Raw genomic sequence first — 57,671 nt, 5'->3', positions numbered from 1 at the left:
GACGAGTTGCGACTTCCCTTCCCGCTCGTATTGTGGAATCAGGAACTCGAGCAAATCGACAAGTTTTTTATAGAACAGCTTCGCTTCCGGCCATTGCATGACGTACGACGCGACTTCCTCGTCGAGTCCTGTTTTTGGACGCAGCTCTGGAATGTAGAACGGATTCGGTAAGAAGCGCAGGTCAAAGACGAGATCGGCATCAAGCGGTAAGCCGTGTTTGAAACCGAACGACATGACGTTGACCGTGAACGGAATCCGCGTGCCTTCCGTGAACTCCTTCAAGAGACGCTCTTTCAGTGCAAGCGGCTTGATGTCACTCGTATCAATCAGCATCTGTGCCTTATCACGGAATCCTTCGAGCAACGTCCGCTCCCGTTCGATCCCGATCAATGGGGAATCCGTCGGTGCGAGCGGGTGCGAACGACGCGATTCCTTATAACGACGTACGAGGACATCGTTTCGTGCATCAAGATACAGCATTCGGATTTGTAAGTCCGTTTTCTTTAAATCCTCATAGACGACAAAAAAGCTGTCGATGAAATCACGCGCGCGGGTATCGATGGCAACGGCGATTTTAGGACGCACTTGTCCGATGACTTCGATGAGATGCGGCAGTAACGTCGGGGGTAGATTGTCGACACAAAAATAGCCTAAGTCCTCAAAGCTGTTCATTGCGACAGTCTTCCCAGCCCCACTCATACCCGTGATGATGACAAGTTGCGGTTGATTCTGTTCCATCTTTTCGCCCTCCAGACAACAGTTCCGTGTGTATTTTTCACTTCTTTCTCAGTATATCATAAAAAAAGAGCCAGCTTCACTGAAGTGTCCTTCAATGAAACTGGTTCGATATTATGCGTGTGAGGATTCTTGTAATTCTTCGAGCAACGCTTCGATGAAATGCTGTGCATTTTGCGCTGCAATCGAACCATCGTTCGTTGCTGTAACGACTTGGCGCAATGTTTTTTCACGCACGTCACCAGCAGCAAAGATGCCTTTGATGTTCGTTTCCATCGCTTCGTTCGTCACGACGTAGCCTTGGTCGTTCAAGATGCCGAGATCTTGGACGTAACCAGTGATCGGGTTCATCCCGATGTAGATGAAGACACCATCGATCGGATGCGTCGTTACGTCAGCTGTTTTTGTATTGATCAGCTCAATGCCGCCGACTTTCCCGTCTTGTTCGTTAATCTGTTTAACCGTATGGTTCCAGATGAAGTCGATTTTCGGGTTGTCGAACGCACGTTTTTGAAGAATCTTTTGAGCGCGGAGCTCGTCACGACGGTGTACGATCGTGACTTTTTTCGCGAAGCGTGTCAAGTAGACGCCTTCTTCAACCGCAGAGTCGCCCCCACCGATGACGAAGAGTTCTTTTTCTTTAAAGAACGCGCCATCACAGACAGCACAGTACGAGACACCGCGACCGCCGAGCTCTTCTTCACCCGGTACGCCGATTTTTTTATATTGTGCACCAGACGCGATGATGATCGCCCGTGCGTAGTAATCTTTGTTGTGTGCGTGAATCGTTTTGTATGCTTTACCGTCTTCGATGCTTCGAACGTCTCCGTACGCATATTCTGCGCCGAATGCTTTCGAGTGGTCGAACATTTTTTGCGAGAGATCGGGTCCGAGGATGCTATCGTATCCTGGGTAGTTCTCGATATCTTCTGTGTTCGCCATCTGACCGCCCGGAATCCCGCGTTCGATCATCAATGTCGAAAGGTTCGCACGTGATGCATAAAGTGCGGCTGTCATCCCAGCAGGTCCTGCCCCGATGATGATGACGTCATAAATTTTTTGTTCTGTTTCCGCCATGATTCCACCCCATTTTTAAATTTCATTGTAGTTTGAGTATAGGTGAGAATCGCCTAAACGTCTAACACTTTGCTTGTAGCGGTGCCAGCATCCGTTCATGTGTCCGGATCATCGATGCGACGTGATCAAACGAACAATCGACGAGTGATGCACATTCCTCGATCAACATCCCGTCCCGTAAATCATGGAACAGATAAAGCAGTGATGCAGCGGATGCTTCAATCGAATCGAACGATTCTCCGCTTAAGACGAGCTGTGCGAAGCGTTCATAAAAATCACCTTCGAGACTCATCCGTTCTTCGTCTGAAACGAATCGTTCCGCAAGACGGATCGTCTGCAATGCCCGGTGAATGCGTTCATCCACGACATCAGTCCGTCCTTCCATCTCGATGACAATCTGTTCCGTCAATAACAGAACGTCTTCCTGATCTGTCACTTCTGGCATCATCGACAATGCAAGCCGTGCTTCAGCATCGTTCAGTTTACCAAGGAGAAGTGCCGTAAAGATCCGCGAGACATCATCTTCTGTCTTTAGCGCTTGGATGAGTGCCGAGCGAAACTGAAGGTTGTGCCGAATGTCATACGTATCCGTCTCTTCCTTTAACGCTTGTGCTTCGTCCGACTTCAAGAAAGCGGCTGCTTCTTCGACGTGTCCTGTTTTATAGGCAGAGATTGATAACCAGTGCCCAAAGAGTGGGTCTCCCCGGTAACCGCGACGCTCAAGCAACTTCAACTCTTCATAGGCGATATCGTATCGTCCGATGATCGCTAACGTCGACGCGACCTTATAACGTGTCTCAAGGTGCACGGAACGGACGTGTTCGAGCTGACGAGAGAGACGGTGCGCCTCTTCGTCCTGACCCATCTCGTGTAGCAAGACGAGCGTGTTACAAAGGGCATGCAAATTCCCCGGATTCCCTTCAAGGACCCGTTCAAGGGAAGCGAATGCTTGATCGTTCTCTCCTAAATAGAACTCAACGATTGCAAGGTTGTTGTAGGCAGGCCAGAACGTCGGGTACTGGGTAATTAGTCCAGTCAACGTCTCCTGTGCCGCGAACAGCATTCCTTTATCGATCTGGCGTTGTGCCTGACCGTGCAGACGAATCAATTCGTCCTCTTCGTCGTCTTCCATCTCTTGTTCGAGATCAATCAGTTCCACGAGTGCGGCCGATGCCTCCGCGTGTTTGCCGTTTGGTGCTTGCTCTAAATATTCCATCGCATGTTGTCGCGCTTCTTCGTAAAGTGAGACGTGTGCGTAGTTATTCGCTAAATAAAAGAGTGCTTCCGTATTTGATGCGTCGAGTGCGCGTACTTGTTTCAAGACATCATTCGCATGATTGATTTCTCCTGTCTCGAATAAGACACGGGCATAACGGAGCAAATAACGGATGTCCGCTGGCTGAAGTGTCGTCGCCTCATCTAAATGATAGACGGCTTCGTCCAGTCGCCCTTCCCGGTGCGCCTTCCGTCCGCGGAAATAAAAAAGTTCCGCTTGGCGCGCTGTTATCGCAAAGGGGTCTGCTTTGTATTTGGTTAATTCCATCATGATTCAAGCCCCCATAAATAGTAAACTGGTTTCGTAGTTGCAGACACAAGAATACCCTATCTCTAGGAGGCATGCAACAGAAAAAAACGCCGGAGTTCATCCCCAGCGTTTCGCATAAATCGATTCCAGTTCTTTGTAATTCTCTAAGCATTTTCGTACAAAAGCATCCGTCTCTGGATTCAGTCCTTCAAGACGTGCCACGTCCTTGTCATATGCCTGCCGTAAGCTCGTCGCATAATCCGGAATCTCTCCGTCATACGCATAAACGACTGCGGGCGAAACCGTGATCTTTTCGTGCTTATGCAAGGCGGTCCGGATATGGAAGAGTGGAACATCGACTTGGTTCGGTTGGTGAAGATCTCCTTGAACGGGATGCTTCTCAACAGCCAACACCTCAACGACGAGACCTTGTGGACGTTCGGCGAATAATCTTCCGAAATACTTTCCTGTCTTATACGTAAAGCGGATGTGCGTCATCTTTTTTCCTTCTTCCTTCTCACAGTTTTGTCACATTTCGTGCCGGCGAAGCGGCTGACTTGAGACGCGTTCGTTCGGTGCAATGTCTCGGTGAACGACTGATCCGGCACCAACGACAGCACCATCTCCGATCGTTACGCCCGGTAGGATCGTCACGTTCGCACCGATCAAAACATTACTTCCGATGACGACGTCACCTAAACGATACTCCGTCGTCAAATATTCATGACAGAGAATCGTCGTATTGAAGCCGATGATCGTATTGTCACCAATCGTGATCCGCTCCGGGAACATCGTGTCCGGCATCACCATCAAGGCAAGTGCCGTCTTCTCCCCGATCTTCATCCGAAGACATGTCCGGTAGAGCGCGTTCTTAAAACGTAGCGACGGAGCAAAACGCCCGATCGTGATGATCGTAAAGCACCACATCACTTTAAAGAACGACACCGTCCGGTACATGTGCCAGAGTGGATTCGTCGTGCCAACCTGAAACCGATCAGTTCGCCGCGCCATTTTGTTCCTCCAGCCAAGCAGCAAGATGGTCCATCGAATCAATGATGACGTCCGGCTCGAGGGCTTCTAAGTACGCGCGTCCTTTGATCGCCCAACCGACCGCGACTGTCTTCAGTCCCGCGTTCTTACCACCGAGAATGTCCGTATCGTTGTCACCGACCATGATCGTTTCGTCTGCTGTTGATCCAAGCAACTGCATCGCTTTTTCGAACGGCTCGACGGCTGGTTTTTCTTCCGTTACGTCGTCGGCTGCGATGACCGCGTCAAAGAGTGACGTCAATCCGAATAACTCGATACCGCGAAGAGCGACACGACGACTCTTCGACGTGACGACCGCCATCTTGTATCCTGCTTCATGCAGACGACGTAATCCGTCAAGCACACCTGGATACTCGAGCACGAGCGCGTCATGCATCGCGATGTTGTAGCTACGGTAAAAAGCGACCATCTCTTTCCACTGTTCTGCATTCATCGCCGAGAACGATTTTTCTAGCGTCGGACCGATGAACGGAAGCAGTTCCGCTTCCGTGAACGTCCGGTCCGGATAATAGTAACTGAGCGTATGCTCGAAGCTTTTTAAGATCAATGGATTCGTATCAATCAACGTTCCATCTAAATCAAACAGTAGCGTGCGAATCATCGATTACTTCGCCTCCTTTTTCGAACCGTCCAAGTAACGAACGGCATTGCGGCGAACGACCATCATGATCACACCGAAGATGATCAAACAGATTGAGACGATTTGCGCCGTCCGGAGTCCATCTCCCATCAACAGACTGTCCGTCCGGAGACCTTCGATATAGTAGCGTCCGATTGAATACCACACGAGATAACCGAGGAAGATATACCCACGACGTGGATTGAACTTCATCCGCCAGACGATCAACAGAATGACACCGATGATGTTCCAGATGCTTTCATAGAGGAACGTCGGTAAATAGTATGTTCCATCAATGTACATCTGATTGACGATCCAGTTCGGTAAGTGGAGCGTATCTTGTAAGTACGACCATGTCGTCTCGCCACCGTGTGCTTCTTGGTTGAAGAAGTTACCCCAGCGTCCGACAGCTTGCCCGAACAAGAGCGATGGTGCCAAGATATCAGCGATTTGCCAGAACGAGATCTTTTTCTTACGCGTATAGATGATGACCGTCAAAATCGCGCCGATGATTGCACCGTGGATCGCAATCCCACCTTGGCGGATGTTGATGATTTGGTCAAGATGTTGACTATAGTAATCCCACTCGAACGCGACGTAGTAAATCCGGGCACAGATGATACTGATCGGAATCGACCAGATGACGACATCGACCGCGTACTCTTCGTTGAAGCCGATCCGCTTCGACTCGAAGATCGCAATCAGGAGACCGACGACCGCACCGAGTGCGATGACGATCCCGTACCAGTAAATCGGTACAGGACCGAGTTCAATCGCCACGCGGTCAAACGTTGGTTGTACAGAGGCTAAAGTTCCCATCAAAGACCACCATTCCCATCTTCAATTGCTTGCGCGAGACGTCCCGCGAATTCTTCTGCTGTGTTGATGCCCATGTTCTTCAGACGATAGTTCATCGCTGCGACTTCGATGATGACAGCAAGGTTTCGTCCGGGACGAACCGGAATCGTCAGGAACGGGATTTCCGTATCGATGATTTGGAGTGTCTCTTGATCCAGACCGACGCGGTCATAGACTTTCGATTGATCCCAAATCTCGAGGTTACAGACGAGGCTGATCTTCTTATGCGAGCGAACCGCACCTGCACCGAACAACGTCATCACATCGATGATCCCGATTCCACGAATCTCAAGCAGATGTTGAATCAACTTCGGTGCTGTCCCAACGAGAATCCCGTCACCAGTTTGACGAATCTCAACTGAGTCATCTGCCACTAGGCGGTGACCTCGCTTAACGAGTTCGAGTGCCGTTTCCGATTTACCGACACCACTTGCCCCTTTGATGAAGACACCGACACCATAGATATCGACGAGGACACCATGCATCGCTGTCGTTGGCGCAAGTTCCGCTTCGAGGAAGTTCGTGATCTGTGACTCGACCGATGTCGTATGCCCTTTTGTCGTCAACAGTGGCACGTTCGTCTCGTCTGCGGCTTGGATGATCGCTTCCGGTACTTCGAATCCACGTGTGATCAAGATACCAGGTGTTTCATCCGTACAGAGGACATTCGCTCGTTCGCGTTGTTCCTCGTACGTTAAATTATTGAAGAACGTCAATTCTGTTTTTCCGAGAATCTGGAGACGTTCTGCCGGGTAATAGGCATAATAACCGGCAAGCACAAGGCCAGGTCGGCACAAATCAGCCGTCAGAATCGGACGATGTAAGCCCTCTTCTCCCGTGACGATGTGGAGATTGAATTGTTTTACGATTTCAGCTGTTCGCACTTTTGGTTGCACGCTTCGTCAGCCCCTTTCACTTGAAGTATTGTACCATATTTTTATTGGATTCATGGAATTGGATTAGAAGCATGATTTCTTGGGAATGGAATAAAGAGTTAATATTTTGAAGGAGGTTTTGCCGTGATGTCAGGCGGTGGTATCGGATTAATTTTAGTCATTATCTTATTTGCGGTTCTAGCGATTGCTGGTTTCGTCTATCTCATCATCTCACTGATTGATATGTGGAAAGCGTATTCGCGTAATCAAGATCAAACTGCCCTCTTATTCTTCATCATCTCAATCATCGGAATCTTCATCAGTGGTTCATTCATTTCCTACGTCCTCGCGATCATCTTCTATTGGAATCGCGCACGCGGAAAGAGTTGGCTCGGAATCGGTCTGATTCTCGTTTCGATCGTTCTTGCAATCATCGGTGTCATTGCCTTACTCTCGTTCGGTTACGATATGAATAATATCGAGAACATGAATTTCGACGAGCCGATGATGGATCAGGATTACGATTATTGATGTAGCTACACCCATCCTTTTCAGTAAGGATGGGTGTTTTTGTATATGCAGCTGACGAAGCCCCGCTCGCGTGACTCCTACAGGAAAAAGCGCGGACATCCGCGCTGTCAGAGACAAACGAGACCCGGCTACTCGTTCCTAGAACGACGTAGCCGCGGCTTGTGTCTCGCCTGAGGAAAGCACGCAAAGCGGATGCGACGTCATAAAAAAAGCGCAACCTCTTTTTCAAGAAGTTGCGCTCGTATGCTTATAATGCTTGTGGACTGAGGTGAACACCATGCGTGACCGAAATCGTACCTGTCTTCGTATCCGCTTCAACCTCGATTTTTGGTGAGCGACCGCGACCTGATACGAAATGGAGCTTCCGGTTGACGATCTCTTTTTGATCCCGGATTAATTCCATGTCATCGAGGTTGCAGTTGAGACCACCGAAGTTCGTCTCAAGCTCCCCGTACACTTCTGCGCCATGCGGCAACATTAGGGCGATGCTTCCGGCAAGCGACGACGCTTTGACCTTCGCGTTTTGCACGGTCTTCAGCTCGCAGCGGACGTTTCCGTTCGCCGTTTTTAGTTCTGAACGTTCGAAGACACCTGTCGTGATGATTTGTCCATTAGCTGTCTTCGCCTTCAAGACTTTCAACTCCGACTCTTCGATTTCGATCGAACCGTTCGCTGTCGATACTTTGACATCCTCACTGAACAGATCACGGACGTTGACTCGACCGTTTGCTGTCATCAGTTGAGCGGATGTCGTATCGAGTGACGTCAACGAAATTTCCCCGTTCAACGTCTGTAAGACGAATGATTCGTAATGACGGCGTGGTACTTTCAGATGGACTGTCGCACGGACACTCTTATCCTTCAAACGGATCGAGAGTGTGTTCGCCGATACCGCGTGTTGCACGGCAGCTTGAAGTTGCTCAAGCGCCTGTTCTTCCGTCACCTGTTGGCGACGGAGCGGACGTCCTGTCACCGTCAATTCACATTCTTCAAGATCACTCGGTTCGACGACCAAGTTCGCATTGAACAGATCGACGTGAACCGTCTCACCGCTGAACGGGAATTGTTTGACGTAGGTGACGTTCGGACCGGACGCCTGATTAAGCGAAAGATCACTGTCCTTGATCCGGCTGACGAGATTATCGAACGCTGACATGACTTTCGTCGTCAGTGAATCGACGGAATACTGGTCGACCCGATCATATTGTTCTGGTTCATCGACGTACTTATGTTCACTGGCAGAAGTTGCACGTTCGTCGATCGCTTCGAGCCGCTCGAGTTTATCGAGTGCCTCATCAATCGTTAACTTTCCTTCTTTGACTTGCTCCAATATCAATTGACGCATATCTTGCTTCATGAACCGTTCCCTCCTATTCTTGAACCTCAAACGTGTGTTACATGATACTTTCGTTTAAGTTCCCTTAGTTCCTTCCTACGAATCCTCATCCACAAAAGTTTCACGATTCAATTCGTGCCGCATCGCGTTCAAGGACAGGTGCGAGGTATCGTCCCGTGTAAGATGCTTCGACTTCAGCGATGTGTTCCGGTGTCCCGGCAGCAACGATCGTTCCGCCACCGTCGCCCCCTTCTGGTCCAAGATCAATCAAGTAGTCTGCCGTCTTGATGACGTCTAAATTGTGTTCGATGACGAGTACCGTATCACCATTGTCGACGAGACGTTGCAAGACTTTCAACAGACGAGCGATATCATGGACGTGCAGTCCTGTCGTCGGCTCATCGAGAATATAGATCGTCTTCCCAGTCGAGCGCTTATGCAACTCGGACGCCAATTTAACACGTTGCGCTTCCCCGCCGGACAGCTCCGTCGCTGGTTGACCGAGACGCATGTACGTGAGTCCAACGTCAGCGATCGTCTGTAATTTACGCGTGATCTTCGGAATGTTCTCGAAGAAAGCAAGGGCATCTTCAACCGTCATCTCAAGGACATCAGCAATCGTTTTGCCTTTATACTTCACTTCGAGTGTTTCGCGGTTGTAGCGTTTCCCGTGACAGACTTCACACGGAACATAAACGTCCGGTAAGAAGTGCATCTCGATCTTGATGATGCCGTCGCCACGACACGCTTCACAGCGTCCACCCTTGATGTTGAAACTGAAACGTCCTTTTTTGTAACCACGGAGTTTCGCTTCGTTCGTCGAAGCAAAGACGTCACGAATGTCATCGAAGACACCGGTATACGTTGCCGGGTTCGAACGCGGTGTCCGTCCAATCGGTGACTGGTCGATGTCGATGACCTTATCGATTTGATCCAGACCGGTGATCCCTTTATGGGCACCCGGTTTTTCCTTCGCCCGGTTCATCTCGTGCGCAATCGTCTTATAGAGAATTTCATTGATCAACGTCGATTTCCCGGAGCCCGAGACACCGGTGACGGCGACGAACAGACCAAGCGGAATGTCGACATCGACGTTCTTCAGATTGTTTTCCGATGCTTTGTGGATATGAAGCATCCGACCGTCCGGCTCTTTGCGTGTCGACGGAACAGGAATGAACTTCTTCCCAGACAAGTATTGACCAGTCAACGAGTTCGCATCCTGCATCAACTCTTCCGGTTTCCCGGCTGCCGTGACGAATCCACCGTGATCGCCGGCTCCTGGTCCGATATCGATCAAGTAGTCAGCTGCCATCATCGTGTCTTCATCGTGTTCGACGACGATCAATGTATTCCCGAGATCACGCATCGCCTTCAGCGTATTGATCAGACGATCATTATCGCGTTGGTGCAAACCGATCGATGGTTCATCGAGAACGTAGAGGACGCCCGTCAGACGCGAACCAATTTGTGTCGCAAGACGAATCCGTTGCGCTTCCCCACCGGACAATGTCCCCGCTGCGCGTGAGATCGTCAGGTAATCGAGACCAACGTTCTCAAGGAACGACGCCCGTTCGTGAATCTCACGGACGATCATCCGCGAAATCGTTTGATCCTTCTCACTTAATTTCTCCGGTAGTTCGTCGAAGAACATGACCGCTTGTTTGACAGACATCTTCGTCACTTCACCGATATGGTGATCGGATACTTTGACGGCGAGCGATTCCCGTTTCAAGCGGTGTCCTTTACACGTCGGACATGCCTTCTTCGCCATGTAGCCTTCCATCTGTTCCCGTATATAATCAGACGACGTCTCCTTGAAGCGACGTTGTAAGTTATTAAGGACTCCTTCGAAGTAGAGGTTCGTGTTCCGGACCATCCCGAAGTCATTCTCATAACGGAAGTGGATCTCTTCCTTCGTGTTTCCGTTCAAAATCGTTTCACGGTGTTCTTCTGACAATTGTTCGAACGGTGTATCCATATCGATTTTGAAGTGGTCACAGACCGCTTTGAGCAGTTGTGGATAATACTGCGAACTCGTCGGTTCCCACGCCACGATTGCCCCTTCGTTCAATGACTTATCGGGATGTGGCACGACGAGATCGACATCGACCTCAAGCTTCGTTCCGAGACCGTCACATGACGTACAAGCACCAAACGGTGAGTTGAACGAGAACATCCGTGGTTCGAGTTCGCCGATCGAGAAGCCACAGATCGGACAAGCATGATGTTCGCTGAACAACAATTCGTTGCCGTCCATCGTATCGACGATGACACGACCGTCCGCGAGGCGAAGTGCAGTCTCGAGTGAGTCCGCAAGACGGGCTTCGACGTCTGGTCGCACGACGACACGGTCGACGACGACTTCGATCGAGTGTTTCTTGTTTTTCTCAAGCGTGATCTCTTCGGCGAGATCCATCGTCTCTCCGTTGACACGGACGCGGACGAAGCCTTCCTTCTTCAAATCGTCGAGCACCTTGACGTGCGTTCCTTTGCGTCCGGAAACGATTGGCGCGAGAATTTGCAGACGCGTCCGCTCCGGCAACTCCATCACTTGGTCGACCATCTGACTGATCGTCTGGCTCGAAATCTCGATTCCGTGATTCGGACAAATCGGTTTACCGATCCGTGCGTACAATAGACGCAAATAATCATAGATCTCTGTGACCGTTCCAACTGTTGAACGTGGGTTTTTACTCGTCGTCTTCTGGTCGATTGAAATTGCTGGACTCAGTCCTTCGATCGTGTCGACATCCGGTTTATCCATCTGTCCGAGGAACTGACGGGCATAGGCAGATAAACTTTCGACATAACGCCGTTGTCCTTCCGCGTAAATCGTATCGAAGGCAAGCGATGATTTCCCTGACCCGGACAAGCCCGTCAAGACGACGAGCTGATCGCGGGGGATTTCGACATCGATGTTTTGTAGATTATTGACGCGAGCGCCTTTGATGATAATCTGATTCTTCTTTTCTCCCAACTTAGGCACCTGCTTTCAATTCTAATATGAGGTCGCGGAGCTCAGCAGCTCGTTCGAACTGCATGTCTTTCGCCGCTTGACGCATCTCTTGGTCGAGCTGCTCAAGCAACGTTTCGCGCTCCGGTTTTTTGAGTTTGTTGAACTTCTCGAGTTTTTCGACGGTGTCGTCGCTCTCGATCGTCGTACTGATGACACCACGAACGTCTTTTTTGATCGTCTGAGGCGTGATGCCATGTTCTTCGTTGAACGCCATCTGGATTGCGCGACGGCGTTCCGTCTCATCGATCGCGCGTTGCATCGAATCGGTGACTTTATCAGCAAACAAGATGACGTGTCCTTCCGAGTTCCGAGCCGCCCGACCAATCGTTTGAATCAGCGAACGGTCCGACCGGAGGAACCCTTCCTTATCGGCATCAAGAATCGTCACGAGTGAGACTTCCGGAATATCGAGTCCTTCTCGTAACAAGTTGATCCCGACAAGGACATCGTATTTCCCGAGCCGCAAGTCACGGATGATTTCAATCCGTTCCAGCGTCTTGATCTCCGAGTGCATGTAGTTGACCTTGACGCCATTCTCTTTCAAGTAATCGGTCAAGTCTTCTGCCATCTTCTTCGTCAGTGTCGTAACGAGAACACGTTCGTTCTTCGCGACCCGGTCACGGATGTTATCCATCAAGTAATCGATTTGTCCCGTGATCGGATGGATCTCGATCGTCGGATCAACGAGACCGGTCGGACGGATGATTTGCTCGACCATCTCTTTTGAATGTTCGAGTTCATACGGTCCTGGTGTCGCCGAGATATAGATCGCCTGACTGACTTTTTCCTCAAACTCCTCGAACCGTAACGGACGGTTGTCTTTTGCCGACGGGAGACGGAAACCGTGGTCGACGAGGACTTGTTTCCGCGCCTGGTCTCCGTTGTACATCCCGCGAATTTGCGGCAGCGTGACGTGCGACTCATCGGCAACGAGTAAGAAGTCCTTCGGGAAGTAGTCAAGCAACGTATACGGTGTTGCCCCTTCCGGCATCAAGTTCAAGTGACGCGAGTAATTCTCGATTCCGGAGCAATAGCCCATCTCACGCATCATCTCAAGATCATAGTTCGTCCGTTGTTCGAGCCGTTGCGCTTCGAGCAACTGATTGTCTTCGCGTAATTTCGCAAGTTGGACTTCTAGTTCCTTCTCGATGTTCGCGATCGCTTTTTGCAGACGGGTATCCCCCGTCACGAAGTGGGACGCCGGGAATATTGAGATGTGTTCGCGGTCCGCGACGATCTCACCTGTCAGCGGGTCCATGTCACGGATCCGTTCAATCTCGTCACCGAAGAACTCGACCCGGACACACTGTTCGTCACGTGACGCCGGGAAGATTTCGACGACGTCTCCGCGGACGCGGAACCGTCCGCGCTGGAAATCGATGTCGTTACGCTCATACTGGATATCAATTAAACGACGGAGCATCTCGTTACGCCCCATCTCATTGCCGACACGCAGTGACAAGACGTGGTTGTTGTACTCTTCCGGGTTACCGAGACCATAGATACAGGAGACAGACGCAACGATCAATACGTCCTCCCGTTCGAACAGGGCGGACGTCGCCGAGTGACGTAGTTTATCAATCTCATCGTTGATCGAAGAGTCCTTCTCAATGAACGTATCCGTCGATGGGACATACGCCTCCGGTTGATAATAATCATAAAAACTAACGAAGTATTCGACCGCATTGTTCGGAAAGAATTCCTTGAACTCCGAGTAGAGTTGTCCCGCTAGTGTTTTGTTGTGGGCAAGGACGAGCGTCGGTTTCTTGATTTCCTTGATGACGTTCGAGACCGTGAACGTCTTCCCGGTACCGGTCGCCCCAAGCAACGTCTGATGTCGTTCGCCTTGTTTTAGCCCAGTCACCAATTTTTCGATTGCCGTCGGCTGATCACCGCCTGGCTCAAATGGTGAAACGAGTTCAAAATCCATCGTTTGCTTCCCCCTCATCACGTAAAAAATCTATTTTTATTGTACCACTTTACGAACAAACATTCGATTATGAAGTGCTCCTTTTAGGAAGTTACCCTTTTTTTCGAAGATGCAAAAGTTTCTTTTTGCTTCGAGTGTTGATCCTCGATATTTCTGCCGACAAAAAAATCCCCGTCACGGCTGTTCCGTGACAGGGATGTACTCGTTAATGCAAGGACCGCACTTTAGTGCGACCATGGACCGGCTCGTTGACGAACAGAATACCAAGTTCATGATGATCTTGTTCGTAGAAGGCACGTTGCGCAAACCGGATGTCGCCGTTATGGTTCATTACTTCAAGACGTAGATACGGTTTGTGTTTTTGGATGGCTTCGTAGAACGATGTTTCCGAATCGACCTTCTCACCATTGACTTTATAAATCGCTTCGCCCGGAATCAAGCCCATCTCGGCAGCTGGTTTATCAGGTAGCGTTCCGAGAATGACGGCACCACGCGTTCCATTGAGGAACAATGGTGTCTGTGCCCGGTTCAAGCGTTTGACCCGCTGATGCAAAACAATATGCAGGACGAGCAGCAAAACGATCCCGTACAGCCATTCAGCTTGTCCGGTGACGTATGCAAGAACCGTCAAGAGAATCGCAACGAGACTCGTGATCAAACGTCCTTGAACGAGCGGACGCATCAATTCTTTCGGCAACTTACCCGTAAAGAGGAAGCTGAAGCCGATCGGTAACCAGAGAACGATCGGAACGAGCTCTGGGAAGCTGTAACGTGGCCACCAGGCTTCAAGCACGTCGCCCGGAACAAAGACGAGCAAAGGCAATAGCCAAAGTTTATTCGCTGACAGCCCACCGATGAAGCGACCACGCTTCGAAACGACGAGTGACGGTGACAGGCGTCGCTTTCCGCGCCACCAGACGAGGAGACATTCCGCGACGAGCGTTAACGTCGCAAGCAATAAAATCATTTTCGGCTCAACCGTTCGAACCGGATCAAGACGTGAATCCATTAAGAACCAACCGGCAAGTCCAAGCAAGACGATCGGCCAAAGCGGTACGTTTAAGCGGACGATCCCGACCAACAGCAGGACGCTTGAGAGCCCGAGTAACAACAGAGCGTATTGCGGCGTCATCGTCAATCCGAGCCAGCCACTAACGACGGATAAGACGAGACCAATTAGTAACCCGGGTAAAAGTGTTTCGAGGACATCGCTTCGTTTACCGTGTGTCCGGGAGCGGAACAGTCCGCGTTCCCGTTTGACACGCCGGATGCCGATGACCCAACTGACAAGGAGTGCTAACCACAAGGTCGGACTGGCGATGAGACTAATCGCGGTCCAACCAATTTCATCGAGTAATTCCACGCGCATTCAGACCTCTTTCCATTCCTTATTATTGAGCAGCGACCTCGAGTGCTTTTTTTCGCTGGACGTCATTTTTGTCGTCCTCGAGTTTCTTCAGGAGACGTGTCTCCATCTCACCCGCTGTCTGCTGATCGATTTTTCCAGTGACGTCGAGTTTCGCATCCTTTTGTAAGGCTTCGACGGCTTGTTTCATCGTGTCACCAAAATACCCATCCTGTCCTTTTGGCTCGTAACCGATTGCTTCAAGGACCAGGTGAGCGTTTTCGACCGATTTACCGTAATCGCCGACTTCAAGCGACTTTTTGTCAGTCAGGATTTTCGTGACGTTGAAGTACGCTGGTTGCTTGACTTCAATCGTTGGCTTGACCCCTTTTTTATGGATCCAGTTACCGTCCGGCGTCAGCCATTTGTTCGTCGTCAACTTCAAATCACTACCGTCCTTTAAATCATACGCACTTTGGACGATGCCTTTACCGAACGATTTTGTACCGACGACCTCAGCCCCGGCACCTTCCTTCAGACCGGCTGCCAGAATCTCAGATGCTGACGCTGATCCGCCGTCTTCGAGCACGACGATGTTATAAGGTTTCTTCTCGTCTGCCTTCCCGAATTCCTGCTGCCGCTCCCCTTTATTGTTCTCGACTTGATAAATCGGAACGTCCTTCGGAATGAACGGTGCAATCATGCTTGAGACAGCCGTCAAAAGACCACCCGGATTCCCACGGACGTCGATGACGAGTCCATCGATGTTCTGACTCTCTAGTTTCGCGAGCCCCTTCTCGAACTCTTTAGCCGTCGGTTCTGAGAACTGCGTCACTTGCAAGACACCAATTTTCTTCCCGTTGACGTCTTCCGTCGACGTATAGACCGTTTCGATCGGAATCGTATCCCGTTTGATCGTGATGTCCATCGCATCTTGTCCACTACGTTGAATTGTTAGGACGACGTTCGTTCCTTTTTCACCACGGATTTTCTTGACCGCCTGATCCGTCTTTTGCCCTTTCGTCGACTTACCGTCGATTTCTAAGATGACGTCACCAGGTTTGATCCCGGCTTTTTCAGCGGGTGATCCCTTAATCGGTGAGACGATGACGATCGATTCACCTTTTTGTTCAAGCGTCGCACCAATCCCTTCGAAGGAAGACGATAGATTCGTATTGAACGATGCTGTCTCCGACTCGTCCATGTAGACCGAGTATGGGTCGTCGAGCACTTCCGCCATGCCAGATAGCGCACCGTCCAGCAGTTCTTTATCTGTCACGTCCTCTAGATAATTCTGTTCGATCATTTGACGAACCTGATCAACTTTTTTCCAATCACCCGTCGCATTCGCAGACGACGATGACGTCGAGACAGAATCCGTTCCGCCAGCCGCTAACATTCCGACGGCGCCTGCCCCTAAACCAAGCCCGAAGGTACTGACCGCGATGACTGCTGTTGTAGATTTTTTCACGCTTGATTCCCCACTTCCGTTAAAAAACGCAGTATTTTTTTCAGTATAGCAAAAAAAGATAGGTTACCCTATCTTTTCGGTATTCTATGGGATGTCAAAAGATGTACGGTGCCGGGTCCACTGCATTCGGTTGTCCGACCGCCCACTCTCCCTTATGCAATTCGAAATGCAGATGCGGTCCAGTCGACCAGCCGGTTGAGCCAAGCGTCCCGACCGTTTGACCTGGCATGACCGTTTGTCCCGCAGACACACTGATTGAGTCAAGATGCGCATAGACGGTCGTATAGACCTGTCTGTCAATCAAATGCGTCACCATAACGACATTTCCATAACCGGTCGCACTACCGGCACGGAGGACGATACCACCAGCTGCCGCATGAATCGGAGTTCCTTTCGCATTGACGAGATCGATGCCCGTATGCAACTCCGGTTTCCCTGTCAATGGATTATTCCGCGGACCAAATGGTGACGAAACATAGCCTTTGACTGGTAAGTGGAACGGGCGACTCACGTCGACATCAACACTCGTATCCGGTGCTGCACTTGGCGTCTCGGTCACAGGAACCGACGTCTCTGTTTTTGGCGTCTCTGCTTTCGGCGGCGCATCTCCTTGTTTCTGTTCCTGTTGTGCCGCTGCCTCTCGTGCAGCTTCAGCAGCTTCTGCGGCTTCCGCTTGACGCTTGGCTTCTGCTGCCCGTGCCGCTTCTTCGGCTTTCCGTTTCGCCTCTTCTTTTGCTTTCCGTTCCGCTTCTTGCAGAGCAATCAATTCGTTTTGGATCAGACGACGCTGATCCGCGAGGATTTCCGCCTCCTCGGCTTTCGAGAACTGCTCTTGTTGTAGTTCCTTGACCTTTGTGTTCAACTGGACGACGAGCTTTCGCTTCAAATCAGACTCCGCGATGATCCGCGTCTGAAGCACGAGTAACTTCCGTTGTTCCTGTTTCATGCTCTCCAGTAATAACGCTTGTTCCGAGCGCTGTTCGTTCAGCTGCTTGACGTTCGCCTTATAGGCTTGCAAGACGTTATCGTCTTGCTTGATGATCTCACTGACCGTACTGAAACGCGAAATCAAATCACCGAAATCCTTCGCGTCGAGCAAGACCTCGATGTATTTGACATCTCCTTTTTGCTGAACGGCACGCAATCGGCTTCCGAGCAAATCTTCTTGCTGATGCAGTTCCTTCAACGTCTCGGAAATCGCTTCTTCCGTCAGACGCAATTGTTCCTTAGATGCAGCAACAGCCGCTTGTTGATCGGCTATTTTAAGCGCTAAATCATCCAAACGGCTGTTGACTTCATCCAGTTGCGCACGGGCTTCCTTGCGCTCCTGTTTCGTCAAGATCAACTTCTCTGATGTCTGATTCTGTGATCGTTCCGTCTCTTTCAGACGGCTTTCGACCTCCTGTTGTTCCTTCAGCAAATCTTCTTTCGACGTGGCATCAACGGACACACTAGTTCCAATCAAAGCTAAGCTCAGGACGGCAGAATAGAATCGGACTTTCATGAGAAGCATCTCTCCTCTATTTTATTTTTGAGTGAATCCCTTAAATCTTCAAGAAACGACCGAGTGATGTCGTTGATCCCCATACACCGATGAATGCACCGAGTCCGAGTAGAATCAAGACGACTTGTGCCGACAGTTCACCTGGCGGAATCAGCGAGAAGATTCCCGCATTCACGGTAGCAAGTTGCGGTTGGATCGCGTTGTATGAGACTTCGTAACCGAAGTAGACGACGACGATCGGGATGATGGCACCTAATATGCCCATCAATAATCCTTCGACGAAGAACGGTGCACGAATGAATCCGTTTTTCGCTCCGACGAGGCGCATGATCTCGATTTCCCGGCGACGGGAGAAGATCGTGACTTTGATTGTGTTCGAAATGAGGAACATTGCCATGAATGTCAAGCCGACGATCAGGATGATTCCACCGATCCGAACTCCTTCAAGGAAGTTAAACATCTTTTTAACATAGTCCTTACCATATTCGACACTATCTACATTTTCCATTTTTTTGATGGAATTTGCAAGTGTTTCTGTCTCTTTTGGTGAGGTAGCTTTGACGATATATCGGTCGTGAAGTGGATTATCCTTTTCAACCGACTGATAAGCTTGTGAGCCTTCGCCAAGTTGCTCCTTGAAGCGGTCCAGTTCTTCTTCTTTCGAACTATAACGAACAGAGTTGACACCCGGCATCTGCTTGAGGGAGTCACCCACTGCATCAATCTTCGACTGGTCTGCTTCTCGTTCGACGAACACTTGGATTTCAACGTCTTTTTCGACGTTATCGGAAATCTTGTTGACGTTGAACATGAGCATTGCGAATATTCCTACGAGAAGTAAAGTGACGGTAACAGCACTGACAGAAGCGAATGTCATCCAGCCGTTCCGGACGAGACCTTTTGCCCCTTCCCGTAAATGACGGAATCCATTAAACTTCATAGCCGTACATTCCTTTCTCTTCGTCTCGGACGATTTTTCCTCCGTCGATCGCTAAGACACGATGACGCATCTTGTTAACGATGTCTCGGTTGTGTGTCGCCATTACGACCGTTGTCCCACGGCGATAAATTTCTTCGAATACTTCCATGATCTCCCATGCTGTATCCGGGTCCAGGTTCCCAGTCGGCTCATCGGCGATGACGAGTGACGGACGATTGACGATGGCTCTCGCGATCGAGATCCGTTGTTGTTCGCCCCCAGATAATTCATCCGGATAGTTGCGCTCTTTATGCTTGAGCTTCACGAGATCGAGGACCTCGAGAACTTTCTTCCGGATTTGTGATTTGTCTTCTCCTACGACTTCTAGCGCGAAGGCGACATTTTCATAAACCGTCAATGACGGGAGTAGTTTGAAATCTTGGAAGATGACGCCGATTTGGCGACGAAGTTCGGGGATTTGACGGTTCTTCAGCTTACCGACTTCGATTCCTTTAAATAAAAATGAACCGCTCGTTGGTTTCTCTTCGCGGTACATCATTTTCATGAATGTTGATTTACCCGCACCCGACGGACCGACGATATAGACGAATTCGCCTTGATTGATCGTCAAATCGACCTCACGGAGTGCCGTGACGCCGTTCGGATAAATCTTACTGATTCGTTGCATCTTGATCACGTACTTCACATCCTTACTTATTTACTGATGCTGAATGGATAGGTCCAAAAACCTACCGACCACCATTATAACAGGGACAAAATTGAACGCACATTACAATCAAATGTCATTTCAGGCGATTATACCACAAAAAAGAGGCACGAATGACGAACACATGTCGTGTGTGTCATCTCGTACCCCATCATATCCCATAATTACTTTTTATCCGCGAGCCAGTCAGCAACGGCAACGATTTCTTCATCCTCTTTGAGGATTCCAGCAGGCATTTGCCCTTTCCCGTTTTTGATGATTTCCTGGATCTCTTCTGAAGAATACTTCGAGCCGACCTTCGTCAGGTTCGGTCCGACATTTCCTTCAAGGTTGTTCCCGTGACACGATGCACAGTTGTTCGCGAAGATTTTTTCCGCATCAACAGCTGTTTCCGTCTTTGACGAATCATCGTTCATCGTCGACTCTTCCTTCGTGCTTGACGAATCGCTAGAGCTTGAGTCGTCACTACCGCCACATGCTGCGAGCGCAAGTGTCGTTCCTAACCCTAACGCGAGTAACAAGTTTTTCAGCTTCATCCGGATATCCCCCTCTATAAGTATCTAAGTAAACGCTTCTGACCTAGTTAGAGTATAACCGTTATCCGGAAGAGTTAATCGTGATTTCACAAAAACTTCACGAGTTCGGAACAATTACGGCACATTCCGGTAGCGTTTGTCGTCCGTAAAGCCAAGTCCCAGTACTTCATGCGCTTCACTGACGACGAGGAATGCCGATGGATCAATGTGTTTGACGATTTCTTTAAGCGTTGTGATTTCCCCTTGACGGACTACGACCATCAGCATCGGTTTCCGTGTCCGTGTGAACGCACCTGCCGCCTCGATTTCCGTCGCCCCACGATCAAGCGTCTCGAAGATTTCCTTCACTAACGCTTCCCGCTGATCAGAGATGATATAGGCGAGCTTGTCGTTCGTGATCCCGAGCTGGACGACGTCGATCATCTTGATCGTGATGAACAAGGCGACGAGCGCATACAATCCGATCTCGAGCGAGAAGATCGTCGCCGCACTGATGACTATCGTTCCGTCGAGCAAGGCGATACAGAGATGAAGCGGCAATTTCGTGAAGCGATGCAGGATTTGCGCGATCAAATCCATTCCCCCAGTCGACGCCCGTCCCCGGAAGATCAGACCGAGCCCGATCCCGACACCGGCACCGCCGAAGATCGCGGCAAGCATCGGATTCATCGTCGCAGCCGGAACATCGAACCGTTCGTAGACGAGGATGACGACCGGTAAAAAGATTGAACCGACGAGTGATTTGACACCAAAGCCCATCCCGAGGATCATCCACCCGATCGCGAGCAAGACGACGTTCGCGACGAGCTGGAACAAGCCTGGCGAGATCCCGAACAAATCGTTCAAGACGATTGATAAGCCACTAACGCCTCCTGAGGCGAGTTGATTCGGTGCTAAAAACAAACTAAAGGCACTTGCGACGAACAAGGACCCGATTAACAAATACGCATAATCGCGCACGACTTCCTGACGCGTCGATGTCATGACATTCCATTTCCCCTTATCGATTGATTCTCGTGTTTCATTTTAGCGGAAAAGTCAGACAACGACTAGAGAGGCGGAACAACTCACAGTGTTCCCTTTATACCGCACTAAAGGGCGGACTGTAGCGGACGATGCCGCTAACGCCACGCAATCCATTTCGTTCAAGCGCAAGAACGAGAAAGACCTCTGGCGGAACGGGGAACGGCGGCTGAATATCATAGTCGATCGCCCGTTCGAAACCGAACTGTGGATAATAGCTGTCGTGACCAAGCACGACAATGTGTGATTCGCCAGCATCCCGCGCATCCTCAATCACTTGACGGATCAATTCAGAGCCGATGCCCTTTCGTTGCGAGACCGGCAGGACGCCGACTGGTGCTAAGGCAAGTGACGGGATGTCATCGATATGGATCCGGCTTAAGAGAACATGACCGACGATTTCCCCTTTGTCGGTCACGGCGACGCGACCAAAGACCGGTTGCGCCGCTTCGTCCTCGCGTAACGCATCAACGAGGTTCGCTTCGTTCGGTTGTTCGAACGCTGCTTCATGGACAAGCCGGATTCCTGCTGCATCCTTAAAGCCTTCTTTCCGAATAATCATCAGCTATTGCTCCCTTCGAGTGGTTTCGATGCGAGTAGCGTGAACTCGGACGGGATATTCTCATCGTTCCAGCCACGATGCTCGTCGAATCGTTCTAATGTGAAACGTGTCGCGATGACGCCGTTTAAGATCTCGCTCAGCGTAAAATAACGGACGGAGACGTCCGGAAAATCGGTTTGTTCCGCGTCCGTAAAGTGCGTCTTATACGCCAAATCGCCTGATTGCAACGCTTGATCGAAATAACGCGGTCGATACGTCAAATCCGCATCAATCCAGCGTCCGACCGGATGGAAATCGCTAAGGATCAGCTGTCCGCCGGGCCGCAAGATCGTAAACAGAATCTGCAGAAAACGCTCGAGATCAGCAAAATAATGCAAAATCCCACCTTCTAAGTAGAGGAGATCAAACGTATCACGATATCGTTCAAGATCGATCGCATAGAGATCACCGACGACATAGTGGATTGATGTCTCAGCATGGTGCGCCAGTTCAAGCGCGTACTTGGCATTCTCCTCCGAAATATCGAACACGGTGACGTCCGCCCCGAGTAACGCTAACGGCACCGCCTTGCGTCCGTTCGAACCACAGATGTTCGCGAACGTCTTCCCGGCGACGTCTTCGAAATGACGACGATGTTTCTTCAAACATGCCGCTGGATCTTGTTTGATGATCGCAGCATATTCCGCCGGTGTTCCGTCGCGTTTCTCCCAAAATTCATACGCCCGGTACTCCCACGCTTGTTTGTTGATCCGACTTTGCTCCTGCATGACTGTTCCCCCTTTGACGGTCAAAAAACCAGTCGAACATCGTCCGACTGGTTGGTTATCTTACATATTCATGAGACGGAGGTACGCATCGATGAAGCCCATGATGTCACCATCCATTGCCCCTTGCGTGTTCCCGACTTCATAGTTCGTCCGGTGATCCTTGACCATGCTGTATGGGTGGAAGACGTACGAACGGATTTGGCTACCCCATGCGATATCCGATTTTTCACCACGGATCTCGTCGAGTTTCTTTTGTTGCTCTTCGATTTCGCGTTGGTAGAGTTTCGCTTTCAACATCTTCATTGCCGCTTCACGGTTTTTGATCTGCGACCGTTCTTGTTGACAGGAGACGACGACGCCTGTCGGAACGTGTGTGATCCGGACAGCCGAGTCTGTCGTATTGATGTGCTGACCACCGGCACCAGAGGCACGGTACGTATCGATCCGTAAATCTTCCGTACGGACTTCGATGTCGATGTCATCGTTGAATTCCGGCATGACGTCACACGAGACGAACGATGTATGACGGCGACCTGACGAGTCAAACGGTGAGATCCGGACTAAACGATGGATCCCTTTTTCGGCTTTTAAGTATCCATAGGCATTGTGCCCTTGAATACGGAGCGTGACCGATTTGACACCCGCTTCATCACCCGGTTGGTAGTCCATCGTTTCGACTTTCCAGCCTTGCTTGTCGCAGAAACGTTGGTACATCCGCAACAGCATCGATGCCCAGTCTTGCGACTCGGTCCCACCCGCACCTGGGTGTAACTCAAGGATCGCGTTGTTTGCGTCATACTCGCCGTTCAAGAGGATTTGAAGTTCGAAGTCTTCGAACTTCTTCTTGAGATCGCCAAGTTCTGACTCGAGCTCTTCTTGAAGATCCGCATCCGGCTCTTCCTTGATCAATTCGTACGTCAAAGCGACGTTCTCGTGACCTGCTTCGAGTTCTTTATATTTGTCGACCATCGCTTTTAAGCCGTTCGACTCATCGATGACTTTTTGTGCCGATTCCTGGTTGTTCCAGAAGTCTGGGTATGTCATCTCGTTTTCAAGTTCTTCGATCCGGGCAATCTTCGACTCGAGGTCGAGTGATGCCTTATATTCGTCGAGTTTCTTTTCCATCCACTCGGCGGTGTTGCGAATTTCTGCTAATTCCATGTGTTCCACCTTCTCTTTCCGTGAAAAGAGGCAGGAATCTCCTGCCTCTCTTTCAGTCGATTCATCACTTATGCCTGACGGCCGTGACAGTTCTTATATTTCTTACCGGATCCACACCAGCACGGATCGTTGCGTCCGATTTGGTCGTTTGGATTTTTCCGGACCGGCTTTTTCTTGACCGCTTTGTCTTCCTTACCCGAAACGGCGACTTCGTCTTGGACGACTTTTTCGCGTTTGAGGTTTGGATCGAGATCTGCCCGAAGGACGAATTGTGTCACTTCTTCAGCAATCGCAGCGTTCATCGCATCAAACATCATCGAACCTTCCGATTGGTATTCACGGAGCGGGTCGTTTTGACCGTATGCCCGGAGGTGAATCCCTTCACGGAGTTGATCCATTTGATCGATATGGTTCATCCAGTGTTGGTCAACGGCACGAAGAACGATGACTTTTTCGAACTCATCAAATGCTTCGGCTGGTACTTCTGACCGTTTGTGCTCGTAGTGTGCGAATGTCCGCTCTTTGAGCAACTCGATGATTTCTTCGCGTTCTTTTCCGAAGAGGTCGCTTTCCGTGACCTTCTCTTCGATTGCAAGCGTCTGGTTTGCCCATTCCGCAAGCGCACCGATGCTCCACTCTTCCGGGACGAACTCGACCGGTGTGTACTGATGGACGCCTGCTTCGATCGTCTGCTCGATCATCGGACGGACGATATCTGACACGGAACCCGCATCGAGAATCGCTGCCCGGTCCGCGTACATGACTTTCCGTTGGTCCGCCATAACGTTATCGTAGCCGAGGACTTGTTTCCGCGCATCGAAGTTGTTGCCTTCGACGCGTTTTTGAGCCGATTCAACGGCACGAGACACCATCCGGCTCTCGATTGGTTGTGAATCATCCATCCCGAGACGATCCATCATCGATTGCAACGAATCGGAACCGAAACGGCGCATCAATTCATCTTCAAGTGACAGATAGAACTGTGACGCTCCTGGATCCCCTTGACGACCGGCACGACCACGCAGCTGGTTATCGATCCGGCGTGATTCATGACGCTCTGTTCCGAGGATGTAGAGACCGCCTTTTTCTAATACACCTTGACCGAGCTTGATATCGGTACCACGACCGGCCATGTTCGTCGCGATCGTGACCGAGTTCGCTTGACCGGCGTTCTCGATGATTTCCGCTTCACGTGCGTGGTTCTTCGCGTTCAAGACTTCGTGACGGATGCCACGTTTCTTAAGGATGTTGCTGAGTAACTCCGACGTCTCAACGGCAACCGTACCGACGAGGACAGGCTGTCCTTCGCGGTGGGCACGTTCGATTTCGTCTGCGACGGCAGCGAACTTCCCGTTCATCGTCTTGAAGATCAAGTCCGGCATATCGTTTCGGACGACTGGTTTGTTCGTCGGAACCGGTACGACGTGCATGTTGTAGATGTTACGGAACTCTTCTTCCTCCGTCTTCGCTGTACCCGTCATCCCGGCAAGTTTCGTATACATCCGGAAGAAGTTTTGGTACGTGATCGTCGCAAGCGTCATCGATTCGCGTTGAATCTCGACGCCTTCTTTCGCTTCGATTGCTTGGTGCAGACCTTCCGAGTAACGACGCCCTTCCATGACACGACCTGTGAACTGGTCGATGATCATGACTTCGTCTTCACGAACCATATAGTCGACGTCGCGATGCATGACGGCGTTTGCCCGCAGTGCGAGGCTCAAATGATGGTTGAGTGAGACGTGCTCGAGACCAAACAGGTTGTCGATGCCGAAATATTTCTCAGCCCGGTCGATTCCTTGCTCCGTCAACAGAACACTCTTCGTCTTGATGTCGACCGTGTAGTCTTCATCTGCCTTCATGATTTTCGCGAATGCATCCGCTTGCGAATAGAGCGCTGTCGATTTCTCGGCAGACCCTGAGATGATGAGTGGTGTCCGTGCTTCATCGACGAGGATCGAGTCGACTTCATCGACGACAGCGTAATGGAGCGGTCGTTGTACACGGTCTTCTTTATAAAGGACCATGTTGTCACGCAAGTAGTCGAAACCGAACTCGTTGTTCGTTCCGTACGTGATGTCACAGCTGTAGGCTGCTTGTTTTTCCTGACGCGACATGCTTGAGAGGTTCAAGCCGACCGATAGACCAAGGGCCGCATAAAGAGGTTCCATGATGTCACGGTCACGTTTTGCGAGATATTCGTTGACGGTAACGACGTGAACGCCGTTGCCAGCGAGGGCATTCAAATAAACAGGGAGTGTCGCGACGAGTGTCTTACCTTCCCCGGTCTTCATTTCGGCGATATCCCCGTTGTGCAGGACATATCCACCGATCAACTGAACGCGGTAGTGGCGCATGCCGAGAACGCGTGTCGAAACTTCGCGACAGACGGCGAAAGCTTCCGGTAAAATATCATCTAAGTCTTCTCCGTTAGCGAGACGCTCACGAAATTCAACGACTTTTCCTTCGAGTTCTTGATCCGATAACGCACCGATTTGTGTCTCGAATGATTCCACAGCGTCTGCTGCTTTTTCGGCTTTCTTCAGGACACGTTTCGTTGGTGCAAATAATTCTTTTAGAAAATTAGCCATGCCTTACAGTCCCCTTACTTCGAACGATTCTTTGAACGAACAGAATTCCGAGATTTTTCCTTTATTCAGTGTACCGAATACGACGTCAAATTTCAACAAGCGGACCAAGCAGCGGTCTCGGTCTTTCGTCATAGAGCAAACGTACCTTGTTTAAAAATAGTTTTCCATCATATCAAAAAGGGACTCGCCCGTAAGAGCGAGTCCCTGTTGCATTCATTATTCTGGTTCAATCAAACCGTAACGACCATCTTTACGACGGTAGACGACGTTCGTGTTGCCCGTTTCTGCGTCTGAGAAGACGAAGAATGCGTGTCCGAGCATGTCCATCTGAAGAATCGCTTCTTCCGTGTCCATTGGTTTGAGTGTGAAACGCTTCGTCCGAACGAGTTCGAGTTCTGCCTCGTCCTCTTCATAGACTGGCGCTTCCGCTTCCGGTCCTTCGAGCGTTTTGAAGTACTCTCCGATGCCGCCTTCTTTAGCGCGTCCTCTCCGGTTCAATTTCGTTTTGTGTTTCCGGATCTGACGTTCGAGCTTATCGACGACGAGGTCGATCGCTGCATACATATCGCCATTGATGTCCTCTGCACGGAGCAAGAGGTTTGGCATTGGAATCGTCACTTCGACTTTTTGTTTCTCATTGTTGACTTTGAGATTGACATAAGCCGTTTGCGCTTCCGTAGGAGTTGTAAAATAACGAGTTAACTTTTCAAGCTTTTTCTCGACGTAATCCTTGAGAGCATCTGTGACGTCCAAGTTTTCACCGCGAATGTTGTAGATCATGTAAACTCCTCCTTAAGTAACCGGTTGAACCTATGAATTCGAGATGCTTCAGTCGTTTCCTTCTGAATATTCGAAATTCTTTGGTTCGTTTTTATTATAGCACGATAAGTGAAGGAAGACCATGAAAACGATGACATTGTCGTGAACGTTCCCTTCCGTCCTTAGCGTACAATAATATTGAAGCATGTTGATGTTAACGTATATACCCGTTTTGATCGAACTCAAAACAAAAAACCGCTTTTAGGCGAATAGCCTAAAAACGGTGGCGGCTGCTATTGGATTAGATCTTTGAAACGTTCGCAGCTTGTGGACCACGATCGCCTTCAACGATTTCAAATTCCACTTCTTCGCCTTCTTCAAGCGATTTGTAACCATCGACTTGAATCGCTGAGAAGTGTACGAATACGTCTTTCGCGTCAGACGTCTCGATGAAACCATAACCCTTTTCAGCATTAAACCATTTTACTTTACCTTGTTCCATTCGAATTCACGTTCCCTTCGCAAACCAGAGTTCGAGAGCAAGCTCTCTACGGCTTAGTCTATCAAAAGAAGGAATTATTGACAATTAAAAATTCTGATTAATTTGAATTCATTCCGAAAAATGAATAATATTCCCTACTTATTGGTCTATATTTTAAAAAATTACGTTGTCATTACAGTTGTATTATTGTATTATATCGTTAGTAATTACCTATTTTATCCATTGTCCTATCTTAAGGAGGATGTAGTCGAATGCGACCATTCCATAATGACGAAAAGTATCGAATCACGAAACGGACGGTGGCGATTCTCCCGTGCTACGACATGATGAAGCAATCCATCATCGTACTCGAGGATGGCTCGACCATCATGACACCGCTTCGGCCGTATCAACTACTGCAGCTTTCCTGCAGGCAATACAACAGTTCCATTGAGGAACGCATCGTGACAGCAAAACGTGTCGCATCTGTAAAAGGAAAAGTCCCAGTCGTCATTGAACCGACACTTGGCCTCGTGTTTTTCCCAACGAAATCACCGAAACGTGATGATTGCGAGTGGTACGCTTGGAGCCACATGTCCGAAGTCATCGAGGAAGACGGACAGACGAAGCTCAAGACTCGTAATGGCATGATCCTTCCCGTAAACGCCTCTCCTTACATCGTCCGCAACCAAATGAAAGCAACTGGCGAGCTGATGGCTCGTTATCAACAATTGAACGCGATGACATTAGAGGAACGCTTTAATGCAATCAAATCTTAAGCAGTGACCGTAAAAAAATCAGGGTTGGGCGATGAATTCGCTCAATCCTTTTTGGTTTCTGCCGATATATAATGAGATGACAGTTTTAAAAAACAAGGAGGCTTCTCGATGAACATCCAATTGAACCCGGCACGTCCGGCGCAATCCCCTGGTCAGACGCCGCTTTCGGAGACGAAGACCTATAAAGGAACGGTCCTCGAGCAGACCGGTCCACATACGGCTCTCGTTCAGGTCGGTCGGGATAAGATCGAGATGACCTTCACGGGCGACGTCCCGACAGGTGATTTTCAGTTCAAGGTCAAAGGACAGACCGCAGAAGGTTACTTGATCGAACAACTGACACCCGCGACACCGGATGCGGAAACCCCACCTGTCCTGTCCGTTCCGTCAAATGTTGATCCTTCTTTGCTAGAAGGCGTGCCGGCTGAACTAAAGCAAGCCGTTGCGAAGTTACTCGCAAGCGGTCAACTGCCGCAGACACCGGAAATCGTCGCCCAGCTCGTGACGGCATTGCAAGGGACGTACAAGGACTTAGCACTCGAACTCGTATCGCGACCAGACACGGCACTGCCGGTTGACGCCGACGTCTTGATCGCAAGTCTCCTTGCGACGACGGAAGACTATCCGGACGTCCTGCCGGAACGTGACGCCTTAAAGGAGCAACCGACTTTCGAAAAAGCCGTCGCGCTTGACGTCGCCCGTGTGACGCTACCGACGCAACGCGAGATCGAGACAGCGTCGACCTTGCACATCCGACAATACATCGAACACCTACCAGTAGAGAAGCGCCCAGCACTCGTCGCCTCGCTTGAACAAGGCGATGTCGAAACCGTTCGTAAACAACTGGCGCCCTACTTCCCGCAAGCGCCGCTTGAGCCGAAGACGAGCGTCCGCGAGCAACTGATTGGTCTAACGGCACGGGCAAGTCAACCGGAAGCTCAAGCAGGGCAAACGGCACCGGTCCGCTCTGCCTTGACGCTTGTTCGTGAAGTGACGCCACGCCTCGCTGAGATTACGAACGATTTCAAGAGCCAACAGCGAACGATCGTCTCACAACTCCGACAAATCGAACCGCTCGTCGAGACACGTCCGGTCCAGATGGTCGCCGTCATTGAGAGTACGGCGCAACGCTTAAAACAAGTCTTCCAGCAAACAGATGCTTTACTGCATACCTCGATGAAAGATGAAAAACAGCTGATTCATTTCTTATCGAAACTCGAGCGGGGTGCGGAACTGGCGCTACTCGGACGCGGTACGGAAGCTAAAGCCGTCTTACAAGAAGTCCGGATCGCCTTCGAAGCCTTCCGTTATGCGCCAGCGAACGTTCGTCCGACCTACTTACCGGAGATGCAGGGACTGCCACCGCAAGCATCAACGCTACCAGCGCAAGTCGCAACAAAAGCCGTTCCGTATGAGCCGCAACAGAACAGTCCACGCCTCTTGCAAGAGACCGTCCAAAAGACGCTCCAGCTCCAGACGGCGGAACTGAAACTGAGTACACCGGCAGCGAATCCGGAAGCCGCCAAATTGCAGACATTCCTTGCAGCGCAACAGCAAGTCAATAAACCGGACAGCCAGCAACAGTTGAACCAGATTCTGCTCGCCTTACCGGTCCAACTCGTCGAAGCGACGGCGGGACTCCACGTTCACTTGCAAAATAAACGCCCGGACGAAGTGATCGACTGGGAAAACAATACGTTGTATGTCCAGCTCAATACGCCGCGCCTCGGTGAGATTGGTGTCCGCGTTGAGACCGTCAACCGAAAGATGCAGATCACGATTGAAAATGATTTCCCGGTTCTTGAACAACTGGCGACCCCGTTCCTCGAGCGGACGACGGATGCCTTGCAAGCAACTGGTTACCAGGACGTCCGGATCCAGTTCCGTCCATTCACGCGTGAGCAAGTGACGGAGACCGTCAAGCAAGACGAGACGCCACGTGGCTACGACTACCGTATCTAAAAAGGAGAGACCGTTATGTATCAGAAAATCGATTTAACCGGACGTAAGACAGCTGCCGTCCTCCGCTACGATGAAGCATCCGGTCAAGCACCGGTCGTCGTCGCTCGGGCAAGCGGTCAAGCTGCCGATCGCATCCTCCAAGAAGCACGGGCAAACGGCGTCGCGATTGAACACGATACGTCTCTGCTTGGTCACTTGCTCGATCTCGACCTCGGGACGGCGATTCCGCCGCAATTATACGACGTGATGGCAGAACTGCTCTTATTGATCGAAGAACTTGACAACGCGAAAGGACGGCAAACATGACAGAACAAGAACTCTACGCGATGACCCCGCAACAGCTGACGGAAGTGATGTTGACGGGACTCGTACTCCAATATGACCATGCCATTCTCGCACGTGACGCAAATCGCTTTGATGAGGTGAACGCACGCTTACAAAAGGCTTATCAGTTACTCGACAAACTGCAGGCGGGACTGCATGACGACGGTGGCATCATCACCGCACAACTCGACGCGCTCTATCACTATCTTGCCGAGCAGACGTTACAGGTCTACAAAACACCAAAGGTCTTAGACGAACTGCTCGAACTGGCAGAAGACTTACGCGTCACTTGGCAAGCGGCACAGACCGTCGATCGACCACTTGTGCGCGCCTCACATCATCAACGATACGAAGGGATGGAATACGAATGAGAATCACGAATAACGTCCAAGCCTTGAAGGCTTATCGCAACCTCAGCATTAACCAGACGAACGTCAAGACGACGATGGATAAACTATCGAGCGGTCAGAAGATCAACCGGGGCGCGGATGATGCCGCTGGTCTCGCAATCTCAGAGAAGATGCGTAATCGCTTGAAGGCACTTGATAAAGCGGAACAGAATGTGCTCGATGGTGTCTCGATGATTCAGACGGCTGAAGGCGGTTTGAGTGAAACGCATAATCTGTTGCAACGGATGCGCGAACTCGCCGTCCAAGCGGGCAACGGCACGCTCGCAACGGAAGACCGGACAGCAATCCAAGAAGAGATCAACCAGCTGACGAACGAAGTCTCGCGGATCGCAAAAACGACGCAGTTCAACGGGAAGGAATTGTTGAGCGGGAAATTCAACGATGCCGACAGTGCGCTGTTCATCCAAACGAATGCGGGCGCCAACGAAGGGATCTCGATCACGATTGACGACATGCAAGCTCTCGCGCTTGATATCAGTTCAACGACACAAACGAATCCGTCGATTCGTCCGCTTGATTTCCCGAGTGGCGATGCACCCGAGTATGCTCTTAGCGTCATGACGGCAACGGACGCGAATGAAACGATCAGCCGGTATACGAAAGCAATCGATACGATCTCCCAGCAACGGGCACAACTCGGAGCAATCCAGAACCGGTTCGAAGCGACGTCATCCGTCCTCAGTGTCAGTGTTGAGAACTTAACAGCATCGGAATCACGGATTCGCGATACCGATATGGCGCGTGAGATGATGGAATATGCGAAGTACAACATCCTTAACCAATCGGGGATGGCAATGATCGCTCAAGCGAACGCCTTGCCGCAAGGCGTCTTACAATTACTCAACTAAGGAGGCAGAACCGATGGATATCCGCCGCATCCAAGAAACGCAACGACTCCAGTCCTTAAAAGGTGGTCCCCGTGAAGTCGAAGCGTCGACGACGTTCTCTGCCTTGATGCAAGAGAAGCGCGACCATAAAGGTTACGAGCGCTTGCAACAAAAGCTCGCCCTCGTCGAAGAACACGGACAACTGCTCGCTGAGAGCCAGACGATCGAGCACCTCGAAAGCTATAAAGAAAAAATCAAGGACTTCCTAAAAGATGCCCTCGACCAATCGCAACAACTCGAAGAGAAGCGTGGCTTCAATCGCCGTGGTCGGACGAAGATCTATAAAGTCGTCGAGCAAGTCGATGCGAAGCTCCTTCAGTTGACGGATACGGTCATCTCTGGTGAGTCGCGCCGTCTCGATATCCTCGACCAAGTCGGCGAGATCAAAGGCATGCTCGTCAACGTCTTCGTGTAATCTAGAATTAGAGGAGTTCCCCTACATGCCAGACTTATATCTTAAAAAATGCACCTGCCCCTACTGCTTGAAAACGACGGAGACGAAACGTGTCCTGTCGCGCCATATCCGTGTTGCCTCGACCGACTTTGATGGCTTCATCCGCCATCAAGGCGTCAACGTCTATCTTTACGAACCGGTTCAGTGTAGTCATTGTCGGTTCTTCTTCCACGAGTCGTTCGGAAAGTTATCACCAAACGTTCGGACGACCTTACAAGATCACATCCTACCGACGCTTCCTGTCTTACCGTTTGCCGGCACAGAGCGGACGATCGAGCAGGCAATTCAGCTTTATAAGCTTTGTCTCTACACGGCTCAAGTGACGGAGCAGAAGCCAGCGATCCAAGCAATGCTCGGCGTTCGTCTGTCCTGGTTGCATCGCTTGACCGGTCAACAGAACGAAGAACAACTTTGGGCGAGTCGAGCGATTGAAAAATATGTACTCCTATACGACAACTACACGTCCGTCAAGGAGAGCGGGATTCCAGAAGACGTCCTCCTGCTTCGGATCGCGGATCTATACGCTGTGACGAAAGACAAAGACACGGCCCGTCTCTGGTACAGCCGTTTATTCCAAAGTAAGACGGCGACCGACAAAATCAAAAAAGACGCACGTATCCACTGGGAATGGGTGCAAGAGCAGGACTGATCCTTGTTCGTCATCAGACGGGACAAGGATTTTTTTCACCGCTCGTCGAAAAGAGCCAACACACTGTTTCAGGAAAGGAGGTCCGCGATGCGACCGACGTTACCGATTCTTTATTTACTGATCACCTACGGGCTGATGCTACTTGTCAGTGGAACAGCATTCGTTCCGCTAGTCGCTGTTCTTGCGACGCTACTTGCTGTGACGTTCGTCGCGATTCAAGCCAGGCGTTGGTTCTTCCCGAAGCACTCGGAACGCTCGGTCGGCATCGCGATTCTCTTGTTCGCAAGTGGTCTCTGGATCAACTTTATCCTGACCTTCTTCCCGCATCCGCCGGAAGTCGACTCTGTTGCCAACTTGACGTTGACTGCCTTTTTGATATTGACCGCTATCGCCTTTGCCCGATTGATCGACTGGTCTTCGATTCGTCAGGCACGGTTACTCTATATTGACGGTGTGCTCTTATTCGGGATGGTCTTTGTCTTTGGTTATACGGTCATCTTGCGTCACTTACCAACGTTCGCCCGCTCCGATATCGAATTCGTCGCCATGCTCGGCTACGCGATCAGTTTCATTGCGCAGTTGTTCTTCTTTTTGATTTTGTATGCGACAGGACTCCGTGGACCGATCCACAGACGACTGATTCAGGCGATGATGGTATTCATCTTGGCGAACTTAGGTTATTACACATTCTTCATTCGTGATGAGTTGACGTTCGCTGCTTGCTTCTTCCCGCTCTATGCGGTCAGTTTGTTTGAGCTAGCTGTCTACTTTAAGGACGTGCCACCGAAGCAACCGGCACGCGACCGACTCGGACGACCGTATTTGCCGTATATCAGTCTGCTCGTTCTGTTGACGGGCATCACGTTCCTTCCGATGGCGCAGGATGTCTACTTCCCGACGCTAATCATCTTGTTCTCATTGTTTATGTTCCGGCAATTTTTCTCCGAACGTCTCAATCGTCAGTTACTAACGGAACTCGAGACGTTCGAAGTCGATTTGACACACCGAATTGACCGCCATACAACGCAACTCGAACTCCGGAAGGAAGAGTATCGCCGCCTGTTCCTAGCCCACCCACAACCGATCATTCGTTTCGACGGCAATGGGCATGAGAAAGCGATGAACCCAGCAGCAGAACGTTACTTCCCGCACGGTTACGTTCCTGATGCCTTGGTCGATCAATTGATTGCGGCATTTCTGAAACTCGAGACCGGTGAAAAACAATTGCTAATGCGCCCCGTCGACGGACGGACGTTCGAAGTGACGTTGATTCCAATTCCCGGTGAGCCTGATTTGTACGTCATTCTGTCCGACCTAACAGAAGCCTTATCGCAAGAAAAATGGCTGCAGGAACTCGGCTATCACGATGCCTTGACAGCACTTCCGAATCGCCGTTACTTCGAGGATCACCTTGGAGCGCAGCTCGCAACCTTAACCGAAGGATCGCTTCTATTCATTGATCTCGACGGCTTTAAGCAAATTAATGACCGTTACGGTCACGACGCCGGTGACTACGTCTTGCAGGAGACAGCACGGCGCTTACAGCTCGATTTAACGCAGGATGATGTAGCAGCTCGACTCGGTGGAGATGAATTCATCGTTTTCCTCGCCCGCAGTCGTGCGGAGACGATCACCTACGCTGAGAACGTCCTCCTTCGCTTGAATGATCCCTTCTTCTTTGACGCGACCGCGATGCAGGTCACGCCGTCAATTGGTATCGCTCGTTATCCCGAGGATGGGCGGACGACGAGTCTCTTATTGATTCGCGCCGACGAAGCGATGTACACCGTCAAACAGGAAGAGAAGAACGCCTACCGCTTTAAATGAACGGCAAAATGCCCTGTCCAAGTAAATGGACAGGGCATTTTTTGTCATGAGCTTACGACTCACGACGATATTTTTCTTCTTCATAGGCATCCGGTGCATCGGAGACAGGGCGTTCGAACTCTTCCCATGATTCCGATTCGACGTCCGGTTCAATGAACTGATCGTACGAGCCGTCCGATTGGAAATACGGCTGCGGTACGGGGCGTTTCTTGTCTTCCCGCTTGGTCACGAAAGATCCCTCCCTCACACAAGAAAGTTACTGACGAGAATCAAAATACGGTGAAAAACTATGATCGACTTCTTCGTACGGATCAACGTACGATTTACGACTCGTTTGCGTCTGACGCAACTGACTGATTTGTACCCCTAATTTAGCCGTTTCTGCTGATAATTTCAAGTCGATTTTCCGACTATCAGTGACGAGTTCCTGAATGACGGCTTGATTGGCACCGGCTAGTAGATTCGAGTGTGCCGCAATGAAGGCTTCTCGTTCGTTCAGCAAACCCTGAATCTTCTCGATCCATTCGTCATATGTCTCTTCACTCGGGGTTTGATCAAGCAGTTCAATCAATCGTTTCGTCTTTAGGCGAAGCGGATCGAGCGGACTCATCGTTGCCGCGCGAGTTTCATCGCTTCTTTCCACGTCTCGCGGAATTCTTCCGCAAAGCCAATCACTTCGTCGATTGCCACCAAATCGTTTTTGACGTTGGCATCGATTAAGCGTGTTTGCATATAGTCATACAAACTGTTCAAGTCTTTTGATAAGGCAATTGATTGATTGAGCGTCAATTGCAACTCGCTGATGATGGCTTGTGCCTTTTGGATATTCGTATTTTTTTGTTCGATCATCTTCTGTTCGATGGCACGTTTTGCAAGCATCGAGAATTTGATCAGTCCTTCATATAACATCAATGTTAAGTCTTGAGGTAACGCTGTCGTTACCGAGTTCGTCTGATACGTAGCATAAGGGTTCATTCGCGTTTCCTCCTTTTTATTGTCCTTGTCCGAGATAACCAGCAAGCGTCGCCGACTGACTATTCGCCTGGTTCATTGCTTGTTCCATTGCCGCAAATCGGCGATAGTAACTATCTTCTTTTCGTTTTAGCTTGTCTTCCCACGACAGCATGCTTTTATCGAGATCAGCGAGAGACTTGCCAAGTCGATAAGTTGTCGCAACCGCTCCGTCACGCCCAGCGACTCCAGAAATCTTATCGCGGAGTGTTGTTGCGAATCCTTGAATCTGACGAACGAATCCATCGAGTCCATTCGGATTCGGAATCGTATTCCCTTGCGCGTCCTTCGTGGGCTCCGGCGCATCAGCGGTGAATAGCTTATAGACACCTTCTGGCTGTTCTTCGAGCATCTTTTTCAATTTCGTTTCGTCGATTTTTAGTTTCCCACCATCTCGGAAATCACTCGTTGAAGTGATTCCGATTTGCGACATATACTGAAGCTGAATTGTATCCGTTCCTGACGTATATGAATAACCGGTATCAATTTTTGATGAGATCGCACTGCGGAACTGATTCATGCCGTCTTGTAAGTAGCTATCGTTTTTGAGGACACCACTCATTGCCTTTTCTTCCCACTTCTTGACTTCGTCCTCGCTGAGTTCCTTGCGCTGAGCATCCGTCAATGGTTGATAATCACGATACTTTTCTTCACGAACTTTCTTGTTCATCTTATCAATGACGTCGTTATACTTATCAACGAAGTTCTTAATCGAATCAAAGTTTTTCTGTGTGTCGAGTGTCGTATTGATCGTCGTTGCCGTCGTCGCGACGTTGTTTAACGTGATCGTCAGACCGTTCTGCGTGAACGTATTCGTTGTCTGCTCAAGTTGTTGTCCACCTATCGTATATTTGGCATTCTGTCCTTCACGACCGAATGTACCGTCTTGTGAATTCACCTTCGCAGTATTATCTGATGCATCGACGATCGAAATGTCGGCACCGTTTGGATTCAAGTTACCGGTACTTGTTTTCGTTAAAACGAGTTTCCCTGTTAAATCATTGAAAACAGCGTTCATCCCGAGACTTGTTTTACCGTTGATTGCCGCTGTTAAGTCAGAGATTTTTTGTGTTGCGTCAAGCTGCAATGTCTCAGTTACCGCTTTACCTGTCGCATCGAAGGTATTGATTTGGACGTTGATTTTGCCATTCGCATCTTTCGTGAATAATCCACTCTCTTCAAGTGTTGCATCACTTTTCTTTCCGCTTGCTGCGACCATAGTTACCGAAGCCGCACTAGCCAGTTGATCAATACTGTCAATTGTCACACTACCAGATGATGCTGCTGGACTTGCTGTTACCGTCAATGCCGTCGGATTTGAACTCGTAACCGTCTTCGATTGATAGTTCTTCGACAACAGCATATCGCTTGCAGCTGTTCGGAAATCAAGTAATGCCCGGTTCATCTCTCGGTACGCATCGCGTTGCCATGTCAATGTCTGTTTCTTTTGCGATAATCGATCGACCGGTGCTCGCTCCGCCTGCATTAATTGTTTAATCATCGTTTCGGTATCAATTCCACTCGCAAGACCACTCAGTCGAATGCCTGCCATCCAATCAGCCCTTTCCGTTAAATCCGTTTATCGATCAATTGATTAAATTCCATGAAGGCCGCGAAAAAATCAAGTTCCTTTTTACTCGGAATCTCTTGCACGACGTTATTATTCGTATCGACAACTTGAATATAAAATTCGTTTAGTTTTTCATGTTTGACAAACTTCAAACCCGTTCGTTGAAGCTCAAGTTTGATGTTTGCTTGTTCCATTGCTGTTTCAAGTTTTGTAATATGCTGTGGTGTCGGTAGGACAACGACTCCTTCTTCTGCTAGCGCTTCCTGATTCGCTTCCACAAACACATTCCGTGTCGCTTCGTACGGTAGGACGTTCGAAGGTAGATGAAGGCGAATTTCCGTATTAATGGAATTCATAGTCGGTCACTCCTTTTTCTTCTCTATGTAGTATATCGGCTAAATCGGATATTTTATAAGTATTAATTTAAGGAACTTGATTTCCGGGTAAAAGGAACATATGTTTCTATAAAAAGGAGGGACATTAATGCTATTGCTAAACAAGCTATCAGCTTCACAACAAGCTATTTTATTAGCTAGTATTCTCGGAGATGGAGAAATCACAAAGTGTTATCCCGGTTCTAGACGAAAGAACAATAGTTATCGTGAACACTTCGGAGAGTCACAGCGATTTTATCGAGAATGGAAGCAACAGCAACTTCCTGATTTGCTTTATATCCGCCAAAACAACTTAGTTTCGCGCTCACTTCCTTTACTTACGGAACTTTATCCTTACTTTTATCCTTCTGATCAAAAAGATATTCCCTTCGACTTACTTCCTTTATGTAACCATCCACTTTTCTTATTGACCCTTTATCTTGACGACGGTTCATTGATTGTCTCAAAGCGCCTTACATCTAAACAACAACTGATTGTTTCTCCTACAATCGCGCTTTATCTTCAGTCTTTCCCCAAACACTCATTAACACTCTTTTGTGAATGGTTAAATCATAATTTTCGACTTCATTTTAGAGTAGCCAAAACGTCAAATGGTTCCGGATATTTCCTGCGAACAACTCGTTTTGAAGATACGATGCAATTTCTTGATTATTTGACACCTTATGTAAATGAGTTACCTGATTTTTCGTATAAACTCGATTGGCAAATTCGAATGAAGCAAATACAACAGGATTATCCCCATGTAAAAATCGTAAGTACAAAACCCAATCAGTACTTTAGTGCATCAGAAATCGAACAACTAATGACTGACACGGCAAATCAAGTTCCTGTATCAGAAATCGCTCAACGCTTAAATCGGTCAACATGGTCAGTCTACGCTAAACTCAATGCCATAAAAAAAGGTCACGGAACGAGTCCGTGACCTGAACAATCGATATGTGCCAATTACGATTAACGGAGTAATTGGAGAACGCCTTGCGGCTGTTGGTTCGCTTGCTACGCGCATTAGCTTTCGCTAATGATAAGACTATATCTTCATCCTAGATTTACTAGGAGCTGGGCACTTCCCCCGCCGTTTACGGAGTACGGATTTCATAACCATCGGATAAATCCATTAGGTCGTCTATCCTAGTCGTTGAACCTTCACCAAGGTTTCCCTACAGGTGCTTGGCTGCTGATTGTCCAATCCTTAATGTTTTTCAAAACGGTCACGCTCGCCGTTTCCAGCCACGTTGTCGTACATCAAGGCTCTCAGGAGTTCCAGCAATTCACCCAGTCATGATCTAATCCGTTACCAGATTAGACGCCCGGTAGAATCAATCATCGAAGGAGTTGAAGAACACCCTGCGGAGTTTGATTCGATTGAGCCAACATTGCTTGTGCAGCTTGTGCAAGAATCGAGTTCTTTGTTTGGTTCATCATTTCTTTTGCCATGTCAACGTCACGAACGCGTGATTCAGCCGCTGTTAGGTTTTCAGAAGATGTTTTGAGGTTGTTGATTGTATGCTCGAGACGGTTTTGGTTTGCACCGAGTTTCGAACGTTCAGCAGAAACACTGTCAATCGCAGTCTGAATTTTAGTAACAGCTGCTCCCGCATTAACTGCACTTGATACATCAAGTGCATTTTCTGCTGGAGTGTTATTTGTACCGTCCGTAACAGTATTAGCAGTAGTGTAACCAGTACCTGATCCAGTGATACCTAAAGCAGCAGCACGCATATCAGTGAACTCAAGTGTCATTGTTTGATTTTCGTTTGCACCAACCTGAGTAGAGAACGTTGATTTAGCTCCACTTGCTGGAGTTGTTGTTGCCGTATTCAATGCTTGTGTCCATGAATCTCCAGTTGCTACACCAGTTGCTGTTGAAGTTTCGATTTGCATTCCTTTATAAGTGAATGTAGTACCAGTAAGCGTTACATCACTTGCTCCACCATCCACAGACCAACCAGTTGCTGTTTTTTCGATAGTAAGAGTTTCGTTGGCAGTTCCTGTAAACGTTCCTGAAATTTGAGCTTCAGCTGTAGCTGTATTTCCTGCTGTTGCAGTCATGTTAGCTGCTGTAGCAATTGTTGTTGCAGGTGTTGTTGTAGCAGCCGAACCAGCAACAACATTACCAGAAGTAGCATTTAGTAATTTTTGACCGTTGAATTCAGTAGTATTACCAATCCGGTTAATTTCACTAGTCAATTGGTTAACTTCTTTTTGAATTTCACCACGATCTGAAGTTGTGTTTGTATCGTTACCAGCTTGAACAGCAAGTTCACGCATCCGCTGAAGGATATCGTGCGTTTCGTTCAATGCACCCTCAGCTGTCTGAATCATTGAGATTGAGTCCTGTGCGTTACGTCCAGCTTGATCAAGTCCACGAACCTGAGCACGCATTTTTTCAGAGATTGCAAGACCAGCTGCATCGTCTCCTGCTTTGTTGATACGAAGACCTGAAGCCAATTTCTCCATTGATTTGCTTTGTGCTGCAGTAGCTGCAGACAATTTGTTGTGCGTGTTAAGCGCAGTTACGTTGTGATTGATAATCATTGTAATTTCCCTCCATAGGATTAATTTTTCGTCTCTTTGAAGATCCGTCTTCTCCGAGATGTGCCCCCTGGCCGGCCCAAGGGTGACACGATGGATTGAGTCGATGACTGCTTCCACCTTATATATCGTCGTACGCTCGAAATGTTTAACAACTTTCTTCAAAATAAATATAAAAAAATTGTACATCCAATTTGGACGTACAATTTTTTTGTTTAAAGACGCGTCGCACCCGTCTCTTCTTGTAATTGTTCCGCTACTGCAACAAGCTCTTCCATCGCCCCGTTGACTTCCCCGAGCGATGCCGCTTGATGACTTGACGCTTGCAAGACTTGTTCTGCGTGTTTCGATGCTTCCTCGACCATTGCAAGGATATTCGCTGTCGTTAAGCCGACTTGGTCAATCTCTTGATCCGATTTGACGACAAGCTGGTCAACCGATTTCACACGTGAGTAGACATTTTCTGTCGAATGATGAATCTCTTCAAATGACGCTCCCGCTTGTTCAACAAGTCCGACACCTGTTGCGACTTCACTTTGAACATCGGTCATTGCGTTCGCTGTATCATTAACAAGACGCTTGACGCCAGAAATTAAATCGGTGATTTCTTTTGCGGATGTCGCTGTCTGTTCCGCCAGTTTTTTGACTTCTGCTGCGACGACGGCAAACCCACGTCCTGCTTCGCCCGCTCGTGCCGCTTCAATCGATGCATTCAAGCTGAGTAAATTCGTCTGTGCCGAGATGTCACTAATGACATCCGTGATCCGTGAGATCTCACCTGTCATATCCGTCAAACGACCATTGAGTGTCGCTGACTGTTCCATCTTTTTCGAAATCATGTGCATTGCTTCAACGGAATCGGTCGCGAGTGTCTTCCCGTTCTGCGCTTCCGTCTGCATGACCGTCGCCGATTTCAACGCTTCATTCATTTCTTTCGCGACTTCATCCATCGTCCGTTTGACGGCACCGAGGGCATCCATCGATAGGTACGCTTGATCAACGTTCTCGTTCATCTTCGCTGACAACTCTGCCATTGCTGAACGAATGCTTTCACCCGATGCATTGCCTTCCTGGACTGCTGCTGCAATCTCTTGAGCGGATGCTGTCAGCTTATCGCTTGAGCTTCCCATCTGTGTCGCCTGTTTGCGGATATGTAAGACCATCACTTCGAGTTCGTGCATCAGTTGGTCAACTTCATCCCCACGCTTCGCTTCTTCGAAATCGACGTTGAAGTTACCATTTGCGACTTCGCGTGCCGTTTCTGTTGCCTTTTCGATTGCTTTGATCGGTTGGCGCAAGATCAACTGAATCAATGACGTCCCAATCAACGATAACAATAAGCCAATCCCTGCTCCGAACCAAATCGCGTTCGTATCCGCGACGTCAAGTCCACGGTGGAGATAGAGCACGAGCTGGGCTGAGATGCCGCTCGTGATGACTGAGATGGCCAAGACCCAAAAGAATAACCGTACCTTCAAGTTGCTTCGTAATTTACGCATAACCGAAACTCCCTTTCCTGTATCTTCTTTCACCGTCCTCTCTATCGGTTTCTTTTGTAACCGTTTTAAGTCAGTTGACCCGATTTTCAAAAACGATTCCCGGTGAGATGACAAAAGCACACCAAAAAGAGTGATGGATCAAATCATCCATCACCCTCTCTTTCTTATTTCCGATCAATCTCAACATATTTATATGAGATATCCGTTCCGACATTGTGTCGGGCAAGATTTTTGACTTCCGTGTTTTGCAAGAAGGCATTCTTCCGTTGGTAGACAGGCGAGATTGCTTGATCGTCGAGCAACAAGCTTTCCGCTTTACTGAGTAAGGCGAGACGTTTGTCTTGATCGAGCTCACTTTCAGCCTGTTTCAAGAGACGGTCATACTGTTTGTTCGAGTAGTCCATCATGTTGAACGGGTTACCGGTCGTGAACAAGTTCAAGTATGTCGTTGCATCCTGATAGTCTGGTGCCCAGCTCGCGAGTGACAGATCGTAATCCCCTCGTCCTTCACGGGCGAGACGCTCTTTCTTCGGTAGTGATAACAATTTAACGTCGACATTCTGCTTCTTCAACGCGCCTTGGATGTACTCACCGATTTTTTTCGAGACGTCATCGTCTTCGATCAACATCGTCAATTCAAGATTTTGCTTTGCCAGCACTTTGTTTGCCGCTGTTACATCATATGACGATTCGATTTGACGCGCACCATCGTATTTCGGATCAAGTTCTTTCGGCACGATGTAGTCAGCAGGAAGTGATCCGTTCCCGAGCAACGTTTCCGTCATCGCTTTTTTATCATATGCCGCGTCGATTGCTTGACGTGTTTTCTTATCCTTTAAAGCATCCGTCTTTTCATTCATCCGAATGAAGAACATCCGCGAATCGCTGAACGTGTTGTACTCTTTTTGATCCTTGTACGTCACGACGTTCTCCGAGTTAAGTGGCGCGACATCGAGTTCACCGGACTCAAACAAGTTGATCGCAAGCATCGGATCTTTGATGATTTTAACGTCGACTTCGTCGATCTTGACGTTCTTCCGGTCTGCGTACTCAGCGTTTTTCGCGAGCGTATAGCCTTGTTCGGCTTGATATTTCTTGAACGTGAACGGTCCGTTGTAGACGTTCGTTTTTGGATCCGTTCCGAACTGGTCGCCTTCAGTTTTGACGATGTCTTCCCGGACTGGCATATATGTGCCGAACGTCGTCATGCTGAGGAAGTACGGTGTCGGGCGTTTCAGTTCGATCCGGAGTGTCTCGTCGTCGACCGCTGTCGTTTTTTCGACTGGCTCGAGCAAGTAAGCGAACGGTGAGTTCGTTTTGATGACACGCTCGAACGCATAACGGAAGTTCTCTGCTGTGACGGGCTTTCCGTCCGACCATTTGGCATTCGGGTCGAGCTTGAACGTATAGACTTTTCCGTCTTCAGAGACGCTATGTGATTTTGCTGCTGCCGGAACAAGTTCGTTGTTCGCGTCGAAGCGATAGAGTCCTTCGTAGATTTGGTTGAAGATGTTTGATGTGATGGCGTCTGCCGGGTCAACCGACAGGAGATCGTAACTTTCCATCGTATGCAGGACCTTTTTGTCCGCTTGTTTGTCTTCTGCTGGTTCTGTCGTTGCACATCCTGCTAATAGGACTGCCGTGCTCGCCGCTGCGATCAATGTCTTTTTCATGTGTAGTGCCTCCTGAGAAATATGATGAGCGTTGGATGATTCGGCATACCTTGACGTACAACAAAAGGCGCCCTCTACGCATAGCTAACAGCTAATGCATAGAGGACGCCTGTATCCGCGCGGTGCCACCTCTGATTGAGACGAAGAATCGTCTCCACTTGTCGCTGGTCCAACAACCAGCTAGCCCGGTAACGGGGGCAACCGTCCTGTCTACTCGAAGGTTCAACAGGCTCTCAGCGGTCCATTCTCGTTCAGCTTACCGTGTCAGGCTCTCACCATTCCTGACTCGCTTGGTCGGCAGTGTTGACGATACTTACTCCGCGTCGTCGATGTAATTGATATGGCTTAACTTGTTGTTTACTTTACACGGCTTGTTTTTCACTGTCAACGAAAAAAACTCAGAACGGATGATCTTCTTGTTTTTCTTGCTCCCGACGGACCGGACGTGGTCGAATCGGTTCGACGTGTTTGACATGTGTTCGTGTAACGATTCGGTTACTGAGTGCTGCATCGACGAGAATCGTGATTGCTGCTGCCATGTGTAAGAACATCCCGACGACCGGAATGACACCGACCGTTGATGCGACGATCCCGACGATGTTCCCTTTTGAGACGTTCCCGGCACGTGCCGTCAATACGACGACGACGATGTGAAACGCGAGCATCAACCACAGGGCATTGTAACCTGAGAAAATGACGATTGAACCACCTAAGAGCGGAATCCCGAGCACCGCTTCCATTCCACCTGATACCCACTTCAACGTCCGCAATGAATCCTGTCGACTCTCCATGACGTCGCCTCCTCTTTTTTTCCATATGTCTAGTATACGACGAATTGCAGAAAAGGTTCCAACGTTTTTGTTTAGTTTCTGTAATAGTAATCATAAAAAAAAGCAATCGACGAATGTACTCAAGTCTTGCTCCCTTTCCTCAGGCGAGACACAAGCCGCGACTCTTTCGCTTCAAGCAAAAAGCCGGGTCTTGTTTGTCTCTGACAGCGCAACTGCGCTTTTTCCTGTAGGAGTGGAGCACCTTGAGTGTCCAGCATGCACTGGAATATCCGTCAATCGCTCATTATTTTAAACCGCCAACACGTGGAACTGATAGCCACGATGGACAACGAATCCTGCCTCTTTGTAGAGATCAAGTGCCCGGTCATTGTCCGTCTCGACGTCGAGTTCGAGTTGTGTCCGACCTGTCCGGAACAACGCTTGAACCATCAATTTCAGCATCTTCTTCCCGTAACCATTACCTTGCGCTTCTGGACGAACCGCAAACGCATGAATGCTCGCTTGTGTATCGGAAGCGAGGTAAGCACGGATGACGCCGACCGGTTTGCCGTTTGCGACACCGATGAACGTAATCCGGTCGTCAGATTCAATCGCTTGATAGATCGACTCTGCTTCTTCGTCCGTATTCCCGAACGATTTACCAAGCGTCTCGACGATGAACGGACGGTCGTCTGCTGTCGCTTCGCGTAATTCGAAATCCGGATCGGCTTTTAAGAACAACTGCGCCTTCTTCAAAATCATGTTGTACTCGGTCATCCGGTACTCAGCACCTAACCCTTCGAGGACAGCTTGACCTGACTCACTTGCATCGTCAATGACGAACGTAAATGCTTCGACGCCTGCTTCCGTTGCCCGCGCACGTGCCGCTTCAACGAGTGCTGTGAAGATGCCTTGTTTTCGGTAATCCGGATCAACGAAGACATTCAATTCCCACTCCGTCGGTAAGTACGCGAATGCTTGTAAATATCCAATCAATTGCTCGCCATCATAGATTGCGAAATCGTTCTCGCCGACCCAATCGGCTGCGACCTTTAATTCAATGCCATCATGATCGTTGACACATTTTTCGAGTTGTAATACATCTGTTGTTTGTTTGACGTCTGTGACGTTCCATTCCATATTCATTCACCTCATTTTCAACTATACCGAACGAACAAAAGAAGCACTAGCAAAAGCTAGTGCTCATTGCAGTTTAAATGTCTTCATCATCTGCGGGACGTCCTTGACGATCAAGTTCTCGATCGCTTTTTTACCGACAGCACCTTTGACGGCTTCCGTCGGTAAGACGTAGTAGTACGTTTTGCTACCTTTCGTCCCGAGATATGTACCATATCCGATTTCACGGTCGAACTGTTTTTTCGAGAGCTTCTTCGGCTCGTAGTTCAAATTGACGAGCAACTGATCCGCGCCTTTGACTTTATAATAAAAGGCGAACGTACCACTTCGCGTGACAACACCGTATTTCGATTTGACCGTCTTGTTTTTGACAAGTTCGACTTTATCTTGTTGGATCGCCTTTTTTAACGCGTCCGTCGTCTTGACTGTATAGCCGAACGATTCGTTCGCGACGACCCCTTTACTATATGTCACGTTACTTGCAGCAAAACCCGTCACCGGAGTCAGACATGCTCCGAGTAAGACTCCTGTCATTGCGATTCGTTTCATGCTGACTCCCCCTTAAAATGATCGATAGTTATGGATTCCCTTTTGTGAAATAGGTAAACTCTATTCTCGAAAAAGATTTGACGGAATTGTCTAAATTTCTTACGATAGGGATAACGAAACGAAATGGGGTTAAAGCGATGACTGAACAAGAACAATTAACGCAAGAACAGCTCGATAACTTGCTCAAGAATGCGTTTGCAATGCAGGTTCCGATCCTCGAGAAGTTCATGAAGGATACACACGATCGTTATGCACTCGCAACGACGTCGTTCAAGCGTGACATGGAAGCGATGAAAGAGACGGAATGGCATCAGTTCTTCGCTAGTAAACTGTTACCGCACTTCTTCCTCGAGCACCTCGGATTCGGTGCCTCGTTCCGCTTCAACGGACACGACAAGGAAGTCGATCTTCCGGAAAACGTCGTGCCGGTCCGCAATGATGCCGATGAGCAAATCGAAAAAGTCGTCCTTGGGGTCAAAAAGGCGATGCAAGACGAGCACATCAAGAATCACGATCTTGTCGCGAACTTCTATAAGGAAACACTCGAACTCGCTTGCCAGATGGGCAGCCGTGTCGGGATGAGCGATGAGTTCTATACTCTCGTCAAACCAAGTCTCGTTCATGCGAACGACGGTCAATAATCGTTACATTAATTCAAGAGAGGTCAGTTCCGGAATGGTTTCCGAAAACTGACCTCTCTTTTTGTATGCCTGATAGAATCCGTTTAAAACCGAACGTAGAACACCGCTCCCCCACCACTCCGGTCACGGACACCATATGTGAACTGATGACTATCGAGAATCATCCGACTGATCGCAAGACCGAGTCCATGCCCGGCACTGCCTTCTTGTTTGACGTAGACGTCCCAGATCGTCGCTCGGTCTTCTGCCTGAACTCCCGCTCCTTCATCCTCAACTGTCAATTCGTCATGCGTTAAGCGAACCGTGACCGTCCCGCCGACGGGTGAAGCAAAGCGGGCGTTCATCAAAAAGTTGATCAAGACGCGTTCGAACATGTGTGGATCAAGTGACTGCCTAACCGGTTGCAGCTCCGTCGCCAGTGTCAGTCCTGCCTGTGTGAACGTCCCGCGCAGGCGTTCAACTGTCGCAAGCACGAGTTCATCGAGTGCCACATCCGTTCTTTCAAGCGGCATTCGTCCACCGGCAAGCTTCGAATAAAGCAACGTCTCATCAATCAGATGATCGAGTCGATCCGTCTCCTCGATGATGCTCGTCGTCACGTCGGGCAGTTCAGCAACGGGAATGACACCTGCCGCGAGTGCCTCGGTCTCGTTTCGAATGATCGCGAGCGGCGTCCGCAAGTCATGAGTGATGCCGGCAATGAACGTTTTCTGTAGATGATCCTTCTGTTTGAGTTGCGTTTGCATCTCGTCGACCGCGTCAATCAACTCACCGACTTCGTCTTTCGGTCGTGCCGGTAAGACAACGTCTGCCTCGCCAGCACCAATCTTCTGGGCAACGGAACGGAGCGTCACGATCGGTCGTGTCAGGTGCCGTCCCATATAGTAAGCGAGTAAGGATGCGAGCAACAGGGTCACCAGTAACGCGAGTCCAATCGCGAGATAAACACCGCTCAGCGCACTACTCGCCAGTGGTGCTTGTCGGACCGTCGTGATGCGCGTTCCATCAACCGTCAACTGATACGTCAGCAACCGTTCGTCTTGCACTTCGATGACGTCTTCTTTCTTTAAATCGTCGAGAAGTGGTAACCGCCCCGCCGGTCCGCGAGCGCCAATCCGTTGCGTCAATCCGTCGGTCGTCAAAAACCCTTGAATATCACGCGGTATCGGCGTGTCGGCTTCAAGCGCTTGTTTAATGATGTTCGCTTCCCGGGCGAGTTGATCGTACCGTTCGCCTTCTGCGAATCGATTGACGAGAAACGCCGTCAAGACGAAACTGAGGATCCCCATCACGAGCAGCGGACCGACGACAGCGTATAAAAACTTACGCATTAAAGGACGCCGTTTCATTCAATCGCCTCCAATCGATAGCCGACCCGGTGCACCGTCTTCAATTGTTGTTTAATGACAGGTAACTTATCCCGTAATTGTTTGACATGTGTATCAACGGTCCGGGTATCGCCACCAAACGCGTACCCCCAGACGTCATCAAGAATCTGATCCCGACTGAGTGCCTCCCCGAGGTGTTCGATGAAGTAAAGCAACAGTTCGAACTCCATCTTTGCGAGACTGATCGCCCGCTCACCTGTTTTGACTTGGCGTCCCTTCTCATCGATCGTCAAGTCACCAAACGCATGGCGAGCGACCGGACGGACTTTTAATGCCCGTTCAAGCCGGATCGTCAATTCTTTCAGGACGACCGGTTTGACGAGATAGTCATCGGCACCGAGTTCAAGTCCGAAGACGCGATCATCGGCCTCGCCGCGTGATGTCATCATGAAGACGACTGGCGGCTGAAATTGTGATTTGATACTTGGTACGAGTGACCAACCGTCACCGTCTGGTAAGCGGACGTCAATCAAAACGGCATCAAACGCTGTCGTCAGGCACTGTTTCGCCTCTGCTAACGAACCAGCAATCGTCACGTCATACGCATGATGACGAAGGAAACGCGCCGTCACCTGCGCTAATTTTTGTTCATCTTCAATCAATAGTACGTTCATGGTCATCCCTCCACTCTTAGTGTAGCGCCTTTTTGCCTTCATTTGCCTTTCTTCGCAGTTTCTTTGCAACTTCCTCACAACTTCTCTTTCGTGACCCTCTACCATAAAAGGTGAAAGGAGTGATCATCCCATGACATTCAAAAAACAATGGATCACTGCATTGACAATTAGCGCATTAACAGTCGGAGGCGCATCAGCATACGCTGCGACGAACGACGACTCGAGCACGACAAAACAAGCGAAACACGGGCACCACTTCGAAGGTATGAAAAAACATGATATGACGCTACTCTTGAAAAAATTGAACCTGACACAAGCTGAGGCAGATGCTGCCCGGGAGAAAGGGCAATCAATCGCCGATCTCGCAAAAGCAAAAGGAATCTCGTTCGCTGATTACAAAAAAGCAGAACTCGCAGCAGCGAAGGAACAACTGGCAAGTCTCGTCAAATCAGGCGACTTAACACAATCACAAGCAGACGACATGTTGAAGCGTCAAACGGAACGGTTCAGTGGCGTCAAGAGTTATGATGAACTCAAAGACAAGATGCCGATGGGTCGCCACGGTGGACCAGGTTTCTTCAATGAATCATTGATCGCTGACGTCTTGAAGGCACTCGGACTGAGCCAGTCGAAGTTCGACGCAGCGAATCAATCGCTTGCTGCTTATGCGAAGGCACAGTCGATCAAGTTCGCCGACTATAAAAAAGCATTGCTTGCGGCGCAGACAAGTGAACTCAATCAACTCGTCAAAGACGGGAAGATGACGAAAAAACAAGCAACGGAAATCAAGTCTCGACTGACAGAGGAATATAAGGATGCAAAGAGCTACGACGATCTTCCGGATCGCGGCGAACACGGTAAGCGTGGCGACCATGGACCGGGTGGCGTCTTCGGTGACTCAACATCCGCAATTTTAAAAGCACTTGGACTCGATGAAGCGAAATTTAAAGCTGCAGAGCAATCCCTGCCTGAATTCGCAGAAGCGAACAAGATCGCTTATGCCGATTTCGAGAAAGCCGTCCTGACAGCACAAACTGCTGCGATTGATCAACAAGTCAAAGATGGCAAGCTGACAGACAAACAAGCAAAACAAATCAAGGAACACATCCAGTCCCGCGCGGATGAAGCTTCAAGCTACGCTGATCTCAAGAAAGGTCCAGCACGCGATGGTGGTCATGGTCGCGGACACGGACCTGGTCCGGACGGTGACATGCCGGGAGCACCAGACCAAGGAACGGATACCGATCCAAATGCCAGTGATACATCCGTCGATTTAGCGATTTAAGGATGAGACCGAAGCTCTTTCATAAGAGTTTCGGCTTTTTTTGTGTTCGATTTAGGACAGATGTCTTTTAATCATGATTTTTAGATACTGGTTCACTTTTTTGAAAAATAAGTCTATTCCTTGAACGAAGGTTGCAATTTCCATTTCCTACACCCGATACTAGTAAAGAGAACGCTAGTATTGTAAGGAGGTGACGTGGATGGCTTTTCATGAAGCGATGAATCGGATTCGTCAATCCGACACAGCCCCACTCTATATCGGTGGACTGGAAGTGTCCCGTCCGGAAACGGCGGAAGCCTTCTTTCAGCAACAGACAGATGCAATCTTTTTATTCGATGCCTCTGGAACGATCATCTATTTCAACGAACAGTTACCAGACATGCTCGGTTATTCCGCTGAGACGCTCTATGAGCATTTTGCCGTCTTCAATCCGCCTGATCAGATTGAAGCGGTGACTGCCTTTTTCACGCGCGCCTTAAACGGTGAGACCGTTCATTATACGGCACAAGGACTTCATGCTGACCAACACCGGGTCACATTGAAGATTACTAACATGCCGGTCGAACAAGATGGTCAAGTCATCGGTGTCTACGGAGTCGCGCGCGATATCACACGTGAGAAACAACTCGAAGAAGATGTCTCGTCGATTCGTTCTCAACTTGAACTGACGGAACAGATTCCAGAACTCGTCGTCTTTCACTTCGATGTTCAAAAGCAAACGATTGAATTCTCCCCTGCCTTACTGCATTTTTTAGGTCTTTCAGAAGTCGACGCGACGACGCTTGACCAAGAACAGTTATTTAGTCGGATTCATCCACGTGACTTCGATCCGCTCCGGTTCGAGATGGAACGTTTGATTGCGGGTGAAAAGGAACGTTTTGAAATGGAAGTCTCCCTGCTGACCGCTGACGATACCTATCAGCTGTTGCGCTTGAAAGCCTTCCATCGTCCGCATCATCCAGATCATCTATCGGTCGTCCTCTATGATTTATCGGAAGTCGACGAGGCGCGACGTCAACTCGTCACGGAACGGGCACAGGCACGTGAAATCTACGAAGCCGTTAATGCCGCGATCTCACAAATCGACTTGTTCTCGGGACGAATCCTGTTTCACTCACAAGGGTTCCTGCACATCTTTGAAGAATTGCCGCAGGATTTAATTCTTAGTCGTGAGTGGTTGTTTGAACGGTTGGACGTTCGTGATCACGCGGCGATGAAACAGTTCATTAGACGGTTGGTCGACGGGCAGGCGGGCACGATCCAGTACCGCCTTCACTTCCCGGATGGTCGCGTCAAATGGATCGAGGACCAACAGATCCCGGTCTTCCAACTGGACGGCACGATTGCTTACACGAATAGCATCATGCATGACATCACGCTTCAAAAAGCCTACGAGGAACAATTACGGCAGCTTGCTTTGCGTGACGCCGTGACACATCTGCCGAACCGGCAAGCGCTCATCGAGACGATCGGTTCGTGGCAAACGAAGAGCCAATCGTTCTTCGTCCTCACCGTCTCCTTCAACCGAATCGCTGAGATCAACAATGCCTTCGGACACGGCTCTGGTGATCAGTGGCTACAAGGAACGGCTGCCTTATTACAACAAACGAAACCAGACGAGACGTTTCTCGGGCATCTTGGTGGCGATGAGTACGCCATACTCGTACCGACGAGCTATAAACAGGACGTGACGACATGTGCTGAAGCACTACTCGGTTTATCAGAAACACCAATCTCAATCGAACCATACGCCTTGTTCGCGCGGATCTCGGTCGGGGTCAGCCGGTATCCGGAGGACAGTACGGACGCCGTCGAATTATTGAAGCATTCCTATACCGCTTTACGTCGATCGCGTCGTGAAAACCACAGCACGATGCACCACTACGCGTCGAATCTTGATATCGATTATTACCGACGCTATCGGCTCGAGCAGGACTTGCATTATGCGATTGAGCGCAATCAACTGTTCCTCGAATATCAGCCAAAGGTCGATAGCTGGACAGGAAAGATTGTCGGTCTCGAGGCATTGATTCGCTGGCAACACCCGGAATGGGGACGGATTCCACCGAACGACTTCATTCCGCTAGCAGAGGAAAGTGCCTTACATGTCGCAATCGGCGACTGGGTCGTCGAGACAGCGTGTCGTTCGATGCAGCACTGGAAAACGACAGGCGCAGAGCTCGTCCCAATTTCCGTCAACGTTTCACCAAAACGATTCTTGATTCCCGGCTTCGAACATCATATCGAGCGGATGCTGTCGACTTATCAGCTCGCACCTGAATTACTTGAACTCGAAATCACGGAAGCGGCCTTGATCATGGATGACCCGATGACAAGCCGGACGCTTGAATACGTCAGTCGGATCGGCGTTCGGATCGCACTCGACGACTTCGGGAAAGGCTATTCCTCGATGGTCTATCTGCAACGGTATCCAATCAACGTCATCAAGATTGACCGACAATTTGCGACCCACATCACGGATGATGCCAAAGCTCAAGCGATCGTCAAAAGTATTCTTTACATGGCAGGTGAGTTCAATCTAACGGTCGTCGCAGAAGGCATCGAGACGCTTCGTCAGCTCGATACGTTCCGGACGCTCAATTGTCCGAGTATCCAAGGCTACTTGTTTAGTCGCCCAGTGCCCGCGGACGTCATGGAATCGTTCCTCTTGCGCGAGATCTTGTATCCGATCGAAGCCTGTTCCTTATCGAGTGATACGGTTCCTCGCTTCTCTGTCTCAGGAAAGGTTCGCATGTTAACGCATCATGAACGACCGTTCGAACTTCCTTTTTCGGACATCGAAGCCCATCAGACGAGTACGCGGGCGCTCTACTTTTCAACGAAGACACCGTTACCGTTGTCAGATGCGACGTTTGAGGTTCGCTTAAGTGAAGGATTACAACTCGTCACGTGTACGGTGACAATCACCGGACAGGAAGATGAACAATATATCGGCGAATACACGAATCCGACAGAAGCGGAACAGATCATGCGGTTCTTCCAGTCGTTACGTTATCGCCCTTGATCTCTCCACGAAGACGTTCACACACGTCTTCGTGCTTTTTTGTTATAGTAATCGTAAAGCGTTTTACTTCTGAAGGGAGGAATGGCATGCAGTCACCACTACCTACGAAACATCATCGCCGCTCTACGAAAGGTCAGCTTTTTCGACGATTGTTGATGCTGACGATCGGTGCCATCATCTTCGCGCTTGGACTGAAAGGATTCCTTGTTCCAAATAACATCATCGATGGTGGAATCGTCGGGATCTCGATCATCGGCTCAAAAGTGACCGATACGACGCTCGCCTTATGGCTGTTCTTCTTGAACATTCCATTCATCTTTTTTGGCTACAAACAAATCGGAAAAACGTTCGCTCTGTCGACGTTATACGCAATCTTCGTCATGGCGATCGCAACGAAACTCCTCGAACACATCGGTCCGCTGACGAGCGTGGATTTGCTCGCGACCGTCTTCGGTGGCTTGATTCTTGGAATCGGCGTTGGCATAGTCATTCGCTCGAGTGGATCACTCGACGGAACCGAGATTCTTGCCGTCTCCTTCAGTCGCTCGACGCCGTTCTCAGTCGGTGAGATCGTGATGTTCTTCAACGTCTTCATCCTTGGCGCCGCTGGATTTGTCTTCGGTTGGGACCGGGCGATGTACTCGTTGATCACCTATTTCGTTGCCTTCAAGACGATTGATGTCGTCATCGATGGACTCGATCAGTCGAAGAGTGTCTGGATTATTTCGGAGAATTATGAAGAGATCGGTCTTGCAATCATGGATCGACTTGGACGCAGCATGACGTATTTAAACGGAGAAGGTGCCTTTACCGGCGACGGCAAAAAAGTCATCTTTTGCGTCATCAGTCGCCTCGAGGAATCAAAACTCAAAGATATCGTCCGTGACTTCGATGAGCAAGCCTTCATTGCGATCGGCAACATCCATGATGTCCATGGCGGTCGCTTCAAGAAAAAAGATATCCATTAACCGAACGAAAGGAAGGAACACGGGTGTGGAAAAAACATCGTAAGAAAATCATCGGTGGCGTGATTGTCATCGTGACGCTTGCTGTCATCGTCGTCATCGGGATTTCCGCTTATGTCGGCTCATCGTTGACGCAACCGGAACGGGAAGCCTTGACGACGACACCGAAAAAAGCGGAAGGACTCGACTATGAAGACGTCACCTTCCGCTCCTATAAAGACCGGACACGTTTGTCCGGCTGGTGGATGCCAAGTGAGGACGCAAAACTGACGGTCGTCTTCGCCCATGGTTATGGTAAGAACCGGGAGCAAGAAGATGTTCCAATCTTCCCGTTATTCAAGAAGTTCCACGACGCGGGCTATAACGTCCTGACATTTGATTTCCGCGGGTCCGGTGAATCGGACGGAAAACGTGTCACAGTCGGTGCAAAGGAACAAGATGATTTGCTGACGGCCGTTCGCTACGCGAAGTCACGGTCTTCAAAACCAGTCGTCCTCTACGGTATCTCGATGGGTGCTGCAACATCACTCGTGACCGCTCCAAAGGCGGACGTCGTCGGTGTCATCGCCGACAGCCCGTTTAGCGATCTCGAGAACTATCTCGCAACGAACCTGCCTGTCTGGAGCGGGTTACCGAACTTCCCGTTCACCCCGATCATTCTGGAGATCACGCCACCTCTGACGGGTCTCAATCCAGAACGGGTGAAACCGATTGAAGCGGTTCGACGGATTGAGTATCCGATCCTGTTGATCCACGGGAAGGACGACGATGCGATTCCAGTCACGGAAAGCATGAAGATTCAAAAGGCGGCGCCGCGCTCCGAGCTCTACGTGACGGAAAACGGTGGGCACGTCCAGTCGTATGCGCACGACCGAAAAGCGTATGAAGAGAAAGTCATGACGTACTTGTCAGATCTGCATTGATGAAAGGAGATTGACATGCAACAGTTATCGTTGTTCCTGACCTTTTTCGTCGCACTGACAGTCATGACGATCGGACTGCTCGTCACCCGACGTGCCGGCTATCGTTTACCGTACGGACGAACGATCGCCTTGATTTGGACGGGTTCCGCCCTGATCGGACTGGCCCTTTACTTATTACGTTAAACGAACAGCCGCCCGCTTCCTTGACGGAAACGAGCGGCTGTTGTTTGTGCTTATCGTTTTAGTACGGCAGCGCCGACGATCTTCAAGACTTCCGGACGACTGAGTTTTTCTTTCCCTTTTGCAAGGGCATCCAGCGTTCCATGTGCGAGTGCAAGTGGAATGTGACAGAATTCATAAATCGTCGTCTCCTTCGGAATGGACGCAAGGTAGGCATCGGCTTCTGCGAGATTCTCACGCGCATAAGCAAACATCGTATCCGTCGTCCAACCAGGTGGGAAGTAACCGACACCACGCTCCGCATCCTCCTGTTGGTTACGCAGGATGTTGACGGCTTGTAAACCACGACCAAATCCGATCGCTTGCTGTTTATCAGTGACGATACCAGCCTTCCAGTACCAAATGTCGGATAACATGACACCGACGAGTCCGGCGACATAATACGTATACTCGTCAAGATCCGCTTCCGTCTCGACCGTCCAGTCACGCTCTGCCCAGACCGCCATCCCTTCTGCCATCTCCGCCGTCGAATCGAGGACCTTCGGACGAATCGCGGCCGGACAATAGGCGATCCACTCCGGTAGACGGAGTGTTACTTCCGGTAGATGCGCCGTGTAGGGCGCAATCAACTCGAGATAGGTTGTAGCGGAGAACGTGCCTCGCATCAATAACGCCGTCTCGCGAAGTAACATCGTCTTGACGTCCGTCGCCAAGTCCTCATGGTCTTCAATCTCATCGATGGCACGCATGCATAGATAAGCAGCACCGACCGCTTCCTGTAAGTCTTGCGATAGTCGACTAATCGGGATATAGAAGGTGCGACTCGTCGCTTTTAATACACGGTTCGCGTCTTTTTTCAGCTGCTTCGTCTCATTCATTCCTGACAACTCCCTCTTTGGCTCAAAAGGTTTCTTTTCTCTTCATTACTATACACGATTCAACGCGTTTCAGCATTTGTTTCATGATAAGAAAGACTCCCTTTGCAGCACATTCGGGCAAAGGGAGTCTTTTCATCCTCGTTTGAAGCGCATCGTTCATTAAAAAGATACGTTCCGATGACATTCAAATGGAATCATTTTTCCTGTTGTTTCAAGAGTTGTCCAATCAATCCAGTACTACGGGACGCTTCCGTGTTCTCTTCTTGGATCGACAAGTAGACTTCCTTCCGGTGGATATCAACTTGCCGTGGCGCCTTGATACCAATCTTGATTTGATCGCCTTCGATTGCAAGAATCGTCAGTTCGATGTCGTCACCGATTTGAATCGCTTCTCCCGTCTTTCGTTTCAGTACGAGCATCAGCGACCACCTACTTCCGTCAGACTACCGATCAGATGACGATTCGCGTATGTATCGTCTAGGATGATTTGTTTCGCGAGCCGTTGTTTCGTCTCCATGACGAAAGGTGCTCGTAAGTTCGTCGTCGACGTCGTGAACGGATCCCGTAATGTGACCGTCGTATAAACGGCGACTTGTGCCGTATCCTCGATTCCGAGTTGTTCTTTTGCTGCCTCTGGTAACTCGAAGACATATTCCGGATCAATCCAGAACGGGTTTGTCACGACGAAGGCACACTCCGGCTGATCAATCGATTGAAACGACCAGAACGGGACGCCTTCTCCGAACGGGAGCAAGATGAAGCGTTTTGCTTCCGGAAAACCTGGTAATTCGGACGCGAAGGTGATGATTTCCGTCTCGTCAATCGTGATGGTTCCAAAAAAATCCGTTTCGATCTGCATGTCATTATCCTTCCCCATCGAATATGCCGCCAACCGGCCACATATTCAGTTGATTTTGTTCTTGTAGATAAATGTCGACCTGTCCTTCTTTCACAGTCAGTTCCGGTCGATGCGTTTCGACATCGATCTTCGGACGATTCGCGGTATAACTTAATCGTACCTCAGCCGGTGTATAGGTCGTCTTGACTCGATCGAGGCTCCGCGGAATGAATCCGAGGGCCGTCACTTCAGCAGGCGGTGTATCATTGGCTTTCGCAATCCGCGCGACAGTTCCCCCGCCCTGCTCGATCCGCATCAGTTGATCGCCTTCGGAAGCTCCCTTTGCGACAGCTTCCTGTCCCTTTTGTCGTCCATAAGTAGCATACTGTCGAACAGACTCAAGCGCAGGAACGCGCCCCATCTCGATCCAAGCTTGTGTCGAATCGATCTCAAGACGCGCTGCGACCGTTTCAATCGATAGTTCCCCACGGGGTTGTTCAATCGACAGGGAGGCAGGTGTCTGCTTCTGCTCGATTTGCGGACGCGTGATGTTCATCCCGATTCGTGCTGCCGTCTGACGCATTTCAAGATGCGGAAGATTCATCTGCCTTCACCCCTTATCGTAGGAAATCGAGTAATGTCGGCTGAATGATTCGTGCCCCAGCGCTGAGTGCTGCGCGGTGTAACGTCTCGTATGACTTCAGCTCCATGATGACTTTTTCCGCCTCAATGTCTTCGTTATCCGACATGACCGTCTTCGCGATGATTTCCTGATCCTCGAGCCGTGATGTGTTCAAATCCATCCGGTTGACCCGTGCCCCGAGATCAGCACGTGTCTCGACCGTTCCGTTGACCATCTCATCGATATCTTTCAACATCCCGGATAAGGTAGCCCCGTTGTTATCAGCGTTCGTTCCGAGTGCATCATAGACTTTTTTCAACGTTTGGAACGTTTCCGGTCCGAAGACGCTGAGTGGTGAAATGTTAACTTGGACTTCGATACCAGAAGAAACTTCATATTTGATGGATTCCGTCTCCTTACCTGTCGGATCACCATCCGTGAAGACACCGTCAACAGGACCAGTTGTACTCGCTAAGTAATCACGCAATC

Annotated in this window: 58 protein-coding genes and 1 other annotated feature (2 of these 59 cut by a window edge); of the genes, 16 read left to right on the top strand and 42 right to left on the bottom strand. The window is 49.6% G+C overall.

Annotation, left to right across the window (positions count from 1 at the left end):
• The 8 genes from rapZ to hprK all read right to left on the bottom strand — a co-directional run.
• Nucleotides 1–738: the 5' portion of an RNase adapter RapZ gene (rapZ, locus tag KNQ06_RS01950; protein ID WP_050678698.1), read on the bottom strand. 132 nt of this gene lie to the left of the window's left edge; only the first 738 of its 870 coding nucleotides appear in the window; the start codon lies at nt 736–738; its stop codon lies beyond the left edge, outside the window.
• Nucleotides 739–849: 111 nt separating this feature from the next.
• A complete protein-coding gene (trxB, locus tag KNQ06_RS01945; RefSeq protein WP_023469225.1) occupies nt 850–1,812 on the bottom strand; it encodes a thioredoxin-disulfide reductase in 963 nt (320 codons plus the stop codon).
• A 61-nt stretch (nt 1,813–1,873) separates the two neighbouring features.
• A complete protein-coding gene (locus KNQ06_RS01940; RefSeq protein WP_215147236.1) occupies nt 1,874–3,358 on the bottom strand; it encodes a tetratricopeptide repeat protein in 1,485 nt (494 codons plus the stop codon).
• A 96-nt stretch (nt 3,359–3,454) separates the two neighbouring features.
• On the bottom strand, nt 3,455–3,835 hold the full coding sequence (kapB, locus tag KNQ06_RS01935) for a sporulation phosphorelay system protein KapB (protein ID WP_023469227.1): 381 nt from the start codon (nt 3,833–3,835) through the stop codon (nt 3,455–3,457).
• A 30-nt stretch (nt 3,836–3,865) separates the two neighbouring features.
• Nucleotides 3,866–4,348: an acyltransferase gene (locus KNQ06_RS01930; protein WP_035396297.1), complete on the bottom strand. Its 483-nt coding sequence runs from the start codon at nt 4,346–4,348 to the stop codon at nt 3,866–3,868.
• Nucleotides 4,332–4,988, bottom strand: coding sequence for a pyrophosphatase PpaX (gene ppaX / locus KNQ06_RS01925; RefSeq protein WP_069940929.1), 657 nt, complete (start codon nt 4,986–4,988; stop codon nt 4,332–4,334). Before ppaX ends, KNQ06_RS01930 begins: the two co-directional genes overlap by 17 nt.
• Nucleotides 4,989–4,991: 3 nt before the next feature.
• The gene (lgt, locus tag KNQ06_RS01920) at nt 4,992–5,825 is read right to left on the bottom strand and encodes a prolipoprotein diacylglyceryl transferase (RefSeq protein WP_215147234.1); all 834 of its coding nucleotides are present in this window, start codon (nt 5,823–5,825) and stop codon (nt 4,992–4,994) included.
• Nucleotides 5,825–6,760 (bottom strand): HPr(Ser) kinase/phosphatase, encoded by a 936-nt coding sequence (hprK, locus tag KNQ06_RS01915; protein WP_035396292.1) that lies wholly within the window; start codon nt 6,758–6,760, stop codon nt 5,825–5,827. Before hprK ends, lgt begins: the two co-directional genes overlap by 1 nt.
• Nucleotides 6,761–6,886: 126 nt before the next feature.
• Here hprK and KNQ06_RS01910 point away from each other — a divergent pair, with 126 nt between their 5' ends.
• A complete protein-coding gene (locus KNQ06_RS01910) occupies nt 6,887–7,270 on the top strand; it encodes a hypothetical protein (RefSeq protein WP_023469232.1) in 384 nt (127 codons plus the stop codon).
• A 247-nt stretch (nt 7,271–7,517) separates the two neighbouring features.
• Here KNQ06_RS01910 and KNQ06_RS01905 read toward each other — a convergent pair whose 3' ends face one another.
• From KNQ06_RS01905 to KNQ06_RS01830, 16 genes are all read right to left on the bottom strand, one after another.
• Nucleotides 7,518–8,627, bottom strand: a complete 1,110-nt coding sequence (locus KNQ06_RS01905) for a DUF4097 family beta strand repeat-containing protein (RefSeq protein WP_035396288.1) — start codon at nt 8,625–8,627, stop codon at nt 7,518–7,520.
• A 100-nt stretch (nt 8,628–8,727) separates the two neighbouring features.
• Nucleotides 8,728–11,583: an excinuclease ABC subunit UvrA gene (uvrA, locus tag KNQ06_RS01900; protein WP_035396286.1), complete on the bottom strand. Its 2,856-nt coding sequence runs from the start codon at nt 11,581–11,583 to the stop codon at nt 8,728–8,730.
• 1 nt (nt 11,584) lies between these two features.
• On the bottom strand, nt 11,585–13,552 hold the full coding sequence (uvrB, locus tag KNQ06_RS01895; RefSeq protein ID WP_023469235.1) for an excinuclease ABC subunit UvrB: 1,968 nt from the start codon (nt 13,550–13,552) through the stop codon (nt 11,585–11,587).
• A 205-nt stretch (nt 13,553–13,757) separates the two neighbouring features.
• Nucleotides 13,758–14,921, bottom strand: coding sequence for a PDZ domain-containing protein (locus tag KNQ06_RS01890; protein WP_215147231.1), 1,164 nt, complete (start codon nt 14,919–14,921; stop codon nt 13,758–13,760).
• 22 nt (nt 14,922–14,943) lie between these two features.
• Nucleotides 14,944–16,368 carry a S41 family peptidase gene (locus KNQ06_RS01885; protein WP_133207688.1) on the bottom strand — a complete coding sequence of 475 codons (1,425 nt, stop codon included), beginning with the start codon at nt 16,366–16,368 and terminating at the stop codon, nt 14,944–14,946.
• A gap of 94 nt (nt 16,369–16,462) precedes the next feature.
• A complete protein-coding gene (locus tag KNQ06_RS01880) occupies nt 16,463–17,872 on the bottom strand; it encodes a M23 family metallopeptidase (RefSeq protein WP_215147229.1) in 1,410 nt (469 codons plus the stop codon).
• 40 nt (nt 17,873–17,912) lie between these two features.
• The gene (ftsX, locus tag KNQ06_RS01875) at nt 17,913–18,812 is read right to left on the bottom strand and encodes a permease-like cell division protein FtsX (protein WP_058704575.1); all 900 of its coding nucleotides are present in this window, start codon (nt 18,810–18,812) and stop codon (nt 17,913–17,915) included.
• On the bottom strand, nt 18,802–19,488 hold the full coding sequence (gene ftsE / locus KNQ06_RS01870) for a cell division ATP-binding protein FtsE (protein WP_029342495.1): 687 nt from the start codon (nt 19,486–19,488) through the stop codon (nt 18,802–18,804). The genes ftsX and ftsE overlap by 11 nt, the downstream gene beginning before the upstream one ends.
• Nucleotides 19,489–19,682: 194 nt before the next feature.
• Nucleotides 19,683–20,054 carry a cytochrome c551 gene (cccB, locus tag KNQ06_RS01865; RefSeq protein WP_023469241.1) on the bottom strand — a complete coding sequence of 124 codons (372 nt, stop codon included), beginning with the start codon at nt 20,052–20,054 and terminating at the stop codon, nt 19,683–19,685.
• A 114-nt stretch (nt 20,055–20,168) separates the two neighbouring features.
• Entirely contained in the window at nt 20,169–21,038 is an 870-nt protein-coding gene (locus tag KNQ06_RS01860) for a YitT family protein (protein WP_023469242.1), read from the bottom strand.
• A gap of 97 nt (nt 21,039–21,135) precedes the next feature.
• Nucleotides 21,136–21,639: a GNAT family N-acetyltransferase gene (locus tag KNQ06_RS01855; protein WP_215147227.1), complete on the bottom strand. Its 504-nt coding sequence runs from the start codon at nt 21,637–21,639 to the stop codon at nt 21,136–21,138.
• Nucleotides 21,639–22,406: a class I SAM-dependent methyltransferase gene (locus KNQ06_RS01850; protein WP_215147225.1), complete on the bottom strand. Its 768-nt coding sequence runs from the start codon at nt 22,404–22,406 to the stop codon at nt 21,639–21,641. Before KNQ06_RS01850 ends, KNQ06_RS01855 begins: the two co-directional genes overlap by 1 nt.
• 60 nt (nt 22,407–22,466) lie before the next feature.
• Nucleotides 22,467–23,567 carry a peptide chain release factor 2 gene (gene prfB / locus KNQ06_RS01845; protein ID WP_023469245.1) on the bottom strand — a complete coding sequence of 367 codons (1,101 nt, stop codon included), beginning with the start codon at nt 23,565–23,567 and terminating at the stop codon, nt 22,467–22,469.
• A 68-nt stretch (nt 23,568–23,635) separates the two neighbouring features.
• Nucleotides 23,636–26,155, bottom strand: a complete 2,520-nt coding sequence (gene secA / locus KNQ06_RS01840) for a preprotein translocase subunit SecA (protein ID WP_214723912.1) — start codon at nt 26,153–26,155, stop codon at nt 23,636–23,638.
• 216 nt (nt 26,156–26,371) lie between these two features.
• The gene (gene hpf / locus KNQ06_RS01835; RefSeq protein WP_023469247.1) at nt 26,372–26,935 is read right to left on the bottom strand and encodes a ribosome hibernation-promoting factor, HPF/YfiA family; all 564 of its coding nucleotides are present in this window, start codon (nt 26,933–26,935) and stop codon (nt 26,372–26,374) included.
• Nucleotides 26,936–27,215: 280 nt separating this feature from the next.
• Nucleotides 27,216–27,416: a cold shock domain-containing protein gene (locus KNQ06_RS01830; protein ID WP_023469248.1), complete on the bottom strand. Its 201-nt coding sequence runs from the start codon at nt 27,414–27,416 to the stop codon at nt 27,216–27,218.
• A 251-nt stretch (nt 27,417–27,667) separates the two neighbouring features.
• Here KNQ06_RS01830 and KNQ06_RS01825 point away from each other — a divergent pair, with 251 nt between their 5' ends.
• From KNQ06_RS01825 to KNQ06_RS01790, 8 genes are all read left to right on the top strand, one after another.
• Nucleotides 27,668–28,174: a competence protein ComK gene (locus KNQ06_RS01825; protein WP_029342501.1), complete on the top strand. Its 507-nt coding sequence runs from the start codon at nt 27,668–27,670 to the stop codon at nt 28,172–28,174.
• Nucleotides 28,175–28,282: 108 nt separating this feature from the next.
• On the top strand, nt 28,283–30,136 hold the full coding sequence (locus tag KNQ06_RS01820; protein ID WP_215147223.1) for a hypothetical protein: 1,854 nt from the start codon (nt 28,283–28,285) through the stop codon (nt 30,134–30,136).
• Between the two features lie 15 nt (nt 30,137–30,151).
• Nucleotides 30,152–30,442 carry an EscU/YscU/HrcU family type III secretion system export apparatus switch protein gene (locus KNQ06_RS01815; RefSeq protein WP_029342503.1) on the top strand — a complete coding sequence of 97 codons (291 nt, stop codon included), beginning with the start codon at nt 30,152–30,154 and terminating at the stop codon, nt 30,440–30,442.
• Entirely contained in the window at nt 30,439–30,831 is a 393-nt protein-coding gene (locus tag KNQ06_RS01810) for a flagellar export chaperone FliS (RefSeq protein WP_215147221.1), read from the top strand. Before KNQ06_RS01815 ends, KNQ06_RS01810 begins: the two co-directional genes overlap by 4 nt.
• Complete coding sequence (locus KNQ06_RS01805) at nt 30,828–31,718, top strand: flagellin N-terminal helical domain-containing protein (protein WP_215147219.1); 891 nt, start codon at nt 30,828–30,830, stop codon at nt 31,716–31,718. Before KNQ06_RS01810 ends, KNQ06_RS01805 begins: the two co-directional genes overlap by 4 nt.
• Before the next feature lie 13 nt (nt 31,719–31,731).
• Nucleotides 31,732–32,172, top strand: a complete 441-nt coding sequence (locus tag KNQ06_RS01800; RefSeq protein ID WP_058705025.1) for a YaaR family protein — start codon at nt 31,732–31,734, stop codon at nt 32,170–32,172.
• Between the two features lie 25 nt (nt 32,173–32,197).
• Complete coding sequence (locus KNQ06_RS01795) at nt 32,198–32,860, top strand: DUF2225 domain-containing protein (protein ID WP_215147217.1); 663 nt, start codon at nt 32,198–32,200, stop codon at nt 32,858–32,860.
• 87 nt (nt 32,861–32,947) lie between these two features.
• Nucleotides 32,948–34,687: a sensor domain-containing diguanylate cyclase gene (locus tag KNQ06_RS01790; protein WP_215147215.1), complete on the top strand. Its 1,740-nt coding sequence runs from the start codon at nt 32,948–32,950 to the stop codon at nt 34,685–34,687.
• A 52-nt stretch (nt 34,688–34,739) separates the two neighbouring features.
• Here KNQ06_RS01790 and KNQ06_RS01785 read toward each other — a convergent pair whose 3' ends face one another.
• Genes KNQ06_RS01785 through KNQ06_RS01765 form a run of 5 tightly spaced genes read right to left on the bottom strand, consistent with a single transcriptional unit; the run spans nt 34,740 to nt 37,624 of the window.
• Nucleotides 34,740–34,916: a hypothetical protein gene (locus KNQ06_RS01785; protein ID WP_169738097.1), complete on the bottom strand. Its 177-nt coding sequence runs from the start codon at nt 34,914–34,916 to the stop codon at nt 34,740–34,742.
• A gap of 27 nt (nt 34,917–34,943) precedes the next feature.
• A complete protein-coding gene (locus tag KNQ06_RS01780) occupies nt 34,944–35,330 on the bottom strand; it encodes a hypothetical protein (RefSeq protein WP_353049184.1) in 387 nt (128 codons plus the stop codon).
• Nucleotides 35,294–35,662 carry a flagellar export chaperone FliS gene (gene fliS / locus KNQ06_RS01775; protein WP_035410054.1) on the bottom strand — a complete coding sequence of 123 codons (369 nt, stop codon included), beginning with the start codon at nt 35,660–35,662 and terminating at the stop codon, nt 35,294–35,296. Before fliS ends, KNQ06_RS01780 begins: the two co-directional genes overlap by 37 nt.
• Nucleotides 35,663–35,678: 16 nt before the next feature.
• Nucleotides 35,679–37,250 carry a flagellar filament capping protein FliD gene (gene fliD, locus KNQ06_RS01770; RefSeq protein WP_214805394.1) on the bottom strand — a complete coding sequence of 524 codons (1,572 nt, stop codon included), beginning with the start codon at nt 37,248–37,250 and terminating at the stop codon, nt 35,679–35,681.
• A gap of 17 nt (nt 37,251–37,267) precedes the next feature.
• A complete protein-coding gene (locus KNQ06_RS01765; RefSeq protein ID WP_214727750.1) occupies nt 37,268–37,624 on the bottom strand; it encodes a flagellar protein FlaG in 357 nt (118 codons plus the stop codon).
• A gap of 127 nt (nt 37,625–37,751) precedes the next feature.
• Between KNQ06_RS01765 and KNQ06_RS01760 the strand changes: the two genes are divergently transcribed.
• Nucleotides 37,752–38,585 carry an endonuclease gene (locus KNQ06_RS01760; protein ID WP_214805396.1) on the top strand — a complete coding sequence of 278 codons (834 nt, stop codon included), beginning with the start codon at nt 37,752–37,754 and terminating at the stop codon, nt 38,583–38,585.
• A 398-nt stretch (nt 38,586–38,983) separates the two neighbouring features.
• Here the strand turns inward: KNQ06_RS01760 and KNQ06_RS01755 are convergent, their stop codons facing one another.
• The 6 genes from KNQ06_RS01755 to KNQ06_RS01730 all read right to left on the bottom strand — a co-directional run bounded on the left by KNQ06_RS01755 (nt 38,984) and on the right by KNQ06_RS01730 (nt 45,823).
• Entirely contained in the window at nt 38,984–40,198 is a 1,215-nt protein-coding gene (locus KNQ06_RS01755) for a flagellin N-terminal helical domain-containing protein (RefSeq protein WP_214805398.1), read from the bottom strand.
• Between the two features lie 212 nt (nt 40,199–40,410).
• Nucleotides 40,411–41,694: a methyl-accepting chemotaxis protein gene (locus tag KNQ06_RS01750; protein ID WP_214805400.1), complete on the bottom strand. Its 1,284-nt coding sequence runs from the start codon at nt 41,692–41,694 to the stop codon at nt 40,411–40,413.
• Between the two features lie 164 nt (nt 41,695–41,858).
• Nucleotides 41,859–43,367: a peptide ABC transporter substrate-binding protein gene (locus KNQ06_RS01745; protein ID WP_214805402.1), complete on the bottom strand. Its 1,509-nt coding sequence runs from the start codon at nt 43,365–43,367 to the stop codon at nt 41,859–41,861.
• A 98-nt stretch (nt 43,368–43,465) separates the two neighbouring features.
• Nucleotides 43,466–43,703, bottom strand: a binding site (T-box leader).
• A 62-nt stretch (nt 43,704–43,765) separates the two neighbouring features.
• Nucleotides 43,766–44,158 (bottom strand): hypothetical protein, encoded by a 393-nt coding sequence (locus tag KNQ06_RS01740; protein ID WP_064299399.1) that lies wholly within the window; start codon nt 44,156–44,158, stop codon nt 43,766–43,768.
• A gap of 288 nt (nt 44,159–44,446) precedes the next feature.
• Nucleotides 44,447–45,277: a GNAT family N-acetyltransferase gene (locus KNQ06_RS01735; RefSeq protein ID WP_035410073.1), complete on the bottom strand. Its 831-nt coding sequence runs from the start codon at nt 45,275–45,277 to the stop codon at nt 44,447–44,449.
• A 63-nt stretch (nt 45,278–45,340) separates the two neighbouring features.
• Nucleotides 45,341–45,823 carry a hypothetical protein gene (locus KNQ06_RS01730; protein ID WP_064299397.1) on the bottom strand — a complete coding sequence of 161 codons (483 nt, stop codon included), beginning with the start codon at nt 45,821–45,823 and terminating at the stop codon, nt 45,341–45,343.
• A 137-nt stretch (nt 45,824–45,960) separates the two neighbouring features.
• Here KNQ06_RS01730 and KNQ06_RS01725 point away from each other — a divergent pair, with 137 nt between their 5' ends.
• Nucleotides 45,961–46,464 (top strand): hypothetical protein, encoded by a 504-nt coding sequence (locus KNQ06_RS01725; RefSeq protein WP_029342519.1) that lies wholly within the window; start codon nt 45,961–45,963, stop codon nt 46,462–46,464.
• 83 nt (nt 46,465–46,547) lie between these two features.
• Here KNQ06_RS01725 and KNQ06_RS01720 read toward each other — a convergent pair whose 3' ends face one another.
• On the bottom strand, nt 46,548–47,813 hold the full coding sequence (locus KNQ06_RS01720) for a HAMP domain-containing sensor histidine kinase (RefSeq protein ID WP_215147213.1): 1,266 nt from the start codon (nt 47,811–47,813) through the stop codon (nt 46,548–46,550).
• Nucleotides 47,810–48,466 carry a response regulator transcription factor gene (locus tag KNQ06_RS01715; protein ID WP_215147211.1) on the bottom strand — a complete coding sequence of 219 codons (657 nt, stop codon included), beginning with the start codon at nt 48,464–48,466 and terminating at the stop codon, nt 47,810–47,812. Before KNQ06_RS01715 ends, KNQ06_RS01720 begins: the two co-directional genes overlap by 4 nt.
• A gap of 130 nt (nt 48,467–48,596) precedes the next feature.
• Here KNQ06_RS01715 and KNQ06_RS01710 point away from each other — a divergent pair, with 130 nt between their 5' ends.
• The 5 genes from KNQ06_RS01710 (at nt 48,597) to KNQ06_RS01690 (ending at nt 54,847) form a co-directional block, all read left to right on the top strand.
• A complete protein-coding gene (locus KNQ06_RS01710; RefSeq protein ID WP_215147209.1) occupies nt 48,597–49,751 on the top strand; it encodes a hypothetical protein in 1,155 nt (384 codons plus the stop codon).
• A gap of 199 nt (nt 49,752–49,950) precedes the next feature.
• Nucleotides 49,951–52,776: a sensor domain-containing protein gene (locus KNQ06_RS01705; protein WP_215147207.1), complete on the top strand. Its 2,826-nt coding sequence runs from the start codon at nt 49,951–49,953 to the stop codon at nt 52,774–52,776.
• An 86-nt stretch (nt 52,777–52,862) separates the two neighbouring features.
• Nucleotides 52,863–53,744 (top strand): YitT family protein, encoded by an 882-nt coding sequence (locus KNQ06_RS01700; RefSeq protein WP_035410093.1) that lies wholly within the window; start codon nt 52,863–52,865, stop codon nt 53,742–53,744.
• A 23-nt stretch (nt 53,745–53,767) separates the two neighbouring features.
• Nucleotides 53,768–54,664, top strand: a complete 897-nt coding sequence (locus KNQ06_RS01695) for an alpha/beta hydrolase (RefSeq protein ID WP_064299392.1) — start codon at nt 53,768–53,770, stop codon at nt 54,662–54,664.
• Nucleotides 54,665–54,679: 15 nt separating this feature from the next.
• Nucleotides 54,680–54,847, top strand: coding sequence for a hypothetical protein (locus KNQ06_RS01690; protein ID WP_215147205.1), 168 nt, complete (start codon nt 54,680–54,682; stop codon nt 54,845–54,847).
• Nucleotides 54,848–54,897: 50 nt separating this feature from the next.
• Here KNQ06_RS01690 and KNQ06_RS01685 read toward each other — a convergent pair whose 3' ends face one another.
• From KNQ06_RS01685 to flgL, 5 genes are all read right to left on the bottom strand, one after another.
• Nucleotides 54,898–55,722 carry a squalene/phytoene synthase family protein gene (locus KNQ06_RS01685; protein WP_029342526.1) on the bottom strand — a complete coding sequence of 275 codons (825 nt, stop codon included), beginning with the start codon at nt 55,720–55,722 and terminating at the stop codon, nt 54,898–54,900.
• A gap of 194 nt (nt 55,723–55,916) precedes the next feature.
• A complete protein-coding gene (gene csrA, locus KNQ06_RS01680) occupies nt 55,917–56,141 on the bottom strand; it encodes a carbon storage regulator CsrA (RefSeq protein WP_029342527.1) in 225 nt (74 codons plus the stop codon).
• Nucleotides 56,141–56,581 carry a flagellar assembly protein FliW gene (fliW, locus tag KNQ06_RS01675; RefSeq protein WP_058705009.1) on the bottom strand — a complete coding sequence of 147 codons (441 nt, stop codon included), beginning with the start codon at nt 56,579–56,581 and terminating at the stop codon, nt 56,141–56,143. Before fliW ends, csrA begins: the two co-directional genes overlap by 1 nt.
• 4 nt (nt 56,582–56,585) lie before the next feature.
• Nucleotides 56,586–57,164, bottom strand: coding sequence for a DUF6470 family protein (locus KNQ06_RS01670; protein WP_215147203.1), 579 nt, complete (start codon nt 57,162–57,164; stop codon nt 56,586–56,588).
• A gap of 13 nt (nt 57,165–57,177) precedes the next feature.
• Nucleotides 57,178–57,671, bottom strand: partial view of a flagellar hook-associated protein FlgL gene (gene flgL / locus KNQ06_RS01665; protein ID WP_215147201.1) — the 3' portion only. 445 nt of this gene lie beyond the right edge of the window; 494 of the gene's 939 nt are visible here — the last part of the coding sequence; its start codon lies off the right edge, out of view; it ends in the stop codon at nt 57,178–57,180.

The sequence above is a fragment of the Exiguobacterium sp. s91 genome (assembly GCF_018618915.1).
In the GTDB taxonomy this organism is placed as follows: Bacteria; Bacillota; Bacilli; order Exiguobacteriales; family Exiguobacteriaceae; genus Exiguobacterium_A; species Exiguobacterium_A abrahamii.
This window is presented reverse-complemented; position numbering and strand designations above follow the sequence as displayed.

Excerpts from the sequence above, each read along its gene's own strand:
- ftsX (WP_058704575.1), bottom strand. The coding sequence starts at position 18,812 with ATGAAGTTTAATGGATTCCGTCATTTACGGGAAGGGGCAAAAGGTCTC.
- KNQ06_RS01690 (WP_215147205.1), top strand. The coding sequence starts at position 54,680 with ATGCAACAGTTATCGTTGTTCCTGACCTTTTTCGTCGCACTGACAGTC.
- KNQ06_RS01905 (WP_035396288.1), bottom strand. The coding sequence starts at position 8,627 with ATGAAGCAAGATATGCGTCAATTGATATTGGAGCAAGTCAAAGAAGGA.
- KNQ06_RS01850 (WP_215147225.1), bottom strand. The coding sequence starts at position 22,406 with ATGCAGGAGCAAAGTCGGATCAACAAACAAGCGTGGGAGTACCGGGCG.
- KNQ06_RS01880 (WP_215147229.1), bottom strand. The coding sequence starts at position 17,872 with ATGAAAGTCCGATTCTATTCTGCCGTCCTGAGCTTAGCTTTGATTGGA.
- cccB (WP_023469241.1), bottom strand. The coding sequence starts at position 20,054 with ATGAAGCTGAAAAACTTGTTACTCGCGTTAGGGTTAGGAACGACACTT.
- trxB (WP_023469225.1), bottom strand. The coding sequence starts at position 1,812 with ATGGCGGAAACAGAACAAAAAATTTATGACGTCATCATCATCGGGGCA.
- KNQ06_RS01735 (WP_035410073.1), bottom strand. The coding sequence starts at position 45,277 with ATGGAATGGAACGTCACAGACGTCAAACAAACAACAGATGTATTACAA.
- KNQ06_RS01765 (WP_214727750.1), bottom strand. The coding sequence starts at position 37,624 with ATGAATTCCATTAATACGGAAATTCGCCTTCATCTACCTTCGAACGTC.
- KNQ06_RS01890 (WP_215147231.1), bottom strand. The coding sequence starts at position 14,921 with ATGCGCGTGGAATTACTCGATGAAATTGGTTGGACCGCGATTAGTCTC.
- fliW (WP_058705009.1), bottom strand. The coding sequence starts at position 56,581 with ATGCAGATCGAAACGGATTTTTTTGGAACCATCACGATTGACGAGACG.
- hpf (WP_023469247.1), bottom strand. The coding sequence starts at position 26,935 with ATGATCTACAACATTCGCGGTGAAAACTTGGACGTCACAGATGCTCTC.
- KNQ06_RS01830 (WP_023469248.1), bottom strand. The coding sequence starts at position 27,416 with ATGGAACAAGGTAAAGTAAAATGGTTTAATGCTGAAAAGGGTTATGGT.
- lgt (WP_215147234.1), bottom strand. The coding sequence starts at position 5,825 with ATGGGAACTTTAGCCTCTGTACAACCAACGTTTGACCGCGTGGCGATT.
- KNQ06_RS01810 (WP_215147221.1), top strand. The coding sequence starts at position 30,439 with ATGACAGAACAAGAACTCTACGCGATGACCCCGCAACAGCTGACGGAA.
- KNQ06_RS01730 (WP_064299397.1), bottom strand. The coding sequence starts at position 45,823 with ATGAAACGAATCGCAATGACAGGAGTCTTACTCGGAGCATGTCTGACT.
- kapB (WP_023469227.1), bottom strand. The coding sequence starts at position 3,835 with ATGACGCACATCCGCTTTACGTATAAGACAGGAAAGTATTTCGGAAGA.
- secA (WP_214723912.1), bottom strand. The coding sequence starts at position 26,155 with ATGGCTAATTTTCTAAAAGAATTATTTGCACCAACGAAACGTGTCCTG.
- KNQ06_RS01720 (WP_215147213.1), bottom strand. The coding sequence starts at position 47,813 with ATGAAACGGCGTCCTTTAATGCGTAAGTTTTTATACGCTGTCGTCGGT.
- csrA (WP_029342527.1), bottom strand. The coding sequence starts at position 56,141 with ATGCTCGTACTGAAACGAAAGACGGGAGAAGCGATTCAAATCGGTGAC.
- KNQ06_RS01820 (WP_215147223.1), top strand. The coding sequence starts at position 28,283 with ATGAACATCCAATTGAACCCGGCACGTCCGGCGCAATCCCCTGGTCAG.
- KNQ06_RS01910 (WP_023469232.1), top strand. The coding sequence starts at position 6,887 with ATGTCAGGCGGTGGTATCGGATTAATTTTAGTCATTATCTTATTTGCG.
- KNQ06_RS01940 (WP_215147236.1), bottom strand. The coding sequence starts at position 3,358 with ATGATGGAATTAACCAAATACAAAGCAGACCCCTTTGCGATAACAGCG.
- uvrB (WP_023469235.1), bottom strand. The coding sequence starts at position 13,552 with ATGGATTTTGAACTCGTTTCACCATTTGAGCCAGGCGGTGATCAGCCG.
- fliS (WP_035410054.1), bottom strand. The coding sequence starts at position 35,662 with ATGAACCCTTATGCTACGTATCAGACGAACTCGGTAACGACAGCGTTA.
- KNQ06_RS01715 (WP_215147211.1), bottom strand. The coding sequence starts at position 48,466 with ATGAACGTACTATTGATTGAAGATGAACAAAAATTAGCGCAGGTGACG.
- KNQ06_RS01685 (WP_029342526.1), bottom strand. The coding sequence starts at position 55,722 with ATGAATGAGACGAAGCAGCTGAAAAAAGACGCGAACCGTGTATTAAAA.
- KNQ06_RS01745 (WP_214805402.1), bottom strand. The coding sequence starts at position 43,367 with ATGAAAAAGACATTGATCGCAGCGGCGAGCACGGCAGTCCTATTAGCA.
- KNQ06_RS01795 (WP_215147217.1), top strand. The coding sequence starts at position 32,198 with ATGCCAGACTTATATCTTAAAAAATGCACCTGCCCCTACTGCTTGAAA.
- KNQ06_RS01855 (WP_215147227.1), bottom strand. The coding sequence starts at position 21,639 with ATGATTATTCGGAAAGAAGGCTTTAAGGATGCAGCAGGAATCCGGCTT.
- KNQ06_RS01760 (WP_214805396.1), top strand. The coding sequence starts at position 37,752 with ATGCTATTGCTAAACAAGCTATCAGCTTCACAACAAGCTATTTTATTA.
- fliD (WP_214805394.1), bottom strand. The coding sequence starts at position 37,250 with ATGGCAGGCATTCGACTGAGTGGTCTTGCGAGTGGAATTGATACCGAA.
- KNQ06_RS01860 (WP_023469242.1), bottom strand. The coding sequence starts at position 21,038 with ATGACATCGACGCGTCAGGAAGTCGTGCGCGATTATGCGTATTTGTTA.
- KNQ06_RS01815 (WP_029342503.1), top strand. The coding sequence starts at position 30,152 with ATGTATCAGAAAATCGATTTAACCGGACGTAAGACAGCTGCCGTCCTC.
- KNQ06_RS01755 (WP_214805398.1), bottom strand. The coding sequence starts at position 40,198 with ATGATTATCAATCACAACGTAACTGCGCTTAACACGCACAACAAATTG.
- KNQ06_RS01750 (WP_214805400.1), bottom strand. The coding sequence starts at position 41,694 with ATGCGTAAATTACGAAGCAACTTGAAGGTACGGTTATTCTTTTGGGTC.
- prfB (WP_023469245.1), bottom strand. The coding sequence starts at position 23,567 with ATGGAATTAGCAGAAATTCGCAACACCGCCGAGTGGATGGAAAAGAAA.
- KNQ06_RS01800 (WP_058705025.1), top strand. The coding sequence starts at position 31,732 with ATGGATATCCGCCGCATCCAAGAAACGCAACGACTCCAGTCCTTAAAA.
- ppaX (WP_069940929.1), bottom strand. The coding sequence starts at position 4,988 with ATGATTCGCACGCTACTGTTTGATTTAGATGGAACGTTGATTGATACG.
- KNQ06_RS01740 (WP_064299399.1), bottom strand. The coding sequence starts at position 44,158 with ATGGAGAGTCGACAGGATTCATTGCGGACGTTGAAGTGGGTATCAGGT.
- KNQ06_RS01930 (WP_035396297.1), bottom strand. The coding sequence starts at position 4,348 with ATGGCGCGGCGAACTGATCGGTTTCAGGTTGGCACGACGAATCCACTC.
- KNQ06_RS01705 (WP_215147207.1), top strand. The coding sequence starts at position 49,951 with ATGGCTTTTCATGAAGCGATGAATCGGATTCGTCAATCCGACACAGCC.
- KNQ06_RS01700 (WP_035410093.1), top strand. The coding sequence starts at position 52,863 with ATGCAGTCACCACTACCTACGAAACATCATCGCCGCTCTACGAAAGGT.
- KNQ06_RS01670 (WP_215147203.1), bottom strand. The coding sequence starts at position 57,164 with ATGAATCTTCCGCATCTTGAAATGCGTCAGACGGCAGCACGAATCGGG.
- KNQ06_RS01790 (WP_215147215.1), top strand. The coding sequence starts at position 32,948 with ATGCGACCGACGTTACCGATTCTTTATTTACTGATCACCTACGGGCTG.
- KNQ06_RS01825 (WP_029342501.1), top strand. The coding sequence starts at position 27,668 with ATGCGACCATTCCATAATGACGAAAAGTATCGAATCACGAAACGGACG.
- KNQ06_RS01710 (WP_215147209.1), top strand. The coding sequence starts at position 48,597 with ATGACATTCAAAAAACAATGGATCACTGCATTGACAATTAGCGCATTA.
- KNQ06_RS01805 (WP_215147219.1), top strand. The coding sequence starts at position 30,828 with ATGAGAATCACGAATAACGTCCAAGCCTTGAAGGCTTATCGCAACCTC.
- KNQ06_RS01725 (WP_029342519.1), top strand. The coding sequence starts at position 45,961 with ATGACTGAACAAGAACAATTAACGCAAGAACAGCTCGATAACTTGCTC.